A 53,048-nucleotide genomic window follows, 5' to 3' on the forward strand; every position below is an offset into this window, starting at 1 on the left:
GTCGCGAGCGCGATCAACGGCGTCCGGGCGGCGAGGCGGAAGGTGGTCGGCATGGAACTCCCCTGACGCGACGATGACGCGGCGGTCGCGTCCTAGCGGCTTGACAACGATTACATCAGCGGCGGATAGACAACGTTGTCAAGAACGGTCGCGACGCAAATGGCGTCAGCGGCCGCGTCGCAGCCTCAAAGGGGGAACGCCATGAACAGGGATCTCACGGACCATCTTGCGCGCGGCCGGATGGCCGCATTGTTGGCCGGCGCGGCGCTTTGCGCGCTGGCGTCGGCGGCCTCGGCCCAGGCCGCGGACACGACCGAGGTCGAGGAAGTTCTGGTCACCGCCCAGAAGCGGACCGAGCGCCTGATCGACGTGCCGGTGGCGGTCTCGGCCGTCAGCGGCGACACGCTGGCCGCCAAGAACATCAACGACACTGCGTCCCTGGTGCGGACCGTGCCCTCGCTGACCTTCCAGCAGGCGGGAACGGCCAATAGCTCCTTCCGCATCCGCGGGATCGGCACGTCGCTGTTCGGGCAAGGGGTCGAGCCGTCGGTTTCGTTCGTCGTCGACGGCGTGGTGCTGGCGCGTCCGGCCCAGAGCCTGACCGACTTCGCCGACCTGGAACGGATCGAGGTGCTGCGGGGGCCGCAGGGCACGCTGTTCGGCAAGAACGCGACGGCCGGCGTCGTGCAGATGATCACCGCCAGGCCGCGCCATGAGTTCGGCGGCAGCGCCGACCTGACGATCGCCTCGCACGAGGAATACCGGGTGAAGGGCAGCGTCACCGGCCCGATCACCGACAATCTCGCCGGCCGGATCTCGGCCTACTACAACGACATCGGCGGCTACATCACCAACGTCCGCACCGGCGCCGACGAGGGCGGCTATGAGAGCTTCGGCGTCCGCGGCAAGCTCGAGTGGGATCCGAGCGACGAACTGAACCTGCTGCTGACCGCCGACTACCGGATGTTCGTCGGCACCGTCGGGCGGCCGATCCTGGTCTCGACGCCCAATCCGACGCTCGCCCAACTGATCGGCCCGGTCGTCGCCTCGCCCGGCAACCGCTCCATCGTGTCCGACGTCGAGACCCTCTCCAAGACCAACCAAGCGATGGTCTCGCTGGAGGCGAACTACGACCTGGGCTGGGGCACGCTGACGGCGCTCAGCGCCTACCAGCAGTACAACGAACACGGCCAGATCGACGTCGACGGGCTCTATACGCCGCAGCCGATCTATCTGGGCCCGCAGCCCAGCAACACGAACTCGCGGTTCAGCATCAACGACGGCCCGATCGACATCGGCAACTTCAGCCAGGAGATCCGCGTCGCCAACAATCCCGGCCAACGGCTGACCTATGTGGCCGGGCTCTACTATTCGAACGTGCTGATCCACCGCGACTTCAAGCGCGCGATCGACACCTGCGCCGGGACCGGCCTGGTGCTCGGCCAGCCCTGCGCCACCTACGTCACGCGCTCGGGCTATCACAGCGCCAAGCTGAAGAGCGAGCACATCTCGGCCTTCGGCCAGGCCGAGTTCGAGCTGGTCGAGAACCTGAAGCTGATCGCCGGCGGACGCCTGCAACGCGAAGAGGTGACGGTGCGGGGCAATCGGCCCGGCCTGCCGCTCAAGCCGGGCGATCTCAACCTCCAGGGCCCGACCGGGACTTGGTCGGTAGGCTCGCGCACCCACGACGACACGGCCCTGACCGGCAAGGTCGGCCTGCAGTACCGGTTCAGCCCCGATCTGCAGACCTATGCGACCTATTCCCGGGGCTACAAGGGCCTGGGCCTCAGCACCGAGTTGACCGACGACTTCGTCAACGGCCCGCCGGTGATGCCCGAGCACGTCGACGCCTACGAGGCGGGCCTGAAGGGGCGGCTGCCGGAAGCGCGGCTGAACTTCAGCCTGGCGGTCTTCTACGCCAAGTACACGGACCTGCAGATCCAGGCGAACCGCTCGGACCCGACCACCGGCGTGATCCAGTACGTGCAGACCAACGCCGGCTCCTCGACCACCAAGGGCGTCGAACTGGAAGGCGACTGGCGGCCGAGCGAGAACTTCTCGATCACCGGCTCGGTGACCTACACCAAGGCCTCGATCGACGTGGACGGCCTGAATTGCCCGCTGCAGTTCCAGTTGAACGCGCCGGTGCTGACCGGGGATTTCCCGACCAACGCCTGCTATCGCGCGCGCCTGCCCAACGCGGCCGGCGTGCTGGTCACCTCCAACCCGGTCCAGGACATCCGCGGCGGCAGCCTGCCCAGCACGCCGGAATGGCGGCTGAGCCTCTCGCCCCGCTACGAGCGTGAGATCGGCGCCACCGACTGGTCGGGCTTCGTGCAGGTCGACGTGAACTACCAGTCCGAGCAGCAGTTCGCGGTCGAGCAGGACCCGCTGCTGGTCCAGGACGCCTATACGCTGGTCAACCTGACCATCGGCGCGCGCAACCTGGCCAACGGCCTCAGCGTCAGCCTCTTCGCGCGCAACCTGTTCGACGAGAATTACTTCACCAACATGGCCCACGTCGGGACCCTGGGCAGCCCGCAGTTCCCCAACGACGTGACCGCCTACATCCCGCGCGACGCCGAACGCATCGTCGGGATCACGCTGGGCGCGAAGTTCTAGTTCCCCAACTGGCGGGCTCCCCGCGGGGGCCCGCCGCCTTTAGTCACGCACGACGCACCGGAAGCCGATATGGCTGGTGGAGCTGTCGATCGCCTGCGGATGCCGCGCCGCCGGCCGATAGCGCTGGCAGTAGGATTCGGCGCATAGGTGGGAGCCGCCCTTGATAACCTTCCTGGGAATCGTGACCTCGGGCATGGCCGGATCATAGCTCGCCTCCAGGGTTCCCCCCTTCGGCGCGCAGCAAGGACTTGCGGGAAGGTCGCCGGCGTCGGCGTACCAGTCGCTGGTCCACTCCCAGACATTGCCGATCATGTCGGACAGCCCGTAGCCATTGGCCGGGAACGATCCCACCGGCGAGGTCCGCTCCCAGCCGTCGAGCTGCAGGTTGCGCCAGGGAAATTCGCCCTGCCAGTAGTTGGCCAGCATGGCGCCGCCGGGCGCGAGCTCATCGCCCCAGGCGAACTCCGTGGCCTGGCCGCCCCGCGCGGCGAACTCCCATTCGGCTTCCGTGGGCAACGACTTGCCGGCCCATTCGGCGTAGGCGAGGGCGTCTTCATAGGCGACATGGACCACGGGATGATCGTCCAGCGCCATGGGGCCGGGGCGTCCCAGCGGGCGGCGCCAGAATGCCCCGAACTTGAACTCCCACCATTGACTGGGATCGCCGGTCCATACCGGTCCCGCGGTCGGCCGAAAGACCAGGGAGCCGGCCCGGGCCATCTCCGGCGGCATGCCGGGATAGTCCTTCGGGTCGGGCGCGATCTCGGCCAGGGTGCGATGGCCGGTGGCGCGGACGAAAGCGGCGAACTGGCGGTTGGTCACCGGCGTCTCGTCGATCCAGAACGGGTCGACACGCACCCGGCGCAGGGGGCGTTCCTCGGGATAGAAACGCTCCGAGCCCATCACGAACTCGCCGCCGTCCAGGCGGCGCATGCCGCGCGGGGCGCTCACGACGCGGCCCGCTGCGCGGTCGAGCCGCGCTCGATCAGCTCGAAGTCGAGCAGGACGTGGTGCGGCGGCTGGCCGTCGTCGGGCTCGAGCAGCAGGTCCACGGCGGTTGCGGCCATCTCCCGCAGCGGCCGGCGAATGGTCGTCAGTTCGGGCCAGACCAGCTTGGCGTAGGGCATGTCGTCGAAGCCGGCGACCGAGAGGTCCTCGGGCACGCGAAGCCCCAGGCGCGCGGCTGCGACCATGACGCCGAGCGCCATGCCGTCATTGGCCGCGAAGATCGCGGTGGGCCGAACGGCGCCGTTCAGCAGTTGGCGGGCGGCGGCCTCGCCGCTCTTGAAGCTGAAGTCGCCGTCCGCCTCCAGGTCGGGACGAAGCGGGATCCCAGCCTTCTCCAGGGCTGCGCGGTAGCCCACGCGCCGATAGGCCGAGGCGCGCCGCTCGCCGCCCGAGATGAAGCCGATGTCGCGGTGCCCCAGCGCGATGAGCCGGGCGGTCATCTGTTCGGCGGCCAGCTTGTCGTCGAGGCCGACGCTCGAAGCGACCGGATCGCCGCCGTCCGGCGAGATCAGGGCGTAGCGCAGGCCGCGTTCGCGCAGCGCTTCCAGAAGGTGAGGATGGAACGAGAGCGGCGGCAGCACGATGACGCCGTCCACGCGCGCGTTGTGGAGACGACTCGCCACCTCGCTTTCCGAACCCGGCACGACCTCCTCGACGATCAACTGGTAGCCGGCTTCGCGGCAGCGGCGGATCGCGCCGGTCTGCGCCCGCGCGAAGTTGTCGAGACCGCCGCCGCCGAACAGCATGGCCATCAGGTAGGAGCGTTTGCTGGCGAGCTGACGCGCCGAGATGTTCGGGGCGTAGTTCAGCATGGCCATGGCCTTGTGGACCGCCTCGCGGCGTTCGGCCGTGACGCTGGCCTCGTTGTTCACGACGCGGGCCACGGTCTTGAACGAGACCCCGGCCAGCTTGGCGACCTCCTTGATGGTCGGTCTGCGAGCGGGCGGTGAAGTCTGGCTCATGAGTCTCTTGTCGGCTGCCTTCGGGTCCTGAGTATTCGAGCTTTCGATCATTGCCCAGGCCATGGCGCGCCACAGGCGCTGTTGACGACCTCATAGGCGCGAAGTCCACAACAAATTGACAACGTTGTCGTGAGCGCGGCATACGAAGGCGCTCGCAACAAGCCATGGGACAATCGCGCATGATCTCCGCCTTCGCCCGTACGGGAGCCGCGGCCCTGGCTGCGGTCTCGATTCCTCTTGCGGCGCAGGCCGCGCCGGCGAAGCCCGCAGCCGCGCCCTACAATATCGTCTTCATCCTGGTCGACGACCTGCGGTTCGACGCCATGGGATTCCTCACCCCGGGCCTGAAGACCCCCAATATCGACGCCCTGGCCCAGAACGGCGTCTATTTCCCCAACGCCGTGGTGACCTCCTCGCTGTGCTCGCCCAGCCGGGCGACGATCCTGACCGGCCAGACCACGCGCAACCATCGCATCGTCGACAACAACAACGCCTCGGAAGAGGGGCTGACCTTCTTCCCCAAGTACCTGCAGGAGGCCGGCTACCAGACCGCCTTCTTCGGCAAATGGCACATGGGGCAGGCCTCCGACGGACCTCGGCCCGGCTTCGATCACTGGGTCAGCTTCAAGGGGCAGGGAACCTACTTCCCCACCGACGGCCTGACGCCGCAGGAGGTGGCCGAGGGCAAGCGGCAGACCCTGAACGTCGACGGCAAGACCGTGGCGCAGACCAGCTACATCACCGACGAACTGACCGACTATGAACTGAAGTGGCTGGACGAGGGGCGCGACAAGACCAAGCCGTTCTTCATCTACATGTCCCACAAGGCGGTGCATTCCGACGCCAAGCCCGCGCCGCGGCACGCCGGGCAGTACGGCGACCTGGACATCAGGATGCCGGCCAGCATGGCCGATACCCCGGAGAACAGGCGCGGCAAGCCCATGTGGGTGCAGAACCAGCGCAATAGCTGGCATGGCGCCGACTTCGCCTATCACTCCGATCGGGACCTGAAGGAATATTTCCGCGACTACTACCGCACGCTCAGCGCCGTGGACGACAGCGTCGGGCGCACGCTCGACTACCTGCGCAAGCACGACCTGGAGAAGAACACCCTGGTGGTGTTCATGAGCGACAACGGCTTCCTGATGGGCGAGCACGGGCTGATCGACAAGCGCAACGCCTATGAGCCGTCGGTCAAGGTGCCGATGGTGGCCTTCGCGCCCGGCCTGCTGCCCAAGGGCGTGGTCAACGAGACGCGGGTGCGCAACCTGGACCTGGCGCCGACCTTCCTCGACGTGGCCGGGGTCAAGCCGCCGCCGCAGTTCGAGGGGCGCAGCGTGCTGCCGGTGGCGACCGGCAAGGTCGCGGCCAGGGACTGGGTCGAGGACGACTTCGTCTACGAATACTACTGGGAATGGACGTTCCCGCAGACCCCGACGACCTTCGCCATCGAGCATGGGCCGATGAAGTACATCCAGTACCACGGGATCTGGGACCTGGAGGAGCTGTACGATCTCTCCAAGGATCCCGGCGAGATGACCAACCTGATCGACGAGCCCGCCTATCTCGACGCCAAGATCGATCTGCGCCGCCGGCTGTATGCGCAGTTGTCGAACGACAAGGGCGAGCATGTCGTGCCCTACACCCAGCGCTACAGTTCGGGCCTGGTGCTGCGCGACAAGGATGGCGCCAAGGCCGCCGAGTTCCCGCCGCAATGGATGACCACGCCCAACCGGCCGGACCGCATGAACGGCGTCTATCCCGACAGCCCGGAAAAGGCGGCCGCCGATCGCGCGGGACAAGCCTATCAGTGGCGACCGCCCGCCAGTCGCTGACCGGGGAGGGCCCTATCTGTCGGCTGTCAGGCGTGGGCGGGCGATCAGGACGGGCCGGTCGCGCCGTCGTCGCCCCCCACCGCGCGGTAGAGATCGACCCGGTTCACGGCGGCTGAGAACTGGCTGGCCACATAGGATCGCTGGGCGGTGTAGAGGGAGCGCTGCGCGACCAGGCTGGCGAGGAAGGGGTCGACGCCGCCACGATAGCGCGCCTCGGTAAGCCGCATGGTGTCCTGCGCGGCCTCCACCTGGGTCTGGGTGGCGGCGAGTTCCTCGGCGATCGTGCCCTGCCTGGCCAAGGCGTCGGCCGTCTCGCGGAAGCCGGCCTGGATCGCCTTTTCGTACGCGGCGAGGGCGGCGTCCCGCTGGGCCTTGGACGCCGACACGCCGGAGAGGCCGGCGCCGGCGCGGAAGATCGGATAGGCCGCGCTGGGCGAGAACGAGCGGGTGAAGGTCCCGTCTTCGAACAGCGACGAGAGCGAGGGGCTGGCGTAGCCGAGGGCGCCGGTCAGCGAGATGGTCGGGAACAGCGCGGCCCGCGCCGCGCCGATCTCGGCGTTGGCGGCGCGCAGGGCGTATTCCGCCTGGAGCACGTCGGGGCGGCGCAGCAGGACGTCGGACGGCAGGCCGACGGGCAAGCTCTGCAAGCCGTGGCTGGCGTCCTGGATCGAGGCCGGCATCAGGGCGGGATCCACGGGCGATCCGAGCAGAAGCTGCAAGGCGTTGAGATCCTGCGCCAGCGCCGTGCGGAGGGCGGCGACGTCGGCCTGGGCCGCGGCGAGTACGGTTTCGGCCTGTCGCAGGTCCGTCCTCGGCGCGATGCCGCCCTGGAGCCGGGCCTGGGTGAGCCGCACGCTGCTCTCGGCGCTGGTCGCCGTATCCTGCGCGATCTTCAGCAAGGTGGCGTCGGCGGCATAGGTCAGCCAGACCTCGGCGACGTCGCCGAGCAAGGTCAGGCGCGTGGCGCGGGCGGCCGCCTCCGTGGCGAAGTAACGGTTGAGCGCGGCGTCGCTCAGCGAGCGCACGCGGCCGAACAGGTCGAGTTCGAAGGCGGTGACGGCGACGTCGGCGGCGTAGGTTTCGACATTGGCGTTCGAACCGCCGCCCGTGCGGGTGTAGCGGCCGTGAGCGTCGATCTGCGGAAGGCGGTCGGCGCGCTGGATCCTGTACTGGGCCCGGGCGGCCAGGATGTTGGCGGCGGCGGCCCGCAGGTCGCGGTTGCCGGCCAGGGCCTGCTCCATCAGGGCCTGCAGGCGCGGGTCGGTGAAGACGTCGCGATAGCTGACACGCGGCAGGGCCGCTTCGCTCTGCTGCAGGTAGGGATCGCCGGCCGGCCAGGAGGCGGGCGTCGGCAACTGCGGCTGGACGTAGCGCGGCTGGAGCGAGCACCCGGCAAGGCCCGCGGCCAGGAGGATGAGGGCCGCGCGGTTCATGCGGGTTCCACTTCGGCGTTCGGCGCCGATCCCCCGGGGCCCTGGCCCTTGTGCATCGAACGGAAGCCCCGCCGCACCATGATGAAGAACAGCGGGATGTAGAAGATGGCCAGGATGGTCGCGGTCAGCATGCCGCCGATCACCGCCGTTCCGATGGCGATGCGGCTGTTGGCGCCGGCTCCGGTCGAGATAGCCAGCGGCAGCACGCCGAAGATGAAGGCCAGGCTGGTCATCAGGATCGGACGCAGGCGGATGCGCGCCGCCTGGATCGCCGCCTCGATGACGGGCGCTCCGCGTTTCTCCGCCTGCTCGGCGAACTCGACGATCAGGATGGCGTTCTTCGCCGCCAGGCCCATGGTCGTGAGCAGCCCGATCTGCAGATAGACGTCGTTGATCAGACCACGGAGGGTGACGGCCAGCACGGCGCCGACCAGGCCCAGCGGCACCACCAGCAGCACCGCCAGCGGGATCGACCAGCTCTCGTAGAGCGCCGCCAGGCAGAGGAACACCACGAGCAGGGAGAGCCCGTAGAGGATCGGCGCCTGGCCCGAAGAGAGCCGCTCCTGGTAGGACAGGCCCGACCAGGCGATCGTCGTGCCAGGGATCTCGGCGGCCAGCCGCTCGATCGCGGCCATGGCCTGGCCGGAACTGCCGCCGGGCGCGGCCGAGCCCTGGAATTCGTAGGACGGAATGCCGTTGAACCGCGACAGCGTCGTCGGGGCCTGCGACCACGAGATGCTGGCGAAGGAGGAGAACGGCGCCATCTGGCCGTTGGCGCCGCGCACGTACCACTCCTCGAGGTTGGAAGGATCGGCGCGGTAGGGGGCGTCGCCCTGGACGTAGACGCGCTTCACCCGCCCGCGGTCGACGAAGTCGTTCACATAGCGTCCGCCCCAGGCCGTCGAGAGGGTGGTGTTCACATCGGCCTGGCTGAGGCCGAGGGCCGCGAGCTTGCGCGCGTCGGTGTCGATCTTCAGGGTGGCGATGTCGGGCAACTCGCTCAGGCGGACCGAGGCCAGGGCCGGGTCCTGGCGCGCGGCCTCCAGCAGCTTGTCGCGGGCCGCGTTGAAGTCGGCCTGGGACATGCCGCTGGCGTTCTGCAACTGCATGGTGAAGCCGTCGGATTGGCCCAGGCCGCGAATGGCCGGCGGGATCAGGGCGAAGACCTCGGCGTCGCGGAAGTCGCGGAAGGCGGCCGAGGCGCGGGCGATGATCGCGTCGGCGGTGTTCTCCTTGCCCTTGCGCTCGGACCAGTCGACGAAATTCAGGAAGCCCTGGCCGGTGTTCTGGCCGCTGACCCCGCCGCCGCCTCCGCCGCTGACCGTGAACATGGTGCGGACATTGGCGTTCTCCTGCTCGCGGAAATAGGCCTCGACCTGGCGCTGGACCTCGACGGTCCGCGCTTGAGTGGCGCCGGCGGGAAGCTGGAACCGAACGCTGGCCGCGCCCTGGTCTTCGGTCGGCAGGAAGCCGGTGGGGAGGCGGACGAAAAGCAGGGCGAGCACCACCACGATCGCGCCGTAGATTCCGAAGGCCAGGACACGGCGATCGAGGATCGTGCGCACCGAGCGCCGGTAGGCGTCGGCCATCCGGTTGAAATTCCGGTTGAAGCCGCTGGAACCGCGGTGGATCAGGCTGGCGACGGCGGGAAAGCGGCGCCCGAACCAACTGTCGTGGATCTCGTGCGCCTCGCGCTTGCGCTTCAGCAGGTTGGCGGTGATCGCAGGGCTGAGCGTCAGGGCGACGAAGATCGACAGCGCCATGGCCGAAATGATGGTCAGCGAGAACTGGCGGTAGATCACCCCGGTCGACCCGCCGAAGAAGGCCATGGGCAGGAACACCGCCGACAGCACCAGGGCGATGGCGACCAGGGCCATGGTGATCTCGTCCATCGACCGGATCGTGGCCTCGCGGGGGGAGAGGTCCGGATCCTCCTCCATCAGCCGCTCGACGTTCTCGACCACCACGATGGCGTCGTCGACCAGCAGGCCGATCACCAGCACGAGGCCGAACAGGGTCATGGTGTTGATGGAGAAGCCGGCCAGGTAGAGCACCGCGCACGTGCCCAGCAGCACGACCGGCACCGCCACGGCGGGCACCAGGGTCGCGCGCCAGCTCTGGAGGAACACGAACATCACGATCACGACCAGGACGACCGCCTCGGCCAGGGTCTTCACGACCTCGGTGATCGAAAGCTTGATGAAGTCGGTCGTGTCGTTGGCGTAGGCGAACTTCAGGCCCGGCGGGAACACCGTCGCCAGTTCCTCCACCTTGGCCTTGACCAGGTCGGCGGTCTTCAGGGCGTCGGCGCCCGGCGCCAGCAGGATCCCCAGGCCGGCGCCCGGATGCTGGTTCACGCGGCTGCGGGCGTTGTAGTTCTCCGAGCCCAGCTCGATCCGCGCGACGTCCGACAGCACCACGGCCGCGCCGCTGGGCTGGCTCTTCAGCACGATCTTGGCGAACTGCTCGGGCGTCTGGAGCCGCGACTGGGCGGTCACGGTGGCGTTGAGCATCTGCGAGTCGGGCTGGGGCTGGCCGCCGATCTCGCCGGCCGCGACCTCGGTGTTCTGGTTCTGGATCGCGGTCACCACGTCGCCGGGCGTCAGTTGGTAGCTGGCCAGGCGGTCCGGGTTGAGCCAGATCCGCATGGCGTACTGGGAGCCGAAGACGTTGGTGTCGCCGACGCCCTTCACACGCGAGAGCGGGTCCTGAAGATTGGAGACCAGATAGTCGGAGACGTCCCGGTTGGTCATCCGGTCGGTCTCGTCATAGACCCCGACGATCAGCAGGTTGTCGGGGTTCGACTTGCGCACCACCAGCCCCTGTTGCTGGACCTGGGCGGGGAGGCGCGAGACGGTCTGCTGGACCTGGTTCTGCACCTGCACCTGGGCGATGTCGGGATCGACGCCCTTGTCGAAGGTGACGGTGATCGTCACCTGGCCGCGGGAGGTGGAGGCCGAATTGAAGTAGAGCAGGCCGTCGATCCCGGCCAAGGATTGCTCGATGACCTGGGTGACGCTGTTCTGGATCGTCTCGGCCGAGGCGCCGGGATAGGTCGCCCGCACGGAGACCTGGGGCGGGGCCACGTCGGGATACTGCGCGACCGGCAGGCCCAGGATCGAGCCGGCCCCGGCCAGCATGATGATGATGGCGATGACCCAGGCGAAGATCGGCCGGTCGACGAAGATGCGGGAGAGCATGCTCAGGCGCCCCCTGCGGCGGAGCCCTTGGACTGGCCGTCCGTCTTGCCGGCCGGCGCGCCGATGCGCTGCGGGGTGCTGGCCGGAACCGGCTTCAACGACTTGTCGGGCTGGACGTTGGCCAGGCCCTGGGTGATGACCTTGTCGCCGGGGGCCAGGCCCTTGCTGACCACCCAGAAGGCGCCCTGGGTCCGATCGGCGGTGATGCTGCGCTGCACCGCCTTGTCGCCCGGGCCGACGATGTAGACGCTCGCCGCCCCCTTCGGGTCGCGGGAGACGGCGGTCTGCGGCACGAGGAAGGCGGCGGTGTCGACCGCCTGGGTGAAGCTGGCGCGGACGAACATGCCGGGGAGCAGCACGCCGCTGGGATTGGCGAAGCGCGCCCGGAGGGTGACCGTCCCGGTGGCCGGGTCGACCACGGCTTCCGAGAACTCGACGGTCCCGACCTGGTCATAGGCGCTGCCGTCCTCGAGGGTCAGCCGCACCTGCGTGCCGCCCGGGGCCAGGCCGCCGGAGGCCAGGGCGCGGCGCAGGGCCAGCAGGTCGCCGCTGGACTGCTGGATGTCCACGAACATCGGGTCGAGCTGCTGGATGGTGGTCAGCGGATCGGCCTGGCTGGTGGTGACCAGCGCGCCGACCGTCGAGAGCGAACGCCCGATGCGGCCGCCGATCGGCGCCGGGACGGTCGTGAACTTCAGATTGATGCGGGCGGTGTCCAGCGCCGCGCGGGCCTGGGCGACCGCCGCGCGGGCCTGGGCGGCCTGGGCCTCGGCGTTCACATAGTCCTGCTGGCTCACCGCCTCGATCGCGGCGAGGGGCTTGTATCGTTCGGCCAGGGCGGACGCGGCCGCGAGGTTGGCCTCGGCGCTCTGCACGTTGGCCTGCGCCTGGTTGACGGCGGCCCGGTAGAGGCTGGGGTCGATCTGATAGAGCGGCTGGCCGCGCGCGACCACCGAGCCTTCGGTGAACAGGCGCTTCTCGATCACGCCGGCGACCTGCGGGCGCACCTCGGAACTCTGATAGGCCACGACACGGCCGGTGAGCTCGTTAGTCAGGTCGACGCGGGTGGGCTGGACGACCACATAGCCGACCGTCGTCGGCGCGTTGGGGTCGCGCCCGCCGTGGTGCTCGTCGGTCTTCGCGCCGCAGGCGGCCAGAAGGCTCAGGCTCGCAGCCGCCGCCCAGCCCGCAAAGACCCCGCCGCGCCGTCTCAAGATGCGGCGTCCGACGATGTCAGAGGCGCCGACCATGTCTCGCCTTGAGGAGCTCTCGGAGCTGGGGGCCGCGCTGGCATGTGTCCGTCATCCTGACTGGCTGGCGCCATCGTTCCGGTCCTGAAAAACGTCGCACCGGCTCAAGGCTGTCTATTCGCCGGAAAGCACAAGCATATGACCCTGCGTCACCGGCTTGAAACTAATGAGCCACAAGAACGCCGGATTGTAGAAACGTGCCGGCACGAAAGTCAGCCGGCCAGGCAATTTGCTGTGGAAATCCAAGGCTGGTGAATCTGTATCGTGAGCGAGAGCAGAGACGATAGCCATAACGCCTTGAACGCCGCGCGGCGCCAGGCGCGGTCAGTCGCTGGAGCCGTCCGAGGCCGTGCGCCAGTCCGCGCCGGCGGCGGCGAAGAGGCGCACGGCGTCGGCCAGACGCTGACCGTTGGCCCGAGCGAGCGAGGACTGGCTTTCGTTCACGCGGCGCTGGGCGTCGAGCACCTCCAGGAAAGCGCCGCCGCCGCGCTCGTAGGCGACCTTGGCCAGGCGCAGGTTCTCGTCGGCCTGGGCGAGGCTCCTTGAGTGCGCCGCCAGCGATTCCTCGTCGGCCGACAACGCCGAAAGCGCGTCGGCCACCTGGGCGAAGGCGGTCAGCACGGTCTGGCGATAGCGGGCCGAGGCGGCGGCCGCAGCTTCCCGCGCCTGCTGGCGCCGCGCCTTCAGGGCGCCGCCGTCGAACAGGGGGGCCGTCAGGCCGGCGCCGACATCCCAGCCGCTGGCGTCGTAGGAGAAGAGGTCGGCCGGCTTCAGCGAACCCTGGGCGATCGAGGCCGTGAGACGGATCTTCGGATAGAGGTCGGCCGTCGCCACGCCGATGTCGGCGGTGGCGGCATGGAGGTCGGCCTCGGCGGCCAGGATGTCGGGCCGGCGGCGAACGAGCTGGGAGGGCAGGGCGATCGGCGCGGGGCCGGCCAGGCCGAGGTCGGCGAGACGGAAGTCCGGCGCCGTCCACTCGGCCGGCGCATGGCCGACCAGCACGGCCAGGGCATGGCGCGCGGCGGCGAGCTGGGCGCGCAGGGGCGGCAGCAGGGTGAGGTCCTGTTCGAGCTGGCTCTGGGCGGCGACGCGGGCGGTGCTGGTCGAACCGCCGAGGGCGTTGGCCTTGCGGACCAGTTCGACATTGGCCTCGTCGGCGGCGATCATCTGCTCGGTCGCCTCGATCTGCGCCTGCAGCGTGGCGATGGTCACCGCCTGGAGGGCGACATTGGCGGTGAGCGACAGATAGGCGGCGTCCGCGCGGCGCGCCTGGGCCTCGGCGCGTGCGGATGCGCCTTCGAGGCGACGGCGCTCGCCGCCGAACAGGTCCAGGTCGTAGCCGATCCCGCCGCCGACCGAATAGAGCGAGAAGGTCGGGTTTTCGAGCTGCATGTCGCCAAAGCCGGTGAAGCCGAAGGCCTGAAGGTTGGCCCGCTCGCGATGAAAACCGGCGTTGAGGTCGGCTTGGGGGCCGGCCTCGCCGCGCGCCTGGGCCAGGGCCGAGCGAGCCTGGCGCAGCGTCGCATCGGCCTCGTCCAGCGTCGGGCTGTCGGCGATCGCCTGGCGGATCACCTGGTCGAGCTGGGAAGATCCCAGCGCGGTCCACCAGGGGCCGCTGGCCGCCGTGTCGGGGTCGAGCCGAGCGATGGCGGGCGCTGCGTCGCCGGCCATCGCATAGCCTTGCGCGGCCGGCGCGCCGGGGCTCTGAAAGTCCGGGCCGACCGTCGTGCAGGCGCTCAGCAGGACGGCGAGGCTGGCGCCCAGCAGGGCGTGGCGACGGGGATTAATCGACAGCGACATGTTGGTCCGTCTTGGTCTTGGGGGTGCGCATGAGCAGGATCAGCGGCGCGCAGAAGATCGTGATGCCCAGCATCAGCCGGAAGTCGTCGAGGTAGGAGAGCATCGCGGCCTGGCGGGTGATCATGGCGTTCAGTCCGGCCATGGCGCTCTGGGTCTGGAAGACCAGCGGCGCGTAGGCCTGGTAGAGCGGGTTGTCGGGCCGGGCGTGCTCGACCAGGGTCGCGTGGTGCACCTCGATGCCGCTGACGAAGCGGGCCTGCATGATGGAGATGCCGGCCGCCGAGCCGATGTTGCGGACCAGGGTGAAGAGGCCCGCGCCCTCGGCGCGGTGCTCGGCCCGCACGGTGGCGAAGGCGATCGTCGACAGCGGCACGAAGATCAGGCCGGTGCCGACCCCGGACAGGAAGCCGGACACGATGATCAGGTGGGTGTCCATGCCCAGGCTGAACTGGGTCATCTGCCACAGCGACACGGCGCTGATGGAAAGTCCGGCCAGCAGGATCAGCTTGATGTTCACGCGGCCGATGAGCTGGCCGACCGCGAACATGGCGATGAACGATCCGATCCCGCGCGGCATGCTGACCAGGCCGGTGAACGCGACGGGATAGCCGAGCAGGGTCTGCATCATCGGCGGCAGCAGGGCGAGGGTGGAATAGAGCAGGATGCCGATGAAGAAGCCGAACACGCAGCAGGTGATGAAGTTGGCGTCGGCCAGCAGCGCGCGGGCGACGAAGGGCTTGGGCGCGGTGGCCATCTGCACGCCGAACATCCAGACGGCGACCACGGCCACGATCAGGTAGATCCAGATCTCGGCCGAGCCGAACCAGTCCTGGCCCGGGCCGCGGTCCAGCATCATCTGAAACGCCCCGATCGCCAGGGCCAGCGTGGCGAAGCCGAGGATGTCGAACGGCCGCTTCTCGGCGCCCTTGCGCTCGGAGAGGAAGACGAAGACGCCGGTGAAGGCCAGGATCCCGATCGGGAGGTTGATGAAGAAGACCCAGCGCCAGTCGAGATTGTCGGTCAGCCAGCCGCCCAGGGCCGGTCCCAGGATCGGGCCCAGCACCGCGCCGGCGCCCCAGATGGCCATGGCCTGGCCATGCTTCTCCGGCGGGTTGATATCGAGCAGCACGGCCTGGGACAGCGGGATCAGCGCCGCGCCGAACAGGCCCTGCAGCAGCCGGAAGATCACGATCTCCGGCAGGTTTCCGGCGATGCCGCACAGCATCGAGGCCACCGTGAAACCGGCGATCGAGATCATGAACACCATCTTGCGGCCGAGCCTGTCGGCCAGGAATCCGGTCAGCGGCGTCATGATCGTGGCCGCCACGATGTAGGAGGTCAGCACCCAGGTGATCTGGTCGGCGGAGGCCGAGACGCTGCCCTGGATGTGCGGCAGGGCCACGTTGGCGATCGTCGTGTCCAGCGAGTTCATGATCGTCGCCAGCATGACGGCGATGGTGATCGGAACCCGGTTGGCGGCGTCGCCCTTGCCGTTCCCGGCGGCGGTCATTTCTTCAGGGCCGAACGCACGTCGACCTTGGCCGTGGCGCTGAGGCCGCCGCTGAGGTCGGGCGCCGCCTCGTCCAGCGCCAGGCGCACCGGCAGGCGCTGGACCACCTTCACCCAGTTGCCGGTGGCGTTCTCGGCGGGCAGCAGGGCGAAGCTGGAGCCGGTGCCGGGGCTGAAGCTGGCCACGTGCGCCTTCAGTTCATGGTCGTAGGCGTCGATCTTGACCGTCGCCGGCTGGCCGATCCGCATGTGGGCGAGCTGGTCTTCCTTGAAGTTCGCCTCGATCCACGGCGCGCCGGAGATCAGCCAGAAGAGGGGCTGGGCGGTGGCGACGCGGTTGCCGACCTGGATCTGCTCGACCTTGGCGACCACGCCGTCGGCCGGCGCGACGATGGTGGTGTAGGAGAGGTTCAGGCGCGCCCGATCCAGTTGCGCCTGGGCCTGCAGGACCTTCGGATGCTGGTCGGGCGAAGCGGCCCGGCCGCCGATGTCGGCGAGCGCCGAGGCCATCTGCTGGCGCACCACGGCGACCTGCCGGCGGGCCTGCTCGGCCTCATGGGCGGCCTGGTCGGCCTGGGCCTGGGGCGAGACGCCGGCGGCGGCGAGCCCCTTCTGGCGGACGGCCTCGCGCTCGGTATAGGCGACGCGTTCCTGGGCGGCGGCGAGGTCGGCCTGGCGCTGGGCGTAGACTCCCTGCGAGCTCTCGACGTCGAAGCGCGCGGCGGCCAGCGCCGCCTCGGCCTGGGCGACGGCCACCTGGTAGTCGGCGGGATCGAGCTTGAAGAGCACGTCGCCCTTGCGGACCTTCTGGTTCTCCCTGACGTCCACCTCGACGACGCGGCCGTCGATGCTGGGGCTGATCGCCGTGCGGGCGGTCTGCACATAGGCGTTGTCGGTCGTCTCGAACCGCCCGCCGGTCAGCACGAAATAGCCGACCGCGAGAAGCGCCAGCGCCGGTGCGCCGACCATCAGCGGCAGGCGCAGCTTCTGGCCAAGGGTGCGTTCAGGCGGCCGATGGCTGGCGGCCTCCAGTTCGGCTTCGGCGATCGCCTGGTAGCCTTCCGCGTCGCTCACGCGCTGCTCCAACGTCTGCGCGCGGCCGGCCTTCACCGTCCGCGCATTATTGTCTGTGTGGTGAGGGCAGGGCGGGGAGGCCCAACCTGGAGCGCGCAGATAGGCCTCCCAAGATCATGAGCCAAATGATAGTTCGTCACGGCAGTCATGAACGATGCGCATTTCAATACGCTCGACCTCAACCTTCTGCGGGTCTTTCTCGCCTTGCTGGAGGAGGAGAGCGCCACGCGGGCGGGCGAGCGTCTGGGCTTGACGCAGTCCGCCGTCAGCCACGCCCTGGGCCGGCTGCGTGCGGCGCTGGGAGACGAGCTGTTCGAACGCGGGGCCTCGGGCCTGCAGGCGACGCCGCGCGCCGTCGAGATGGGGCCGGCCATCCGCTCGGCGCTCAAGGCGCTGGAGGAGGCCGTCTCGCCAGCGAAGTTCGATCCGGCCACGACCGAGCGCGTCTTCCATGTGGCCGCCAGCGCCTACGCCAACTCCGTGGTGATGCCGGTCGTCGTGAGGCGGCTGCTGGCCGAGGCGCCGGGGGCCAAGCTGCACCTGGTCGCCCCGACCTCGAACCTGGCCGAGGACCTCGATCGGGGCCGGCTGGACATGGTGATCGGGGCCTTCGACTACGTCGCCGAGCGGTTCGCCTACACGCCTCTGTTCGAGGACACCGGGGTCTGGGTGATCCGGTCGGGGCACCCGGCCTTGTCGCCCGAGATCTCCGACGAGGTGCTGGCCAAGCTGCCGCGGCTGTTGATCTCGAGCGCGGAGACGCGCGACCTGGCCCGCGAGCGGCGCGGCGTTGGGCTGCAGCGGATCGCGAGCTGGGGCGAGGGCTACGCCCTGGGCGGCGTCGCCCTGCGGGAGATCGACAGCCCGATCAGCGTTCCCGATCCCTATTCGGCCCTGGTCATGGTGGGGGAGACGGACGTCGCCGCCCTGCTGCCGCGACGCCTCGCGCTCCTGGCCGAGCAGGCCGGCCGGGTGGTGGTGATCGAGTCCGACGGCGCTGCGCCGCCGTTCACGGTCGGGGCGGTCGTGCGCCAGGGGGAACGGGGCGCGATCGATTGGCTGCTCGCCCTGATCAGGCAGGTCGCGAGGACGAGCTAGCGCGCGGAGGTCAGTCGGAAAGCAGCGCCTTGGCGGCCACCGCCTTCAGGCGCAGGTCCGGCGCCTCGCTGAACGCCAGGTCCGAGACGCCGAAATACTCGGCCTGGTTCGAGGCGCACCAGTCGGTCGTGACGATGCGGACGGGCTTGCCCGCCGGCCGCGCGACCGTTTCGGCATAGAGGAAGTCGCCGTTGCGCTGGTCCAGCGGCATCGGGCGGTCCTGGTTCGCGCGGGCCATGAACCGAGCGAGCTGCTCGGGCGGCGCCTCGCCGACCATCAGCTTGCCTTCGAAGCGCACGACGGCGTCGAAGGCGTGCCTGGACACCGGGCCTGACGGCAGTCCCGTGCCCAGCGTCGTGTGGCCGATGAAGCCCGCGTCGGCGCCGGTCGCGCGGGCCATGGCGGCGGCGACCGCGCGGCCGGTGTCGCCCAGCGGCAGCGCGCGGGGCGAGACGCCCAGAAGGGCGCGCTCCTGTTCGGTGACCGACTGCGCGAGGACGGCAGGGATCAGCGCGGCCAGGCGAGGCGAGGGCGATGCGTCCAGCGCGATCGGCTTGGAGAGCGCCTCGGCCGGCCCGCTCGCCCGCAAGGTGACCGCGGTGTAGGCGTTGCTCCACGAGCCGGTGTGCAGATAGAGGCTGCGGCCCTGGCGGTGCTGGAACAGCAGGTGGTTGTGGCCGCCGATCATCAGCGTTCCGTCGGGCAGCAGGGGCAGGATCTCGCGGTCGGGCGCGACGCCGGCATGGCTCATCACCATCGCCAGGTCGGCGCCGGACAGGGCCGCGGCGAGGTTGGCCCGCGCCCACTCGCCCGGGACGGGGATGTTGAGATCGGGCCGGCTGGCGGCGGGATAGGTGTTGAGCGAATCCGTGGCCACGCCCACGACCCGCAGCGTCCGGCGCCCCAGCGGCAGGTCGGCGCTGGCCGCGGCGTAGGGCGCCCCGGTTCGCGCATCGACGATGGTGCTGATCACGGTGACGCCCAGGCCGCGCAGGCGGGCGACGACGTCGGCCAGGTCCGGGGTGATGTCGTTGTCGTGGTTGCCCAGGTTGACGATCGTGGGCGCGAGCTTCGGCAGCTCGCCCAGGAAGGCCCAGTCGATGGCGCCGTTCGACCGCACCGCGGCGACATTGCCGTGCTCGAAGACGTCGCCGTCGACGGCGATGACATGCGGGACCCTGTGGGCGGCCACCTCCGCCTCCAGGGCGGCGAGCAACTGCCCGGTCCGCTCATAGGCCGAATGCAGGTCCGCCATGGCCAGGACGCGCCCGACGATCGGCGAGGTGAATCCGGTGAGGAAAGGCGCAGCGGCGAGGCCGGCGGCCCCCTGAAGGAGCCGGCGACGGTCGGTGAGGGGATGATCGTGGGGCACGGGGCCTGATTTCACCATTTCGGCGGTCGCGCAACGTGCGTCCGCAGGTCGCAATGCGTGATTGCGGCCACGTCTTGAAAATTTCACCAGCCGAACGCCGTTTTGTATTGGCGCTTGGGTGCGCTGCAACGTAGGGCGGCGCCGATATCTACTCCTCGGGGATAAACTCATGTCACGTCGTTTCGGCGCGCTGGCCTGCTCGGTCAGCGGCCTGGCTCTTCTCGTCTCCACGCCCGCGCTCGCCCAGTCGGCGGGCGACGCCGCCTTCACCGTCGAGGACGTCGTCGTCACGGCCCAGCGCCGCAGCGAGAACATCCGCGACGTGCCGTTCGCGGTCACCGCGGTGAACGAACAGAAGCTGGCCGAAGTGGCCGCCGGCGGCGGCGACATCCTGTCGATGTCGGCCCGCGTGCCCAGCCTGCAGGTCGAAAGCTCCAACGGCCGCTACGCCCCGCGCTTCTATATCCGCGGCCTCGGCAACGTGGACTTCGACTTCAACGCCTCGCAGCCGGTCTCGGTCGTGCTCGACGACATGGTGCTGGAGAACGTCTTCCTGAAGGGCTTCCCGCTGTTCGACGTCCAGCAACTGGAAGTGCTGCGCGGGCCGCAGGGCACGCTGTTCGGCCGCAACACCCCGGCCGGCGTGGTCAAGATCGACACCGTCAAGCCGACCAACGACTTCACCGGCTTCGGCTCGCTGGCCGTCGGCAACCTGGGCGCGGTGCGCGCCGAGACCGGCGTGACCATCCCGGTCAACGACACCCTGCAGGTGCGGATCGCCGGCCTGTGGAACCATCGCGACGACTGGATCGACAACATGTACAGCCCCGCCTTCGCCGATCTGAACGGCAAGGACCTGGGCAATTTTGACGATCGCGCCGGCCGCGTCCACGTCGCCTGGCAGCCGACCGACCGCCTGTCGGCCCTGCTGACCCTGCAGGCCCGCGACTACGAAGGCACCGGCACGATGAACCGCGCCAACGTGCTGACCAAGGGCTCCAACGAGCTGAACGCCAACTTCAACCGCGAGCGCGTCTACTACGACGGCGGCCGCAACAACTTCCAGAAGCAGGAAACCCGCTCGGGTTCGCTGCAGGTGGCCTACGACTTCGGCCCCGCGACCCTGACCGGCGTGGTCGGGCGCTACTGGGGCGCCTCGGCGGGCGACGGCGACATCGACGGCGGCGTGGCCTCGGCCCCGGCCGACGCGCCCTGGAAGACGCCGTTCAACTCCGAGACCGGCACCCTGGACAGCGACCTGCGGCAGGACACCTACGAGCTGCGCCTGGCCTCGAACGGCGACGGGCGGTTCGGCTGGCAGGTCGGCGCCTTCTACTGGGAAGAGCGCTTCAACCTGATCTCGGCCACCTTCAACGGCACCGGCGGCCTTGCGCCGACCATCGTCACCGACATCGTGCAGGAGTCGGACTCCTGGTCGGTGTTCGGCCAGGGCCACTATCAGGTCACCGACGCCCTGAAGCTGACGGCCGGCCTGCGCTACACCGACGACAGCCGTGACTTCCGCGGCCAGCGCACCCTGGGCGCGCCGCTGGACGTGACCAAGCAGGTCGGCGACGAGCAGGTGAGCTGGGACGTCAGCGCGCTCTATGCGGTCAATGACGACCTGAACCTGTTCGCGCGCGTGGCCAACGGCTATCGCGGTCCGTCGATCCAGGGCCGGATCGCCACCTCGAACGTGGTGACGACCGCCAATTCGGAAACGGTGATGTCCTACGAAGCCGGCTTCAAGGCCCGGCTGTGGGAGCGCCGGGCGCACCTGAACGCCACCGCCTACTACTACGAGGTCACCGACCCGCAGTTCACCGCCATCGGCGGCGAGGGCAACTTCAACCAACTGATCAACGCCGACAAGGGCGAGGGCTACGGCGTCGAAATCGACGGCGACGTCTATCTGGGCGCGGGCGTGACCCTGACCGGCGGCTTCGCCTGGAACCACACCGAGATCAAGGACAGCGACCTGCTGGTGGCGTTCTGCGGCGCCAACTGCACGGTCACCGACCCGATCGTTGACGTCGGCACGACCCGCCGCGCCAGGATCAACGGCAACCCGTTCCCGCAGGCGCCCGAATACACCGCCAACATCACGCTGGACTGGGTGCACACCCTGGCCAACGGGGCGCAGTTGTTCGCCTCGACCGACTGGGTCATGCAGAAGAACTTCAACCTGTTCCTCTACGAGTCGGTCGAGTTCATGCAGGACACTTCCTTCGAGGGCGGCGCCCGCGCGGGCTGGCGTGCGCCGGAGCTTGGCCTGGAAGCGGCGCTCTACGTCCGCAACATCACGGACGAGGCGAACGTCATCGGCGCGATCGACTTCAACAACCTGACCGCCTTCGTCAACGAGCCCCGGACCTTCGGGATCCAGGTGACGAAGCGCTTCTGACCCCGACTGGCCCGGCGGAGCGCCATCAGCTTCGCCGGGTCAGGCTTTCGGCTCGAACCTGCTCGGCCAGCAAGGCCGTCGTGCGATGAGCCGCGGCGACGGCGCCTTCCTGCCAACTCGGCAGATGGCTCAGATGGGCGCCGCTGAGGTGGATGCGCCCTTGCGGCTCCAGGAGCACTCGATAGGCCGCCGGGTCGTTGCCGTCGGCGTTCCAGTGCAGCCAGGGGCCCCGGTTGAACGGGACCTTGTTCCAGTCGACGATGATCGGGGCGGTGAGCTTCGCGCCCTGACCGGGATGCAGCCGCTCGACGGCGGCGCGGGCCAGGGACGCCTGTTCGTCCAGCGGCCTGGCCTGGAACGCGGCGGCGAGCTTCGACACCATGTAGGCCGCGACCAGCAGGCCGCGCGGGGCGTTGAAATCGTTGCTCGGATACCAGACCGCCCCGGTGCCGCCGCTGGGGAACGACAGGCCGCCATAGATCTGCTCGGCCTCCCAGAAGCGCGGCGCGTCGAAGGCGACCTTGGCCGCATGATCCTGCACGGCGCCGGCGATCGCGGCCTTGAAGGCGGGCGCGAAGTCGGTCTTCACCCCGGAGAGGACGCTGAGCGGCAGGGTGACGACCAGGTAGTCGGAACGGGCGGTGCGGACCGCGCCTGAACGGCGATCGCGCCAGGTCACCTGGGCCGCGTCGGGCGACTGGCTGATCTCGAGCACCTCGGCGTTCAGGCGGACCTGGCCCTTGAGGGCGGCCGCCAGGGCGCGCGGCAGCCGGTCCATGCCGCCGACCGGCTGGAACATCGTCGCCTGCATGAGGATGTTGTCTTCGAAGAGGACGTTCGGCGTGGAGTCGCTGCGCAGCAGTTCGCGCAGGTCCAGCGGCTGGCGACGCGTCCCGGCCTCGTCGCCCGCGCCCGGAGGGGCGACATAGCCCGAGCGCTCGGACCCGCGGTAGGCGAGGTCGGGCTGCAGGTCGCCATAGAGCTTGAGGAAGGCGAGCAGGCGTTCGCGGTCGTCGCCCGTGAGATCGGCGTCCAGGGCGCCGCGATCGGTCGCCTTGGCCAGCAGCTCCGAGATCTGGCCCCGCAGGTCGTTGACCACCTGGCGCTGCTGGACGGGGCGGCCGGCGAACGCGGCGTCCGACTGGAGCAGGGCGCTGCGGCTGGCGTTCACCTCGACTTCCAGCGGGACGCCCAGCGCCTTGCAGTAGCCCAGGACGCCCTGGTGGTGGCTTGGAATACGGGCCGGGCCGGCATTGAAGTAGAGCCCCTCGGACAGCCTGGCGGTCTGGTCGGCCTCGCCGCCCAACTGCACCTTGTCGCCGTTCCTTATGGTCCAGGTGCGCCCGCCGACCCGGTCTCGCGCCTCCAGCACGGTGACCGCGAAGCCGGCCTTCTCAAGTTGATAGGCGGCGACGAGGCCGGCGACGCCGGCTCCCAGCACGGTCACCCGTCGGCCCGCCCCGTGGGCCGCAGGCAGCCGGGGCGCGGCCTGGGCCGGCGTGGCGGACAGGAGGCCCAAGGCCTGCATTCCGGCATAGGCCGCCCCGTAGCCGCCGCTGGCGGCGAGCCTGCTGATGAAACGACGACGGCTGAGCCCCACGCGACGACCTCCGAAATGAAGGTCTTGGCATCGGCGCTCGGCGCGGGCGGATGGAACGCAGAATTTCTACCTGACCGGCTCGGTTTGCTGCATGCACCGCCAGATGTGGCCGCCGCGCCGCAGTAGTGTTGGGGTTTATGAGCCAGGCGTTCGCATATGAGTTCTTCTCATCGCGCGTATGAGCAATGGTTACGCCGCCTCATAATTTCGACTCATGAGTTATATTGTTGATTTGGATATACAAAAATCTCTTCAGTTCGGCAGAAATTGTTGATCGCGGCGTCGGGTGACCTGTTGTTCCTGTGATGGGCGTCCATCAACAGGGAGAGCCTCGATGAGCTCCGCCGTTCTTGAAGCCCGTGACCTATCGCTGACCGTCGAGCGCCTGAACCCGACCATCGGCGCCGAGATCGGCGGGGTGGATCTGACCCAGCCGCTGACGGCGCAGTTGCGCGATACGCTTCGCGGCCTGCTTCTGAAGCACAAGGTGCTGTTCTTCCGCGACCAGGACATCACCCGTGACCAGCAGGTCGCCTTCGCCCTGAACTTCGGCGAGCTCTACGCCCATCCGACCGGCGGGGTGGAGACCCATCGCGTGGTCCAGCCGATCGCGGCCGAGAACTTCAAGAAGTATGTCGCCAACGGCGAGAGCCATTGGCACACCGACACGAGCTGGCGGATCGATCCGTCGTTCGGCGCCGTCCTGCGGGCGGTGACCATTCCTGAGGTGGGCGGCGACACCATCTGGGCCGACGGGGCGGCGATCTACCGGGGCCTGCCCGAGGACCTGAAGGCGCGGATCGACGACCTCTATGTCATTCACGACTACCAGGACGCCCTGCGCCGCTCGGGCGTGAACTATCCCCTGGTCGCCCATCCGATCGTCCGCACCCACCCCGAGACGGGTGAAGACATCTTCTGGATCAACTTCGGCCTGAAGCCGCGGATCGTCGACCTGGACAAGGCCGAGAGCGACGCCCTGCTGGCGCGCCTCTACGAGGAGGTGAAGCGGCCCGAGTATCACGCCCGCTTCCGCTGGCGGAAGAACTCGGTGGCCTTCTGGGACAATCGCGCCGGCCTGCATTTCGCCGTCCGCGACTATGGGGATTTCCCCCGGGTGATGGAGCGCGTGCTGATCGCCAGCGACGACATTCCGCACCGCGTCCGCCCGAGCGCCTGATCCGGCGTCGAGACCTCGGGCGCCGGCGGGGTCGGCGCCCTCCACAAGAAAAACAACAGGCGGCCATCGGCGCCGCCGGAGTCCTCATGTCCAAACGTCTTACTCGCGCCGCCCTGGTCGCATCGGCGGCATTCGTCTCGACACCGGCGCTGGCGCAGTCCGTCGCCGCCAACGCATCCCAGGCCGGGGTCGACGCCGCCGACGATGCGGTCGCCGAACTGGTGGTGACCGGCCTGCGGGGGCAGGCCCGGACGATCCTCGACAGCCCGGCCCCGATCGACGTGGTCTCGGCCGAGCAGCTCTCCGACACCGGCAAGGTCGGGCTGAAGGAGACGCTGAACACCCTGCTGCCCTCCTTCAACCTTCCCGGCATCAACGGCGGCGGCACCTCCTGGACGGTGCGCGCCGTGACCCTGCGCGGGCTGAACGGCGACCAAGCGCTGTTCCTGGTCAACGGCAAGCGGCGCCACACCACGGCGCTGATCAACAACCTGGCGCGGGTCGGGCGCGGCGGCGTGCCGGTGGACCTCGACCTCATTCCCTCGGCCTCGATCGCGCGGATCGAGGTATTGCGGGACGGCGCGGCCGCCCAGTACGGCTCGGACGCCATCGCCGGGGTGGTGAACATCATCCTCAAGAGCGAGGACCAGGGCGGCTCGTTCGGGGTCAACGCCGGCCGCAACTATCTGGGCGACGGCGAGAGCGTCAGCGCCTCGGCGACCTATGCCCGGAAGCTGGGCCAGGACGGCTTCATCGACTTCGGCGTGAACTGGAAGAACAGCCGCGCCGCCTCGCGGGGGATCCCGTCACAGGCCAGGTACATCTATCCGGCCCTGCCGGGCGGGGCGGCCGATCCCCGCGACGCGAGCGTGGATCGCTACTTCTGGGGGCAGAGCTACGGGCCGGGCGAGGAGGACATCATCGCCACCTCGGCGAACGCCGAACTGCCGGTGTCCGACGACCTGACGCTCTACGCCTTCGGGACGCTGAGCCACCGCAGTTCCAAGAAGAACACCGGCAGCTTCCTGCCCAACAACATCACCCGGCCGAACACCACCACGTCGCTGCCCGAGGTCTATCCGCTGGGCTTCAACGCCCTGCGCCGGATCTTCCAGCTCGACACCCAGGTCGCGTTCGGGGCCAAGGGCGAGCGCGGCGACTGGCGCTGGGACCTGTCGACCACGGTGGCGCACGACAACGCCCAGCTCGACGGCCAGAACACCATCAATGCGACGCTCGGCCCGGCCAGTCCGACCTATTTCCACCTCTCGACCCACGTGTTCGATCAGGCCACGACGAACTTCGACGTCGCGCGCGAGTATGACGTGGGTTTCGCCAGCCCGCTGACCCTGGCGCTCGGCCTCGAGCACCGCTTCGAGCAGTTCGAGATCTATGCCGGCGACGAGGCGTCCTACGTCATCGGCGACTACGTGATCCCGGCCGGGCAGCCGTTCGCCGGGCGTCCGCCGACGCCGGGGCTGTCGTCCTACGCCGGGACCACTCCGGACGACGCCGGCAAGATCAGCCGCAACAGCTACGCCGCCTATGTCGACGTCGGCGCCGACATCACCGACGGCTGGTACGTGGGCGCGGCGGCGCGGGCCGAATACTATTCCGGCGGCGTCGGTTCGACGGTCAGCGGCAAGCTCGCGACACGCTGGGAGTTCGCGCCCGGCTACGCCGTGCGCGCCACGATCTCGAACGGGTTCCGCGCGCCGTCCCTGGCCCAGACCATCTTCGCGTCCTCGACCTTCAGCAGCATCCAGTGCCCGCCGCCGGCCGGGGTGGTCGCCAACTGCCTGCCCGGAATGCCCTTCGTCTCGTCGCCGACCAAGGTGCTGCCGACCTTCCACCCGGCCGCGCTGGCCCTGGGCGCCGAGCCGCTGGAGCCGGAGACGTCGGTCAACTACAGCGTCGGCTTCACCGCCCAGCCGGCGCCGCGCCTGCGGTTCACCATCGACGCCTATCAGATCGAGATCGAGGACCGGATCGTCGACACCGGGGTGATCCGCGGCCCGGTCGTGGGCGCGATCCTGGAGACCAACGGCCTGCAGCGGGACCTCTCGGTCTCCTACTACACCAATGCGGTGAACACCCGGACGCGCGGCGTCGATGCAGTCGCCGAGTACGGGTTTGGCCTGGGCGATCTGGGCGACCTGCGGCTGTCGGCCGCCTATGCCTGGAACAAGACCGAGATCACCGGCATCAAGCCGACGCCCACGGTGCTGGCCAGCCTCGGCTACGCGCTCTTCGATCGGCAGAAGCAGGCGGATCTCACGGTCGGCACGCCCCGCGACAAGCTCTCGCTGTCGGCGATCTGGAGCCTCGATCGCTGGAAGGTGAGCCTGCGCGAGACTCGCTACGGCGAATACACCGAGGCCGGCGCGCAACCCGTCAACGACCGGACGTTCAGCGCCAAGTGGGTCGCCGACCTCGACGTCGCCTTCGATTTCGACGCGAACACGACCGTCGGCGTCGGGGCCAACAACCTGTTCGACCAGCATCCGGACAAGATCGGCCTGCTGAACCCGGACACGGGCGCCGGCCAGTTCGGCAGCTTCTCGCCCTTCGGCATCACCGGCGGCTACTACTACGCCCGCATCGAGCGGCGCTTCTGATGGAGGGCCGCATGCATCGCAGGGACATGCTTCGCCTGGGGACCGGGCTGACGCTCGCGGCCGTGCTTCCCGGCTGCTCGCCCGCGGGCGGGCCGGGGCCGGTACTCAAGGTCGGCAGCCAGAAGGGCGGGGCCAAGGCGCTGGTCCTCGCCTCCGGCGTGCTCGAAGGCGCGCCCTATCGGGTCGAGTGGAGCGAGTTCCCGGCCGCGCAGCACCTGCTGGAGGCGCTGGGGGCGGGGGCGGTCGATCTCGGAGCGGTGGGCGACGCCCCCTTCCTGTTCGCCTATGCCGGCGGCGCGCCGATCAAGGCGGTGCAGGTCTCGCGCGCGGCCGGCGGCGGCGGATCGACGGCGGTCCTGGTCCGGGGCGATTCACCCATCCAGTCCGGGGCCCAGCTCAAAGGGCGGCGTGTGGCCACGGGCAGGGGATCCATCGGCCACTACCTGCTGCTCAGGGTCCTGCAGCGCGAGGGGCTGAAACGCAGCGACATCGACCTGGTGTTCCTGGCCCCGGGCGATGCGAAGGCGGCGTTCTCGACGGGCGCGGTGGATGCGTGGGTGACGTGGGGATCCTACGTCGCGCTGGCGATCGCGCATGACCAGGCGCGGGTGCTCACCGACGGGCGCGGACTGCTCAGCGGCTACGGCTTCGAAGTCGCCGGAGCGCGTGCGATCGCCGGCAAGCGCGCCGAGCTGGACGACTTCCTGCGCCGCCTGGCCACGGCCAAGCGCTGGGTGGGAGACCACAAGGACGAGTACGCCAGGGTCCTGGCCAAGGAGACCGGCCTCGAACTGCCGATCGCCGCCTACACCGTGGCCAATACGCGCGGCCAGCCGGTCCCGATCGACACCGCGGTGATCGACGAGCTCCGCGAGGTGCTCGGGGTCTTCCAGGCCGCCGGCGAGATCAAGGCCAAGCCGGATGTCGGGGCTGCGTTCGACGCCTCGTTCAACGGAGCGGTGGCGACGTGAACGAGCCCCTCAGCCTCGAGACGGACGTGCTGGTGATCGGCGGCGGTCTGGCTGGATGCTGGGCGGCGGCCGCGGCGGCGCGTGCAGGCGCCTCGGTCGTGCTGGCCGAAAAGGGATATTGCGGAACGAGCGGGGTCACCGCCACGGCCGGCCCGTCGCACTGGTGGGTCCCGCCCGAGCCGCCGGCAGGCCGCGAGCAGGCGATCGCCGAGCGCCATGCGCGGGGCTTCGGGCTCTCCGATCCGGCCTGGATGGCCAGGATCCTGGACATGACCTGGCGCAGCCTGCCGACCTTGGCGCCCTATTACCGGTTCTCGGTCGATGAGCGGGGAGAGGTCCAATACCGCGGCCTTCGCGGCCCCGAATACATGCGCGCCATGCGCGGCCTGGTCGAACACCTGGGCGTGACGGTCCTCGATCAGAGCCCGGCGCTGGAACTGCTGACCCATCACGACGGGTCGGCAGCCGGCGCGGCGGGGCGCCGCCGCCAGGAAAGCCGGGACTGGACAGTGCGTGCGGGGGCCGTGGTGATGGCGACGGGGGGCTGCGCCTTCGCCTCGCACCTGCTGGGCTCGGCCAACAATACGGGCGAGGGGTTGCTGATGGCGGCCGAGGCCGGGGCCGACCTCTCGGGCATGGAGTTCACCAACTACTACACCGTGGCGCCGGCCGGCACGACCATGACGCGGTCGATGGCCTACAGCTTCGGCCGCTATTTCGACGAGGACGACCGGGAGCTGGACGTGCGTCCGGGACCGGACATGAACCGGGCCCTGGGCGAGGCGCTGCTGAAGGGCCGCGTCTATTGCCGCCTCGACCGGGCGCCGCACGACATCCGCGAGCGCATGCCCCAGGTGCAGCCGAACTTCGTGCTGACCTTCGCCCGCCAGGGGATCGATCCGTACACCGATCGCTTCGAGGTGACGCTGCGGGCCGAGGGGACGGTGCGCGGGATCGGCGGCCTGCGCCTGAAGGACGAGGACTGTCAGACCCGGACGGACGGCCTCTATGCCGCCGGCGACGCGGCGACCCGGGAACTCATCGCCGGCGCGACCTCCGGCGGCGGCAACCAGAACTCGGCCTGGGCCTTGTCGTCCGGTCAATGGGCCGGGGCGGCCGCGGCCGCGCGGGCGTTGCGTGACGGACGCGGCGCCCAGCGGGTCGCCTATTCCGCCGGCCGTGCGGGAATGCGGCCGGCCAGGGGCGCGCGCAGCTTCGATGTCCGCGCCGCGGTCGGCCTGGCGCGCGAGCACATGGGCGCCATCGACCGGAACATGTTCCGGTCGGGGGACGGCCTGGCGGACTCGCTGGAACGCCTGGACGGCGCCTTCGCCGAACTGATCGCCCACGCCGCGGCGCAGGGCGGGGAGCGTCTGCGGCTGCGCGAGGCGGCGGGGATGCTCGCAGCCGCGCGCTGGAGCAAGGCCTCGGCCCTGGCGCGGACCGAGAGCCGCGGGATGCACCAGCGGACCGACGCTCCGCTCAGCGACCCCCGCCTGGCGACGCGCCAGCGGTCCGGCGGTCTGGACGCGGTCTGGACCCGCTTCGAGGCGCCGGCGCCCGTGCTGGAGGCGGCGCGATGATCGAGTTGCTGATCGAGGATCGCTGCGAGCCGTGCGGCGCCTGCGTCGCGGTTTGCCCCCGCAACGTCTTCGAGCCCGGTCCCTCGGGGCGGCCGGTGATCGCCCGGCAGGACGACTGCCAGACCTGCTTCCTGTGCGAGCTCTACTGCCCGGCCGACGCGCTCTACGTGGATCCGGACTGCGAGCAGCCCCGGCCCGTCGATCCGGCCGACGTCCTTCACCTGCTTGGCCAGTACCGGCGCGAGTCCGGTTGGGGCGAGTGGGCCGATGTCTACGAGAACCAGCATTGGCGGATGGGCGAGATCTTCGCCCGCGCCCGCAGCCTGGCCGAGGCCGGGCCGCGGCGCCGATGAGCCGACGACTTCCCTGTGGCTCGAAAGGAGCACCCGATGGCCCAGCACCACAGTCTCAGAGCACGCCTGGCGGCGCTGCACGAGGAGCGCAAGCGAACATGGGAGCCGGCCGCCCTGCAGGCCAATATCGACCAGCGCCAAAGGCTGGTCGACCAGGCTGATCCGAGCCGCTGGGTGAAGGCCGGCGACGTCGTCGCCGAGTTCGAGCTGCGCGAGGTGGACGGCGGGACGCTGACCCTGGACGGCCTGCTGGGGCGGGGGCCGCTGGTCCTGGTGTTCTTCCGTTTCGCCGGCTGCCCGGCCTGCAACATCGCCTTGCCGTACTACCAGGAACGCCTGGCGCCGGGGCTGGCGGCGCTGGGGGCGCAACTGGTCGCGGTCAGCCCGCAGGTCCCGGAGAAGCTGGTGGAGATCAAGCGCCGGCACGGCTTCGACTTCCGCGTGGCGTCGGACGGCAACGCGCTCGGACGGCGGTTCGGGATTCTGTACGAGCCGGACGAAGCTGCGAAGGCCGCGGCGCGGGCCAAGGGCTCGTTCATCGGCGATACGACCGGGCTCGGGACCTGGGAGCTGCCGCAGCCGGCGGTCGTGGTGATCGGCCAGGATCGTGTCGTGCGCTTCGCCGAGGTCAGCCCCGACTGGCTGGTGCGCGCCGAGGCGGAGCCCGTGCTCGAGGCCGTGCGAAACCTGCAGGCGCGCGCGGCCGCCGAGTAGCCGCGAAAATTCCCCCTCTCCAGCCTGAACGAGCAGGAGAGGGGGGAGGCTACGCCAGTTCGCGGAAGCCGCGCTCGAAATAGACGAGTGGGTCGCCCTGCCGGGCGCGGGCGCTGCTGACGTCCAGGATGAAGATGGTGTGGCTGGCCGCGTCGATCCGGCAGCAGATCGGGCCCGACAGCGAGACCATGGCCGGGCCGTATTCCGGCGGCGATTGCGCCGCCAGGGACCAGCTTTCCGGATCGAACCTTTCCGCGGCCAGGTCCGACCGGGAGAAGCGCTCGGCTTCAAGGGTGTCGTCCGCGGCCAGGACGGCGAGGCTGACGGCTTCGGCCTGAAGCAGCGCCTGATGGGCGCCGGCCGCCTTGCGCACGCAGAACAGGATCCTGGGCGGATCGCTGGAAAGGCCGGTGAGCGAACTCACCAGCAGGCCGCGAGGGCCTGCCGGCGTCGTGCACGCGACGATGGCGACGCCGGAGGCGAGTTTCGCCAGGCCGTCGCGGAACACCACCTCGTCGACCGGCGGCCAGAGGCGGACGACGTCGCAGGCGTCTGTCGCCTGGGTGGCCTGAGCGCTGCCATCGGCCATCGATCTTCTCCTAACCGGCGGCGACGTTGGGGCGGGCGTCGCGCTCGGCGACGAGCTCGCGCACCAGCGGGATCAGGTCGCGGCCATAGGCGACGGCGTCGTCCAGCGGGTCGAAGCCGCGGATCAGGAAGGTCGAGACGCCCAGGTCGTAATAGTCCAGCAGGCCTTCGGCCACCTGTTCGGGCGTGCCGACCAGGCCGGTCGAGTTGCCCGAGGCCCCGGTGACGGCGGCGACGCCGGTCCACAGCCGCTTGTCCACCCGATGGCCCTGGGCCGCGGCCTGCAACAGGCGCTGGGCGCCGACATTGGGCGGGGCGTGGCCTTCGGTCTGCAGGCCGGCCGCCTTCCGCAGCTCGATCGTGCGGGCGACGATGTCGTCGGCCCGCTTCCAGGCCGCTTCCTCGGTGTCGGCGATGACCGGCCGCAGCGAAAGGGAGAAGCGCACCTGGCGGCCGTGCCTGGCGGCGGCCGCGCGCACCCGGGCGATGGTCTCGCGGACCTGGGCCTGGGTCTCGCCCCAGAGGGCGAAGATGTCGGCGTGCTTGCCGGCGACGGGGATCGCCTCGTCGGAGGATCCGCCGAAATAGACCGGGATCTGCGGCTTCTGCAGCGGTTTGACCGCCCCGAACGCCTGCACGACGTTGTAGTAGTCGCCCTGGTAGTCGAACGGCTTGTCGCTGGTCCATTCCTGGCGGACGATGTCGAGGTACTCGCTGGTGCGGGCGTAGCGCTCGGCCTTGGTGAGGTGGTCGCCGTCCTTCTTCATCTCGTCGTCGGAGCCGCCGGTGATGATGTGCACCGCGATCCGGCCCTTGCTGAAGTGGTCGAGGGTGGCGAGCTGGCGCGCGGCGATGGTCGGCGCGGTGAAGCCGGGCCGATGGGCGATCATGAAGCCGAGGCGCTCGGTGACGCTGGCCGCGTGCTGGACGATCCCGATGCTCTCGGGCGAGGTCGAGCCGAACGCCACCAGGGCCCGGTCGAAGCCGCCGGCGTCATGAGCCTTGGCGACTTTCTCGACATAGTCGGTGTCGAGCACGGGACCCTTGGGCGGGTGGATTTCCGATGAATGGTTGGCGCCGATATAGCCGATGAACTCGACGGGCATGCCGCTCTCCGATCAGGTCGTTTCAATTCCAAGTCTACGGCTGGGAATTGGAAGCGGAGAACGAATTGTTCTCATCGGGCCTATCAGCGGCGCTGAAGTCAGGCGCCGACCAGCAGCCGGTCGGGCGAGCTCTCGCGCGCCAGGGCCCGGGCCACCGACGGACGGGCGGCCGTGCGGCGGGCATGGTCGCTGAAGGCGGGATAGTCGGCGATCTCGATCTCCAGGCGCGGCGCCCAGCGGTGGAAGACCAGGGCGTAGGGATCGAGCAGGCTGAAGGCTTCGCCGAGGATCCACGGCGCGCCGTGCCCCAGGCGTTGCTCCAGCTCGGCGAAGGCGGCCAGGACGTTCTCGCGGCCGCCGGCCCGCAACGCCGGCCACGCGCTCTCGTCGCGGGTGAAGCGCTCGGGGCGGAAGACCTGGGCGAACGAGACATGCACCGAGCTGGAGAACCAGCCGATCAGCTCGTAGGCGCGGCCCACGGCAATCAGGTCGGCGCTCGGCAGCAGGCGGGCGGCCGGGAACTGCTGGGCGATCAGGGTGAGGACCGCTGCGTTCTCGCCGATCGCATGGCCGTCCACGGCCAGGGCCGGCACCCGGCCTCGCGGATGGATCGCGAGGTATTCCGGCGAGCGCTGGTCCCCCTCGGCCAGCACCAGCCGCACCGCATCGAAGCTGGCGCCGGCCTCTTCCAGACCGGCGAGCGCGGGCAGGGAGCATGAGCCGGCGGCGAAATAGAGCGTGAGCGACATGGCTGACCTCAGATCACGTAGAAGCCGTGCGCGCCGTCGCGCGCCAGTTGGTCGACGAGGCCGAACTCCCAGTCGAGATAGGCCTGCATGGCTTCGGCGGCGTTGTCGGTGCCCTCGTACGGGCGGCGATAGACGTCCTCGGGTTCGCTGGCGGCCCGGACGAGGCCTTCCTCAAGCGGCAGGCGGGCCGCCGTCCAGGCCGCGGTCCCGCCTTCGAGCACCAGCGGCGCTCGTCCCGTCAGCTCGGCCAGGTCTTCCGCCGCGAGGCGGGCGAGGGCGCCGTCCGGCGAGGTGAGGACGAAGTCGCGATCCTGCGGCAGTCGGGCGAGGGCGTCCCTCAGGCGGCTGCGGATGACGAACCAGGCGCCGGGAATGTGGCCGCGGCGGTGGGCGGGGCTCGGCGCGAGGTCGAGCACGGTGACGTCCTGGCGCTCGAGCCTGGCCTGCAGGTCGCCGGCCGAGATCGTCGAGACGTCGGGAAGCGGCGGCAGGGTCGGACGCCAGGGGCGAGGTTCGAGATCGACGTCGAAACCGCCGTCGAGGACATAGACCTCCCAGCCCATCTGGGCGAGCCAGGAGGCGCTCATCTCGGCGCGGGCGCCCTTGTCGTCGGCCAGCACGATGCGGGCGCCGCGGACCGGGGCGAAGACGTCGGTCTCCTGAACCAACTGCCCGCCCGGCGCGCTGCGGAAGCCGGGGATGTGGCCCGCAGCGTATTCGTCCGGGGTGCGCACGTCGAAGCGATAGAGGGTGCGGGCCGGATCCCGCGCCAGGATCTCCAGCCCGCGCGGGTCGAGGTGCTTCACCCCTGCGCGATAGGACACCGCGCGCGCCGCGGCGCGGGCCTCGGCCTCGCGGTCGGCCGAGACCTCGGGGAAGCGGCCGTCCCGGCCATGCTCCAGGTTCTGGCCCGCGAGCGTCCAGCCGATGGTGCCGTTGCGCAGGGCGAAGATGCGGTTCGGCAGCCCGGCGTTGATCAGCGACTGGGCGCCGATGATGCTGCGGGTGCGGCCGGCGCAATTGACGATGATGGTCGTGGAGGGATCGGGGGCGATCTCGCGGGCCCGCAGGACGAGCTCGGCGCCCGGCACGCTGACGCCGCGCGGGATGCTCATCGTCTGGTATTCCTCGAACCGGCGCGCGTCGAGCACGACGAGGTTCTGCTCCTGCTCGATCAGGGCCTTGGCCTCGGGGGCGGGCACCGAGGGCGTATGGCGCCGGCTCTCCACCAGCTCGCCGAAGGCCTTGCTGGCGGAATTGACGTCCTGGAAGAGTTCGTAGCCCGCCTGCCGCCAGCCCTCCAGGCCGCCGGCGAGTGCCGAAACCTGGGTGTAGCCGAGCTTCCGCAGCCGTTCGGCGGCCCTGGGAACCAGGCCCTCGTCGTTGTCGTAGAGCACGATCCTGGTCGAGCGGCGCGGCACGCGGTCGAGGATCTCCAGTTCCAGCCGGCTGAGCGGAAGTTGGGCGGCGAACAACGGGTGATCCTTGGCGAACGGGTCCTCCTCGCGCAGGTCGATCAGCGCCACCTCGCGGCGAGCGATCCAATCCAGGCGAACATCGGCGGGCGCGGTTTCGGAAATCATGGATCAGAGGCTCTTGGAGGCGTCCCAGAGATTGGGCAGCACGGTGTTGGAGTATCCGGAGATGAAGGGCTTCGGCCGCCCCGCGGCGTCATAGGTCGCGCGCCGCACCGCGCCGATGTTCGCGCCGTAGACGTGGATGCTGATCGAGACGCGGTCGTCGAAGGCGTTGGAGACCTGATGGATGTCGCCGATCGTCGGCGACACCGCCTCGACCTGGCCAGGTTCCAGGCGATGCGGCGGACCGTGGGGCTCCAGCCGTTCGCCGTCCTGCTGGAACGCCTGCGAGATTTCCGCGCCGCGCAGCACGCCGACCAGGCCCCAGACCGTGTGGTCGTGTACCGGCGTGGACTGGCCGGGCCCCCAGACGAAGCTGACGATCGAGAAGCGCTGGCGGCTGTCGCAGTGCAGGAGGTGCTGGCTGTAGCGCTCGGGATTCGGCTGGGCGAAGGCGTCGGGCAGCCAGTCGTCGTGCGCGACGAGATCGGCGAGCAGGGTCTTCCCCGCCTCCAGGATCGACGCCTCCTCCGCCGTGGCGTCCAGGAGGGTGGCGATGTCGGAGACGAAGGCCCGGAGGCGGGGAAGGTTGGTGGTCACAGGGCGTACCTCAGCGTCAGCAGGACGGTCCGCGGGTCGGGGAAGTTCTGGTAGTAGACCCCGGTGCTCGGCGTGTAGGTGGCGCTCACCGGCTTGTCGGAGTCCAGCAGGTTGCGGCCCGACAGCACCAGCGACCAATGCGGATCGGGCGAGGTCCAGGTCGCCACCGCGTTGAGGAAGCCCTGGGCCGGGATCGTGTGCTGGCCGCCGGGCGAGGGGATGGCGTTCGAATAGGTCTTGGTCTGGTACTGGGCGTTGACGCCCAGCCGCAGCGCGCCCGGAATCTCGATCGGCACGTCCCAGGTGAGGCCGCCCGAAAGGCTCCAGCGCGGCGAGTTGGTCAGCCGATTGCCGTCGGCGTCGACCCCGGCGCCGCCCGCGCCCTTGTACTCGTCATAGACCGCGAACAGGTAGCCGACCGAGAACTGGCCCGAGAGGTTCTCGGTGAGCCGCGCGTCGGTCTCGAGCTCGACCCCGTAGCTGTGCGCCTGGCCGGCGTTGCCGCGGCGGCTGCCGACATAGGCGGGGTCGTAGAACGCCACCTGCAGGTTCTGATAGTCGTTGTAGAACACCGCAAGGTTGGCGCGCAGGCGGTGATCCAGCAGCTCGCTCTTCAGGCCCGCCTCGTAGCTGATGACGTCCTCGGGCGCGAAGGGCAGGGTGGCGAGGTCGAGCCGCGTGGCGCGATTGTCGAAACCGCCGGATTTGAAGCCCTTGGAATAGGTGACGTAGGACAGGATGTCCGGCGTCCACGCGTACTGCAGCGAGAGCTTGGGGGTGATCGCCGACCAGATCTTCTGCGCCTGGCCCTTGATCGACGGCGCCACGACCTGGCCCGCCAGGTTGAGGACCGCATTGTCGAAGGTGAAGGTCTTCTCTTCGTTGGTCCAGCGCAGGCCGGTGATCAGCTTCAGGCGCTCGCTCACGCTCCAGGTCGCCTCGCCGAACACCGCGTAGGCGTCGGTGTTGGTGACGTTGTGGGCGCGCAGGAAGTTGTAGTTGCCCGGCGTGGTGACCGGGTCGGTGTTCTGGGCGTTGCGGCGGCTGTAGCCGTCACGCTCCACGTAGAAACGCTCGTGGAGATAGAAGAGGCCGGCCGTGAAGCTGACGCGGTCGTAGTCGCCGTTCAGTTGGAGTTCCTGGGTGTAGTACTGGTCGTTGTAGTGGATCAGGTTCTTCTGGATGAGCGCGGCTTCCCCGTCGTTGTCGTAGTTGACGGGGTTGAGGTTGAAGCCGCCATAGGCGCTGATCGATTTGAGCTGCAGGCGGTCGGAAAGGTCGTAGGCGATCCGCAGCGAGCCTGCGATCTGGTCGAGGTCCTGCTTGGGCTCGACCTCCGAGAACGACAGCCTCTTGTCGAAGCCGCCGCCGGGCTGGCGCAGGGGAACATAGGATCGGCTGTCGCTGCGGTCCCGCAGCGCGTTCACGGTCAGCAGCACGTCCAGGCGCTCGTTCGGCGTCCAGCGGAGCTTGCCGCGATAGGCGTCCAGGTTGATACGGTTGACGTCGTGTCCCAGCGTCGGGTCGTCGGTGACGCCGTCGCGCTTGTGATGGATGTAGGAGAAGCTGCCCGACAGCGTCTCGCTGATCGGTCCTTCCACCAGCGCCCGCACGTCGACCGCGCCGAAGTTGCCGAGCCCGACCTCGCCCTTCAGCCGCAGCTCGCGGCCGGGATCGCGGGTGATGATGCGCAAGGCGCCGGCGCTGGAATTGCGCCCGTAGAGCGTGCCTTGCGGCCCCCGCAGGACTTCGATCCGCTCCAGGTCGTTGAACTCGATCATCGAGCCGAGCTGGCGCGGGATGTAGACGTCGTCGACATAGACCGCCAGCACCGGTTCCTGGATCGGATCGCTCTCGCCGACCCCGCGCAGGGAGTAGGTCTGGGTCGTGTGGCTGATGGTGACCCGGCTGATCGACAGGTTCGGCACCGAGCCGGCCAGGTCGCGGATGGTGTCGATCTTGCGGTCGGCCAGGGTCTGGGCGCTGAACGCGGAGATCGCGATCGGCGTCTCCTGCAGGTTGGTCTCGCGCCGTTCGGCGGTGACGATCAGTTCCTCGACCGACGGCGCATCCGCCGCCGCGTCGTTCGCCGCGGCCGATCCCGACCAGGCCACGACGCTGGCCAGCGCGACCGACGCGAGGAGCGCCGGCCGCGGATTTCGATGTTCAGGTTTCCAAAGCATTCTGACGCCCCTTGTTGAGATGAGGGCGTTGAACAGGCTCTGCTTGCGGACAGCAACGTACATTAGCTGTTTTTTCTTGAAGGTGATCTATTATCGAGATCGCGAATATTATAGATCATGAATATTCAAGACTTCCTGGCGAGATCGCCATTCAGCTCTCGCGTCCACAGCTTGCTCACGTCGACCTTTGCCGGGATCGCGCCGATCTGGGCGAAGGCGTCCGCGACGGTCTGCTGCGAGACGACGGCTTCGTCCCCGACCGGGGCCAGTTCGGTGCGGGCGCTGCGCTCGCGGTGCTGTTGCTCGTAGACCGCGACAGGCACGCCGGTGGCCTTGGACTGCGCGGCGGCCCAGAGCGAGGGATTGGCGTCGGCCCAGTCGTAGGCCCGCCGCACCCGCTGCAGGTGATCGACGATCGCCGCGCGCCGCTGGGGATCGACCAGCGCCTCGTCGAGGGCGGCGTGCAGGTAGTTGCCCGACAACCGCCCGAGCCCGGTCGTCAGCACCCTGGCGCCCAACTGCGAGCGGGCAAGATTGCCCTGCACGCCGTAGATCACCCAGGCGTCCAGCGCCCCCTGGCTGAAGGCCGACAGGCCGTCCTGCGGCGACAGCGCGACCGGCGCCACGTCGGCCAGGGTCAGCCCCTGTTCCGCCAGCAGCCGGACAAGGAAGTACTGGGCCGTGGTCGCGCGCACATAGCCGATGCGCTTGCCCTTCAGGTCGGCCGGAGAGCGGATGGGCGAGTCCTTCGGGACCAGCGTCACCTGGGCGTTGACGTCGCCCTTCTGCACCGCGACCAGCCGCAGGTGGGTCGGCCGGCCGGCGACGAAGATCGGCGGGATCTCGCTCATCGAGCCGATGTCGATCGCGCGGGCGTCGATGGCTTCGGTGATGAGGTTGCCACCGGCGAACTCGGCCCACTGCACCTTGTAGGGCGTCTGGTCGAGACCGGCGGCCTGCAGCAGGTGATGCACGCCGCCCTTGTAGGTCGCCACGCGGAGCACCCCGCCGGCCGCCTCGTTGCGCGGCGCGCAGGCGGCCAGGGCGGCGCCGGCCGCCAGCAGCCCGCGCCGCGAAAAGCTGGTCGCGTCCATCAGTCGAACAGGTCCGGCTCTTCTTCGCTGACCACGTCCCAGTAGGGCTGGAAGGCGTAGACGCCGCCGATCTCGCTGCCGACCTGGCCGGCGGTGTGGCGGGCGACTTCGGGCGGCATGGGCCGGGTCTGGCCGGCCGCCTCGGCCAGCAACTGCACCTGGCAGGCGTTCTCCAGGGCGAGATAGCGCCAGACCGCCGCCTCGACGCTCTGGCCGACGGTCAGGATGCCGTGGTTCTGCAGGATCACCGCCTTGCGCGGGCCCAGCGCCGCGGCGATCTTCTCGCCCTCGCTGGTGTCGAGCACGACGCCCGAGAACTCCGCGAAGATCGAATGGTCGTCGTAGAACGCCGCCGAGTCCTGGGTCAGCGGATCGAGCAGCCGGCCCAGGGCCGACCACGCCTTGCCGTACAGCGAGTGCGAGTGGGCCGCGGCCACGACGTCGGGGCGGGCCTTGTGCAGCTCGGAATGAATGGCGAAGGCGGCGCGGTTCAGCCGGGGCTTGGCGTGGGCCGGCGGCTGGACGATCTCGCCCTCGTGGCTGACCAGCATCAGGTCCGAGACGGTGATCCGGCTGAAGTGGACGCCCGCCGGGTTGACCCAGAAGTGGTCCACCAGCTCGGGATCGCGGGCGGTGATGTGGCCGGCGCCGCCCATGTCGAAGCCGTTGCGCGCGAACAGCCGATAGCCGGCGGCCAGCCGCTGCTTGCGATAGAGGCGTTCGGCCTCGATCGTCGGCTGCTGGGGAACCGCGCCCGGGGCGCCGAAGGCCCGCTCGGGCAGGACGGTCTCGATCTTGGCTGGATGCGGAGCGCGAAGGGGGCGCTGAAGGGGCAGGTTCATGCTGGCTCCTGGCTCAATAGCCGCGGGCGGTGTCGACGAGGTCGGCAAGCGGCGCGCCGTCGCGGAACCGGGCGAGGTTCGCGGCGAACTGGGCGGCGAGGTTGCGGCGGGTGTCGGGGGTGTGGACCGAGGTGTGCGGCGAGAGCCGGACCTTCGGATGGCTGTAGTAGCGATGGTTGAACGGCAGCGGCTCGGGGTGCGTGACGTCCAGGCTGGCGCGGGCCACGCGGCCGTCGTCCAGCGCCTCCAGCAGGGCGTCGTCGTCGATCAGGGCGCCGCGCGCGATGTTGATCAGGTGCAGGCCGGGCTTGGCCCGGGCCAGGACCTCGCGGCCGACCAGGCCGACCGTCTCGGGCGTGGCGGGCGCGGCCAGCACCACGAAGTCCGAGCGCTCGAACAGCTCGCCCAGGTCGTGCAACTGCTCGACCCCCGGCGCCTCGATCGGACGCGAGGAGCGTCGCACCGCGACGACGTTGAGGCCCAAGGCGCGGGCGCGCGGGGCCAGGGCCTCGCCGATCGCGCCGAACCCGACAAGGCCGAGGGTCTTGCCCGCGACCAGGGTGAGCGGCGTCGGCGCCCATTGCTCGAAGCGGTCGATCCAGATCTCCGGCAGGCGCTTGGCCTCGGCGAAGATCGCCGCCAGCGCGAACTCGGCCAGGGCCACGGCCGAGGAGCCGCGCGCGGAGGTCACGGCCGGCCCGTCGAACAGCCAGTCGGGGTAGAAGTCGATGCCGACCGAGACCAGTTGCACCCACTTCACATTGAACGGCCAGCCGGGCGGGGGAGACAGCGGCAGCGATCCGCCCGCCTTGCGGAACGGCGCGGCGATCAGCACCTGCGCATCACGCGGCAAGGCCGCCGGCGTCCCGGCCGGAACGCCGACGATCTCCACGTCGGGAAGCTGCTCGGCGAACGTGGTGTTGAACGCCTCGTTCAGTTGGCTGGCGACGACGAGCCGGCTCATGGCTATTCCGCCGCCAGGATCTTGGGCGCGCCGCGCCGGGCGACGGCGGCCCGCAGTTGCGGCAGCAGCTCGCGGCCATATTCGATGGCGTCCTCCAGCGGATCGAAACCGCGGAACAGGAACTTGGTGATCCCCAGGTCGTAGTAGTCGAGCAGGGATTCCACGACCTGCTCGGGCGTGCCGACCAGCGAGGTCGAATTGCCCTGCGCGCCGGTCAGGGCGGCGATCTCGGTCCAGAGCCGCTTGTCGCGCACCTTGCCGCCGGCGGCCGCTTCCAGCAGGCGCTGGCCGCCGCGCGCGGTCGCATAGCGGGTCGGGACTCCGCCGCCGCCGGCGCGCAGCGCCCTGGCGTCCTCCAGGATGCGCTCGGCGCGCGCCCAGGCGTCTTCCTCGGTCCGCCCCAGGATCGGGCGCAGCGACAGCGAGAACTTGATCTCGCGGCCGTTCCGAGCTGCGGCGGCCCGGACGCGGGTGACGATCTCGCGGACCTGCTCCAGGGTTTCGCCGAACAGGGCGTAGACGTCGGCCTGGCGCCCGGCGATCTCGACCGCCTCGTCCGAGGCTCCGCCGAAGAAGACCGGGATATGCGGCTGCTGAAGCGTCTTCACCGCGGCCGGGGCGCCCTTCACCCGATAATGCGGCCCCTCGTGGTCGAACGGCCCGACGCTGGTCCAGGCCTTCTTGAGGACGGTGATGTAGTCGTCGGTGCGGGCGTAGCGCTCCTGCTTGGTCAGGAAGTCGCCGTCGCGCTGCTGCTCCTCGTCCGAGCCGCCGGTGATAATGTGTACGGCCAAGCGCCCGTCGCTGAGGTGGTCCAGGGTCGCAAGCTGGCGCGCGGCCAGGGTGGGCGAGGTGAACCCCGGCCGGTGGGCCAGCAGGAACTTCAGCTTTTCGGTCTGCTGGGCTGCATAGGCCGCCACCTGGAAGCCGTCGGGCGCGGCGGAGTTGTAGCCGATCAGCACCCGGTCGAAGCCGGCGTACTCGTGCGCCTTGGCGTGGGCCGCCAGATAGGCCTTGTCGATCAGCCCGCTCTGGGCGGCGTGGGTTTCGGAGGCGTACTGGGTCGAGATCAGGCCCAGGATTTCAAGATCAGGCGTATCGGTCATCGTGTGCTCCGGGGAGGGAGGGCGAACTCAGTTGGAGGCGAGGCTGGCGAAGGCGGACTTGCCGGCGCCGGCAAGGACGACGTCCGCCTGGGGCGTGTGGACCCGGCCGCAGAGAACGTCCCGGTAGTGACGCTGCAGCGGGTTGTTGCGGGAGAGGCCGGGATTGCCGCTCGCCGCGATCGCCTTCTCGACGGCGGCGATGGCGTTCTCGGTGACCAGGTGCTTGACCAGCCCGCCATGGGCCGCGCCCAGCCGGCCCTCGGCGGCCGAATCCAGCAGCACGCGGTTCTGCAGCAGCAGCCCGTCGATGGCGCCGACCAGCTCCTGGAAGCGGGGCAGGGTCGATAGCGAGGCGCCGAGGTTGGCCGGCTTGCGGTCGAGGATGAACTGCACGAACCAGTCGCGGGCCGAGCGGGCGACCGCGTCGTAGATCGCGGCGGTCAGCACCGGCGACCAGACCGCCATCGCCGGATCGGGCGGCTGGGGCGATCCGGGCAGGCGCGGCGAGAGCGCGTGATGCTCCGGGATCGGGGTGTCCTCGAAGACGACGTCGTGGCTGCCGCTGGCCCGCAGGCCGGTGTGATCCCAGGTCTCTTCGATCCGCCGGCCGGGCGCGTCGCGGTGAACCAGGAAGCCGCCCACTCGCGGGGCCTCCTCGTCGGTCCGCGCCCAGACGATCATCCAGGTCAGGGCCGGCGAACCGGTGGAGTAGATCTTGCGGCCCGAAAGGCTCCAGCCGTCCGCCGTCCGTCGCGCCACCGTGGCGGGCAGGCCGCCGCGGGCCGGCGTGCCGAGCTCGGGCTCGACCCGCAGGGCGTTGATCAGGGCGCCGTGCTCGACGGCGTCCCGGACCACCCTGGCCTTGAGGTCGTCGGTGAAGCCGGCGCGGCCGTCCAGCGAGGCGTGGAACAGGTACTGCATGGTCAGCACCAGGGCCGTGGCGGGCTCTCCCCGCGCCACGGCCTCCACGACCTTCAGCGTCGTCGGCAGATCGGCGCCGCCCCCGCCGAGCCTGGGCGGCGCGGTCAGGGCGAGCAGGCCGTGGCGATGCAGGCGCTCGAAATTCTCGAACGGGAAGCTGGACTCCCGGTCGTGCTGTTCGGCGGTGGCGGCGAAGGCGGCCGTCAGCTCGGGCAGCACAGCGTCCAGCGCGGCGGCCCGGTCGGCGGCCGAGGTCAAGGCGACGGCGCTCACGCCACGATCTCCCCGCTGGGAAAGGCCACCAGCGCGCCTTCCGATGCGACAGGCCGCAGGGTCTGCACGCCCAGGTGACCCAGCAGCCGCTGGCGCACGGCCTGGAAGGCGGCGTCGACTTCGCGCGGGCGCGGCAGGGTGATGCGTTCCTCGGCCGCGATCTGGCCGGCGTCCAGCACCAGGACCCGGTCGGCGAGGGCGATGGCCTCGTCGACGTCGTGGGTCACCAGCAGCACGGCCGGCGCATGCTTGCGCCAGAGCGACAGCACCAGTTCGTGCATACGGATGCGGGTCAGGGCGTCGAGCGCCGCGAACGGCTCGTCCAGCAGCAGCAGCCCCGGTTCCCGGATCAGGGCGCGGGCGAGCGAGGCGCGCTGGCTCTCGCCGCCCGACAGGGTCGCCGGCCAGGCGTCCAGGCGATGGCCGAGCCCGACCTCCTCGAGCGCGGCCTCGGCGCGCTCGCGCGCGTCCTTGCCCTTGAGGCCCAGGGCGACGTTGCGCCAGATCCGCTTCCACGGCAGCAGCCGGGCGTCCTGGAACACCACGGCGCGCGTCGCCGGGGTGGCGACGTCCTGGCCCTCGGCCGAGTCCAGGCCGGCCAGGGTCCGCAGCAGGGTCGTCTTGCCCGAGCCGCTGCGCCCCAGCAGGGCGACGAACTCGCCCTGGCCGATGTCGAGGTCGAGGTCCTTCAAAACCACGGTGTCGCCGAACTGGCGGGTGAAGCCCCTGACCCGGACAGCAGGTTGCCGGGGCGGGACGTCGATCGAGGTCGGACGGGGAGATGGGGGCACGGTCGCGGCCTTTTCGTCTTGAGGTCGGGAGCCGAGGCTCAGGATTTGATGAGGGAGGGGCGCCAGGCCAGCGCGCGCTGCTCCAGCGCGCGGACGATGAGGTCCGCCGTCAGGCCGAGCATCGCGTAGACCAGCAGGCACACGACGATGATGTCGGTGCGCATGAAGTCGCGGGCGTTGTTGATCAGGTGGCCAAGGCCCGCCGAGGCGTTGATCTGCTCGGCCACGACCAGCACCAGCAGCGCCACGCCCATGGCGTAGCGAAGCCCGACCAGGAACGAGGGCAGGGCGCCCGGCAGGATGACGTGGATGATCTGCTCGACCTGGCTGAGCCCGAAGCTGCGGGCCGCCTCGACCAGGCGGACGTCGACGCTGCGAATGCCCGAGAACAGGTTCAGATAGATCGGAAACACCGTCGCCACGGCGATCAGGGTGATCTTCGGCGCCTCGCCGATGCCGAACCAGACGATGAACAGCGGCGTCAGGGCCAGGCTCGGGATCGTGCGCTTGATCTGCATCAGCGGATCGACCGCCGTCTCGCCAAGCCGCGAGAGGCCGGCGATCAGGGCCAGGGCCGTGCCCGCCACGACGCCGATCGCAAGACCGGTCGCCGCACGCGCCAGCGAGACCAGCAGGTTCGACGGCAGCTCGCCGCTGATGGTCAGGTCCCACAGCGCGCCCAGCACCGTGGACGGCGCGGCCAGGATGCGGGGCGGGATCAGTCCCGAACGCGATCCCAGCTCCCAGAGCAGGAGCAGCAGGACCGGCGACAACCAACGAGCATTGCTAATGCGCCAGCGAGGCAGGCGCAGCCCGTTAGGTTTTCTGTCGGCGATTGATAGAGACACTGCAAGGGCTCCAAGCGGTGACCGCACAAGGGAAAATTCCGCTTGGCGTTTGGCGAGAAAGCCCCTTAATTCCTATCAACTCAATAGACTTATATTCAACTCAACTATCAGGGAATCTCATAGGTGGACCGATCGGCATGGCTGTGAATTTGCCCACCGAATTGTTGCGGAGTTTCGCCGCCATCGTCGATTCCGGCTCGATGCTGCGGGCGACCGAGCGGGTGTTCGTCACCCAGTCGGCGCTGAGCCTGCAGATGAAGCGGCTGGAGGAGACCGTGCAGGCGCCGCTGTTCCATCGCGACGGACGGCGGCTGGTGCTGACGCCGGTGGGGCAGAGCCTGCTGGCCTTCGCCCGGGAGATGCTGGCCACCAACGATCGCGCCGTCGCGGCGCTGACCGGCGGGGCGCTGGCGGGGCCGGCGCGCGTCGGACTGGTGCAGGACTTCGCCGAGACGCTGCTCTCCGGCGTGCTGACCCAGTTCACGCACCTCAATCCGGACGTCCAGTTGCAGGTCCGGGTCGGCGGCTCGCAGGAACTTCTGGACCTCCTGAAGGCCGACCGGCTCGACGTGGTGCTGTGCATGGGGGCAGGGGACGATGCGGCCGCGATCCGCGTCGCGCCGACGCTATGGATGGGCGACGAGGCGCTGGTGAAGGACGACGTCCTGCCGCTGGCGATCCTGGAGGAGCCGTGCCGGTTCCGCGACGCGGCGCTGGCGGCGCTGAAGGCGGCCGGCCGCAACTATCGGGTGGTTCTGGAAACCCCCAGCCTGTCGGTGCTGCGCGCGGCGGTCGTCGCGGGGCTGGGCGTGACCTGCCGCACGGCGATGTTCTCCGACCGTCACCTGGTCGATTGCGGCCTGCCGCCGCTGCCCAGCGTCGGCTATGCGAGCCACACCCGCGCCAATCCCCACGCGACGATCTCCCATCTCGCCGAACTCATGCAAACTGCGGTGCTGAAGCAATGAACCACCATTCCCTCGCCAGCGAGCCCTTGACCGCCCTGGCCCTCGACCGGCTCTTTCGCACCGCGAGGTCGGCGAACGCCTGGGCCGACCGCGAGACGCCGGAGCGCCTGCTGCGCGAGATCTACGACCTGGCCAAGCTGGGGCCGACCTCGGCCAACGTGTCGCCGGCGCGCTTCCTGTTCCTGACCACGCCGGAGGCGAAGGCCCGGCTCGCGCCGCATCTTTCCAGCGCCAACCGCGCCAAGACCATCGCCGCGCCGGTCACCGCGATCATCGGCTACGACCTCGACTTCGCCGAGCGGATCCCGGAACTCTTCCCACACAATCCAGGCGCCAAGGCGTGGTTCGCCGATCCGGGCGTGGCGGCCGTCACGGCGCTGCGAAACGGCACGCTCCAGGGCGCCTACCTGATGCTCGCGGCCCGCGCCGTCGGCCTGGACTGCGGACCGCTCTCGGGCTTCGATCACGCCGGCGTGGACGCCGAGTTCTTTGCGGGAACCCGGATCGTCAGCAATTTCATCTGCAACCTCGGCTACGCCGACCGCACGCAGGAGTTCGAACGCCTGCCACGCCTGTCGTTCGAGCAGGCGTGCGAGGTGATCTGACTCGCCAGGGGCGGCGTTGAATCTATAGTAGCCAGAGCAATCGATTGGATGCCCATGACCGATCCTGATCCGGCCGCCGCAGCGCAACTGAAGGCAGTCGGCGCGGCTGATGCATTTGCTCAGTGCTGCGCTGAGTTGCGAGACGCCGCACCTGACGCCAACGTCGAACTTGATGACATCATCAACACGCTCATGACTGAGCTCTGGGATAGGTGCTTCACGCAAACGGAAATTCGGAAGGCCTTCGAGGGCGCCGTTTCGGACATGAACCGATACGCCGCAGGCGAGGAACGGCGGCGCTAACCAAGGGGCGCTTTCGGCGCGAGTCCCAACGTCGGCACTTGACGCTAGGCGCCGCCGCCAGACGTGTTTCTCCATCAAAGCCATGATTCCGAAGCGTTTGCGGCGCAGGTCGTTTGGCGGCGACCAAGATCAGCGACATGCGGAACGGTGCGCTGACCGGAGTGGTGTCGCATCGTCGCGCGTCGTCGGACCTTCGAAGCTCGCAGGGACCGAGCCGCCAAGTCGTCGCTGGCGCTTGTCACGCGCCTGTCAGATTGCGGCGTTAGGGCCGCTCCCCTTCGAGGGGACCGCGCGCCATGTACAGGATCGATGCGGAGAAGAGCCGCTGGTTCATGATCCACATACTGCCGCACGAACCGGCGCTGCGCGGCTGGCTGTCGCGCCGCAGCGCCGGGCTGGCGGTCGACGACGTGATCCAGGAGACCTATGCGATCCTCGCCGCCCGTGAGAGCATCGAGGATATCCGCCATCCGCGCGCCTACCTGTTCCAGGTCGCCCGTTCGGTGGTGGCTCACCAGGTACGGCGCTCGCGGGTGGTGTCGATCCAGGCCGCCGAGGACCTCGACAGCCTCGGCGTCGCCGACGAGGGCCCTACGCCCGAGCAGCTCGCGATCGACCGGGACGAGCTGCGCCATCTGGCCCAGGCGATCGCCGCCATGCCGGCGCAGACGCGGCAGGCCTTCACCCTGCGCCGCGTGCACGACCTGTCGCAGCGGGAGATCGCCGCGCGGATGCGGCTGTCGGAGAACACCGTCGAGAAGCACATCGCCCGCGGCCTGAAATTCCTCATCGAGTGGTACGGGCGTGGCGGAAAGGCGGAGCCCCAGGGCTCTAACGATAAGAACAGGGAGGTCGGCGGCCGACATGGTCCAGCTCGAAACAGCCGACAGCATTGACACGGCCGCCGCCGACTGGGTGGCGCGCGAGGATCGTGCGCCGCTGACGCCGGCGCAGGAACAGGCTTTGGCCGCCTGGCTCGAAGGCGATCCACGTCGCGCCGGCGCGCTGCTGCGCGCCCGGGCGGTGGCGTTGCGCAGCCAGTCGGCGGCGGCGTTGGGGCGGCAGTACGATCCGGTCGCGTTCGGCGGCGCGCCGGCGCGCCCCTCGCGGCGGCAGATGCTGACATGGGGGGCGAGCGCGAGCCTGGCCCTGACCGCAGTGGTCGCCGGCGTCGGCGTGGCCGCGCCCCAGGCCCATGCCACCGGACGCGGCGAGGTGCGACTGGTGCCGCTGGCCGACGGCTCGACGGTGATGCTCAACACCCAGACCCGGGTGCGGGTGCGTTATGACGGCCAGGCCCGGCGGCTGCGGCTGGAGGCGGGCGAGGCGTACCTCACCGTACTCGACGACCCGCGTCCGCTGGTGGTGGAGGTCGGCGACCGCCATATCGTGGCGCGCAGCGGGGCGTTCCGCGTGCGCAAGCTGAAGGATGGTCCGCTCGACGTGCTGGTTCACCAGGGCCGGGTCGAAGTCCGAGCGGATGAAGCGGCAGTCGCCCTGGCGGCCAACACCGAACTCGTCCTGGCTCGGGAGCAAGGGCTGAGCGCGCCGCACGCGGTGAGTGCGGGCGACGTAACCCGCGAGCTCGCCTGGCGGGACGGCAAGATCGCCTTCGAGGGCGAGACCCTGGCGCAGGCGGCGAGCGCCTTCGCCCGCTACAGCGCCACCCGCATCGTCGTGGACGACCCGATCCTGGCGGCCGAGCCGGTGGTCGGGCTCTATTCGGTGAACGATCCGGCGGGCTTCGCGCGCGCGGTGGCCGAGGCCTTTGGCGCCCAGGCGGTCAGCGAGGGCCGTACCGTGATCCTGCGCCGTGCGCCGGGGCCCATTAAAGTTTCATGACGGATGGCGGTTGTCGCCGTCACGCCCCTCTAAGCCTCCGACGGCCGCGCTTCCAGCGGCTCTCGGGGGTTGGAGAGCATGATTTCGTACAAGTCCTTTCTGTCGTGCGGCGCGGCGGCGATGGTGGTTTGCGTCGCCGCAGAGGCCGCCGCCCAGACGCGGCAGTTCAACGTTCCGGCCCAGGCCGCAGTGACCGCGGTGCCTGAGTTCGCCCGCCAGGCGCAGGTCCAGATCATCGCCCCGGCCCGCGATCTGCAAGGCGTCACCACGCCGGCCGTGCAAGGCCAGCTTGAGCTGCGCGAGGCGCTGGACCGCTTGCTGGCCGGCACGCCGCTGCGGGTCGTTTCGCAGACCGAGGGGCTGATCACCCTGCGCTCGACCACCAACTCGCGCCAGGACGCCGGCGCGGTGGCCGGCCAGATCATCGACCCGGCGACGGGCCAGTACATGCGCAACGCCATCGTCCGGGTGACGGCGGCCGACGGCGCGCGCCGCACCGTGACGGCTGGTGAAAGCGGCGACTATCGGATCGCCGACCTGCCCTCGGGCCAAGCCGAACTGAGCGTCAGCTTCACCGGCTTTCCCGACCAGAGCGCCTCTGTGCAGATTGTGGCTGGCAAGACCGCGCAGATGAACTTCGAACTCGCGCGCGGCGGCGAAGACGCGGTCAACGTCCAGGAGGTAATCGTCACCGCCAGCGTCCGCGACGGCGACGCCCGCGCGATCATGAGCCAGCGCCAGTCGCTCGACATCAAGAACAGTCTGTCGTCGGAATCGTTCGGTGACATCGCCGAAGGCAATGTCGGCGAGTTCATCAAGTACATGCCCGGCGTCGACACGGAAGGCGAAGGCGACGACACGGTGCGCTATGTGCGCCTGCGGGGGCTGCCACCGGAGTACACGGCGATCACCGTCAATGGCGTCAGCCTGGCGGCCGCCGACGCCAACGCCGGCTCGTCCACTTCGCGCTCGTTCAGTTTCGAGCAGGTGTCGCTGAGCAGCATCGACTCCATCGAGATCTCGAAGACGACCAGCGCCGACGTCGACGCCAATGCGCCAGCGGGCACCATCAATCTGCGCACCAAGCGCGCCTTTGACCGCAAGGGCCGCCGGATCACCGCCCAGATCAGCGGCTTCACTCATTCCGACCAGTGGAACGACCGGATCACCGGGCCGGGGGAGGGCGCTCACGACGGCCATATCAGCCCCAGCGGCCAGTTCGAATACTCCGACGTCTTCTTCGACCGGCGGCTGGGCGTGGTCGCCAGCATCAGCCGTTCGAACACCTATACGGAGATGGAGCAGGCGTTTTATCCGCGCAGCTACGTTCCCAACGCCGTCAGCCCCGACCCGATGGCGATGACCACCATCAACGCACACATGCGCGCTCAGGAAGTCTCGCGCTTCGCTTCGTCCCTGACCCTCGACTACCGGGCCACCGACGCCCTGACCCTGTCGCTCTCGGCGATCTACAATGACGCCTATCTGTGGTCTGGGCAGCGCACGCACCTGTTCACGACCGGCGCGCGCACCTACGGCGTCGACGGCGACGCGGCGCTCGACTTCACCACCCGTCAGCCGGCCGGGGCGACCGGTGTGACGTCGCAGTCCAATATCATTTCCAAGCGCGGCAAGGGCCTGACTATCGTCCCGAATTTCGAATTCACCGGCGAACGGGTCACCCTGGACGGCGCACTGTCGTATTCGAACTCATCGAGCACTTACAATCCGCTGGGCCGGGAAGGTGCGATCTTCAGCCTCGCGACCGCGCCGTCGGCGGCCGGCAACTTCTCGGCCTCGCGTAGCGACCTGATGAGCACGGCCTTCCAGATCGCCCAGGTGAGCGGGCCCGACTGGGCAGACCCGGCCAACTACAAGGCCGCAAGCATCGTCGCCTACGCGCAGGACGGCCGCTACGCCCGAACCGAGATCGCCGGCGGGGCGCTGAACCTGACGGTCGAGACGCCGACGCCGATCGCCCCCGTCACCTTCAAGACGGGCGTGAAGCTGAAGCGCGCGGCCTACGATTTTGGCAACGAGCGGGTGGCGCATCAGTACCGCTATGTCGGGCCGCTCAGCGTCGCCGACTTCATGACCGCTAACGCCAGCGCCAACGAGCTGAACTTCAACGACATGGGCATCCGCTACACATCGCTGTCCGGCTCCGAGCGCCTCTACATGCCGAGCAACTACAAGATCGGCCAGTTGCTGCTCAGCAACCCCGAGCAGTTCACCCGCGTGCTGTCGGCGGCCGACTACTACACCGCCTATATCGCCAACGCCCGGCACTTCGAGGAGGACACCAACGCCGCCTATGTGATGGCCACATCGGAGGTCGCCGACCGGCTGACCCTGCGCGGCGGCCTGCGCTGGGAGGAGACCCGCACGCGCTCGCGCGAGTACGATCCGCTGTCGGCCGCCGAGGTTCGCGCCGCGGGCTATGCCGTCTCGGCCACCACCGGCCGGGCTACGACCCTCGAAGGGATCAAGCACCAGTACGAGACCAAGCCCAAGGTCGATCGCAAGGGCCGCTACGACTACTTCTTCCCGAGCGCCTCGCTGAAGTTCGCGATCAGCGACAGCACCGACCTGCAGATCGGCTACAGCCGCACGATCCGCCGGCCGGAGGTCAATGTCCTGGCCGGTGTCTGGTCGGCCAATGACGAGACCATGGTGGTCACTGCGCCTAATCCGGGGCTGGAGCCGGAGATCTCCGATAACCTGTCGGTCCGGGTGGCCAAGTACTTCGAGCCGGTCGGCCTCATCGCCTTCAACTACTACCGCAACTCGGTGAAGGGCTCGTTCCAGACCGAGGAGATGACCGCTGACGAGTTCGGTTACAGCGGCCAGGAATACGCTGGCTACACCTTCCGCACGACCCGCACGGTCGATGGCCAGTCGATCAAGATCGAAGGCTACGAGTTGGAGTTCAACCACTCACTGGACTACCTGCCGGGCGTGCTCAGCGGGCTGACGGTGCGCGGTTCCTACACCCACACCAAGCCGGAAATCCCGATCGCCGGCTCGGCGGAGAACTTCGCGGTGCTGGCCATGGCCTACAAGCAAGGCCCGCTGAGCCTCAACCTCAACACCGCCTGGACCGGCGAGAAGCTCAACAGCGTCACCACAGGATCGTTCATCGAGCCGCGGCTCAGCGCCGACCTTTCGGGCGCGGTGCGCCTGCGCACGAACTGGAACCTGTTCTTCTCGCTGCGCAACCTGCTCGACGAGCCGACCAATATCGTGCTGCCGGGCGTGCAGACCGCGAACGGCTACATCCCCGACCACGCCGGCGATTTCCGCGAGTACGGGCGTAGCGCCACCATCGGTCTGCGCGCAGTGTTCTGAGATGGCCGCCATGGACCTGATCGCACGACGCTCGCTGTTGATCGGAGGCGGCTCGCTGGCGCTGGCGGGCTACGCCGGCGGCGTCTGGGCCGCGCCGGCGTTCTCCAGCACGCCGTTCACGCTGGGAGTGGCGGCGGGCGACCCGGCCGCGGACGGCTTCGTCATCTGGACCCGGCTGGCGCCACGGCCGCTGGACGAGCACGGCGGCATGCCGCCACTCGGCGTCGTGGTCCGCTGGGAAGTGTCCGAGGACGCCCGGTTCGCGCGGATCGCCAGGTCCGGTGAAGCTCTGGCCCGGCCGGAATTGGCCCATAGCGTCCATGTCGAAGTCGGCGGCCTGCAGCCTAGCCGGCCCTACTGGTATCGCTTTCAGGTTCAGGGCGCAGACGCCAGCCCGGTCGGCAGGGCGCGGACCGCGCCGCGTGCGGGGGACCTGCCGGCGCGGCTGCGGCTGGCGAGCGCCGGATGCCAGCACTATCAGGCCGGTCTGTTCACCGCCTGGCGGCATCTGAGCGGCGAGGCCGATCTCGACGCGGTCTTCCACTATGGCGACTACATCTACGAGGGCGGGACGCCCGTGAACCCGCCGCAGATCGTCGTCGCCGCCGGCGCTCCGATCGACCGTCGCCACGTCGGCGGTGAAATCTACAGCCTGGACGACTACCGGCGCCGCTACGCGCAGTACAAGACCGACCCCGACCTGCAGGCCGCCCACGCGGCCGCCGCTTTCATCGTCTCGTTTGATGACCATGAGGTCGACAACAATTGGGCCTCGGACTTCGACCAGGACGGCACGCCGCCGGAGCTGTTCGTGCTGCGCCGGATGGGGGCGATGCAGGCCTGGTACGAGCACATGCCCGTGCGCCGGGCCCAGTTCCCGCATGGCGGCCGCGCGGCGATGTTCCGACGGCTCGACTACGGACGGCTGCTGCGCATGCACGTCCTCGACACGCGCAGCTATCGCAGCGACCAGCTCTGCGAGTACGCGGGGCAGACCGCGTGTCGCCCGCATGACGATCCGCAGTCCACCATGCTGGGCGCCCAACAGGAGGCCTGGCTGGCCGCGGGCCTGCGCAACAGCGCCGGTTGGAATCTGATCGCCCAGCAAGTGTTCGTCATGCCGACCCAGCGGCGGCGGCCGGACGGAAGTCTCGAGCGAGGCGGGAGCGACACCTGGAACGGCTATCCCGCCGCGCGCGCGCGCCTGGTGAAGGCGATCGGGGACGCCGGGTTGTCGAACGTGGTTGTGGCGACCGGCGATGCGCATATCCACGCCGTCGGCTCCATTCCGCTGCGCGACGACGAGCCGGACGGGCCGGCCGCGGCAGTAGAGTTTCTGGCCACCTCGATCAGCTCCGGCGGCGATGGCGCGGCCGAGACGGAAGGAACCCGCGCCCTGCTGGCCGGCAGCCCGAACCTGCGGCTGGTCAACGCCCAGCGCGGCTATCAGCTATTCGACGTCTCGCCGACCGAGTGGACGACGCAGGTCAAGGTGGTCGATCGGGTGCAAAGCCCTAGCGGCTCGCTCTCGACGCTCGGTCGTTTTTCGGTCCGACCACACCGTTCTGAATTGTATGGGTGAAGTCGTGTTCTCGCGCTCAAGTGTCTGCTGACGCGGAGTTGCCAGGAGGCGGAGCTGCCCCTTTGACGCGGTGTAAGGAGGGAAGTCGCTTCGGCGGGGCCGCCCTAGCCTTCATCATCGTCGCGCTCGGCGATCTCGGCCTCGATGATCTCTATCAGGGTGTCGCACCGGC

Annotated in this window: 41 protein-coding genes (1 of these 41 running past the window's edge); 17 read left to right on the plus strand and 24 right to left on the minus strand. The window is 69.5% G+C overall.

Features of this window, described 5'->3' with window-relative positions; all coding sequences use genetic code 11:
• A protein-coding gene (locus tag RTL41_RS15890; protein WP_312166044.1) for a sulfatase crosses the window boundary here: on the minus strand, positions 1 to 53 show its beginning. 1,489 nt of this gene lie to the left of the window's left edge; the window shows 53 of its 1,542 coding nt (coding positions 1–53); it begins with the start codon at positions 51 to 53; its stop codon lies off the left edge, out of view.
• Positions 54 to 201: 148 nt separating this feature from the next.
• Here RTL41_RS15890 and RTL41_RS15895 point away from each other — a divergent pair, with 148 nt between their 5' ends.
• Positions 202 to 2,622 (plus strand): TonB-dependent receptor, encoded by a 2,421-nt coding sequence (locus RTL41_RS15895; RefSeq protein ID WP_312166045.1) that lies wholly within the window; start codon positions 202 to 204, stop codon positions 2,620 to 2,622.
• A 39-nt stretch (positions 2,623 to 2,661) separates the two neighbouring features.
• Here RTL41_RS15895 and RTL41_RS15900 read toward each other — a convergent pair whose 3' ends face one another.
• The gene (locus RTL41_RS15900; protein ID WP_312166046.1) at positions 2,662 to 3,573 is read right to left on the minus strand and encodes a formylglycine-generating enzyme family protein; all 912 of its coding nucleotides are present in this window, start codon (positions 3,571 to 3,573) and stop codon (positions 2,662 to 2,664) included.
• On the minus strand, positions 3,570 to 4,592 hold the full coding sequence (locus RTL41_RS15905) for a LacI family DNA-binding transcriptional regulator (RefSeq protein ID WP_312166047.1): 1,023 nt from the start codon (positions 4,590 to 4,592) through the stop codon (positions 3,570 to 3,572). The genes RTL41_RS15900 and RTL41_RS15905 overlap by 4 nt, the downstream gene beginning before the upstream one ends.
• Before the next feature lie 179 nt (positions 4,593 to 4,771).
• On the opposite strand from RTL41_RS15905, the gene RTL41_RS15910 reads away from it, so the two are divergent.
• Positions 4,772 to 6,427, plus strand: coding sequence for a sulfatase (locus RTL41_RS15910; protein ID WP_312166049.1), 1,656 nt, complete (start codon positions 4,772 to 4,774; stop codon positions 6,425 to 6,427).
• A 44-nt stretch (positions 6,428 to 6,471) separates the two neighbouring features.
• Here the strand turns inward: RTL41_RS15910 and RTL41_RS15915 are convergent, their stop codons facing one another.
• From RTL41_RS15915 to RTL41_RS15940, 6 genes are all read right to left on the minus strand, one after another.
• Positions 6,472 to 7,860: an efflux transporter outer membrane subunit gene (locus tag RTL41_RS15915; protein WP_312166050.1), complete on the minus strand. Its 1,389-nt coding sequence runs from the start codon at positions 7,858 to 7,860 to the stop codon at positions 6,472 to 6,474.
• The gene (locus tag RTL41_RS15920; RefSeq protein WP_312166051.1) at positions 7,857 to 11,060 is read right to left on the minus strand and encodes an efflux RND transporter permease subunit; all 3,204 of its coding nucleotides are present in this window, start codon (positions 11,058 to 11,060) and stop codon (positions 7,857 to 7,859) included. Before RTL41_RS15920 ends, RTL41_RS15915 begins: the two co-directional genes overlap by 4 nt.
• Positions 11,061 to 11,062: 2 nt before the next feature.
• Complete coding sequence (locus RTL41_RS15925) at positions 11,063 to 12,310, minus strand: efflux RND transporter periplasmic adaptor subunit (protein WP_312166052.1); 1,248 nt, start codon at positions 12,308 to 12,310, stop codon at positions 11,063 to 11,065.
• 324 nt (positions 12,311 to 12,634) lie between these two features.
• On the minus strand, positions 12,635 to 14,110 hold the full coding sequence (locus RTL41_RS15930; protein ID WP_312166053.1) for an efflux transporter outer membrane subunit: 1,476 nt from the start codon (positions 14,108 to 14,110) through the stop codon (positions 12,635 to 12,637).
• Positions 14,094 to 15,620 carry a DHA2 family efflux MFS transporter permease subunit gene (locus RTL41_RS15935; protein WP_312166054.1) on the minus strand — a complete coding sequence of 509 codons (1,527 nt, stop codon included), beginning with the start codon at positions 15,618 to 15,620 and terminating at the stop codon, positions 14,094 to 14,096. Before RTL41_RS15935 ends, RTL41_RS15930 begins: the two co-directional genes overlap by 17 nt.
• Positions 15,617 to 16,693: an HlyD family secretion protein gene (locus RTL41_RS15940; RefSeq protein WP_312166055.1), complete on the minus strand. Its 1,077-nt coding sequence runs from the start codon at positions 16,691 to 16,693 to the stop codon at positions 15,617 to 15,619. Before RTL41_RS15940 ends, RTL41_RS15935 begins: the two co-directional genes overlap by 4 nt.
• A gap of 147 nt (positions 16,694 to 16,840) precedes the next feature.
• Here RTL41_RS15940 and RTL41_RS15945 point away from each other — a divergent pair, with 147 nt between their 5' ends.
• On the plus strand, positions 16,841 to 17,791 hold the full coding sequence (locus RTL41_RS15945; protein WP_312166056.1) for a LysR family transcriptional regulator: 951 nt from the start codon (positions 16,841 to 16,843) through the stop codon (positions 17,789 to 17,791).
• Positions 17,792 to 17,801: 10 nt separating this feature from the next.
• On the opposite strand, the gene RTL41_RS15950 is transcribed toward RTL41_RS15945, so the two are convergent.
• A complete protein-coding gene (locus tag RTL41_RS15950; RefSeq protein WP_312166057.1) occupies positions 17,802 to 19,163 on the minus strand; it encodes a metallophosphoesterase in 1,362 nt (453 codons plus the stop codon).
• A 169-nt stretch (positions 19,164 to 19,332) separates the two neighbouring features.
• On the opposite strand from RTL41_RS15950, the gene RTL41_RS15955 reads away from it, so the two are divergent.
• Entirely contained in the window at positions 19,333 to 21,567 is a 2,235-nt protein-coding gene (locus tag RTL41_RS15955) for a TonB-dependent receptor domain-containing protein (RefSeq protein WP_312166058.1), read from the plus strand.
• A gap of 25 nt (positions 21,568 to 21,592) precedes the next feature.
• Here RTL41_RS15955 and RTL41_RS15960 read toward each other — a convergent pair whose 3' ends face one another.
• Positions 21,593 to 23,167 carry an FAD-dependent oxidoreductase gene (locus RTL41_RS15960; RefSeq protein WP_312166059.1) on the minus strand — a complete coding sequence of 525 codons (1,575 nt, stop codon included), beginning with the start codon at positions 23,165 to 23,167 and terminating at the stop codon, positions 21,593 to 21,595.
• Between the two features lie 334 nt (positions 23,168 to 23,501).
• Here RTL41_RS15960 and RTL41_RS15965 point away from each other — a divergent pair, with 334 nt between their 5' ends.
• From RTL41_RS15965 to RTL41_RS15990, 6 genes are all read left to right on the plus strand, one after another.
• Complete coding sequence (locus RTL41_RS15965; protein WP_312166061.1) at positions 23,502 to 24,347, plus strand: TauD/TfdA family dioxygenase; 846 nt, start codon at positions 23,502 to 23,504, stop codon at positions 24,345 to 24,347.
• An 86-nt stretch (positions 24,348 to 24,433) separates the two neighbouring features.
• On the plus strand, positions 24,434 to 26,965 hold the full coding sequence (locus RTL41_RS15970) for a TonB-dependent receptor (protein WP_312166062.1): 2,532 nt from the start codon (positions 24,434 to 24,436) through the stop codon (positions 26,963 to 26,965).
• An 11-nt stretch (positions 26,966 to 26,976) separates the two neighbouring features.
• Positions 26,977 to 27,936, plus strand: a complete 960-nt coding sequence (locus tag RTL41_RS15975) for an ABC transporter substrate-binding protein (protein WP_312166063.1) — start codon at positions 26,977 to 26,979, stop codon at positions 27,934 to 27,936.
• A complete protein-coding gene (locus RTL41_RS15980; RefSeq protein ID WP_312166064.1) occupies positions 27,933 to 29,519 on the plus strand; it encodes an FAD-binding protein in 1,587 nt (528 codons plus the stop codon). The genes RTL41_RS15975 and RTL41_RS15980 overlap by 4 nt, the downstream gene beginning before the upstream one ends.
• A complete protein-coding gene (locus RTL41_RS15985) occupies positions 29,516 to 29,872 on the plus strand; it encodes a ferredoxin family protein (protein ID WP_312166065.1) in 357 nt (118 codons plus the stop codon). Before RTL41_RS15980 ends, RTL41_RS15985 begins: the two co-directional genes overlap by 4 nt.
• A 36-nt stretch (positions 29,873 to 29,908) precedes the next feature.
• Positions 29,909 to 30,586, plus strand: a complete 678-nt coding sequence (locus tag RTL41_RS15990; protein ID WP_312166066.1) for a peroxiredoxin-like family protein — start codon at positions 29,909 to 29,911, stop codon at positions 30,584 to 30,586.
• Positions 30,587 to 30,635: 49 nt separating this feature from the next.
• On the opposite strand, the gene RTL41_RS15995 is transcribed toward RTL41_RS15990, so the two are convergent.
• From RTL41_RS15995 to RTL41_RS16055, 13 genes are all read right to left on the minus strand, one after another.
• A complete protein-coding gene (locus RTL41_RS15995; protein WP_312166067.1) occupies positions 30,636 to 31,175 on the minus strand; it encodes a flavin reductase family protein in 540 nt (179 codons plus the stop codon).
• A 10-nt stretch (positions 31,176 to 31,185) separates the two neighbouring features.
• Entirely contained in the window at positions 31,186 to 32,280 is a 1,095-nt protein-coding gene (locus RTL41_RS16000; RefSeq protein WP_312166068.1) for an LLM class flavin-dependent oxidoreductase, read from the minus strand.
• Between the two features lie 98 nt (positions 32,281 to 32,378).
• Entirely contained in the window at positions 32,379 to 33,029 is a 651-nt protein-coding gene (locus RTL41_RS16005) for a glutathione S-transferase C-terminal domain-containing protein (RefSeq protein ID WP_312166070.1), read from the minus strand.
• Positions 33,030 to 33,037: 8 nt separating this feature from the next.
• Complete coding sequence (locus RTL41_RS16010; RefSeq protein ID WP_312166071.1) at positions 33,038 to 34,612, minus strand: rhodanese-like domain-containing protein; 1,575 nt, start codon at positions 34,610 to 34,612, stop codon at positions 33,038 to 33,040.
• 3 nt (positions 34,613 to 34,615) lie between these two features.
• Entirely contained in the window at positions 34,616 to 35,206 is a 591-nt protein-coding gene (locus tag RTL41_RS16015) for a cysteine dioxygenase (RefSeq protein ID WP_312166072.1), read from the minus strand.
• A complete protein-coding gene (locus RTL41_RS16020) occupies positions 35,203 to 37,389 on the minus strand; it encodes a TonB-dependent receptor (RefSeq protein WP_312166074.1) in 2,187 nt (728 codons plus the stop codon). Before RTL41_RS16020 ends, RTL41_RS16015 begins: the two co-directional genes overlap by 4 nt.
• 125 nt (positions 37,390 to 37,514) lie before the next feature.
• Positions 37,515 to 38,483 (minus strand): ABC transporter substrate-binding protein, encoded by a 969-nt coding sequence (locus RTL41_RS16025; protein WP_312166076.1) that lies wholly within the window; start codon positions 38,481 to 38,483, stop codon positions 37,515 to 37,517.
• Entirely contained in the window at positions 38,483 to 39,325 is an 843-nt protein-coding gene (locus tag RTL41_RS16030) for a class II aldolase/adducin family protein (RefSeq protein ID WP_312166077.1), read from the minus strand. The genes RTL41_RS16025 and RTL41_RS16030 overlap by 1 nt, the downstream gene beginning before the upstream one ends.
• A gap of 13 nt (positions 39,326 to 39,338) precedes the next feature.
• On the minus strand, positions 39,339 to 40,289 hold the full coding sequence (locus tag RTL41_RS16035; protein WP_312166078.1) for a D-isomer specific 2-hydroxyacid dehydrogenase family protein: 951 nt from the start codon (positions 40,287 to 40,289) through the stop codon (positions 39,339 to 39,341).
• A gap of 2 nt (positions 40,290 to 40,291) precedes the next feature.
• Positions 40,292 to 41,395, minus strand: coding sequence for an LLM class flavin-dependent oxidoreductase (locus RTL41_RS16040; protein WP_312166079.1), 1,104 nt, complete (start codon positions 41,393 to 41,395; stop codon positions 40,292 to 40,294).
• Between the two features lie 27 nt (positions 41,396 to 41,422).
• Positions 41,423 to 42,589: an acyl-CoA dehydrogenase family protein gene (locus RTL41_RS16045; RefSeq protein WP_312166080.1), complete on the minus strand. Its 1,167-nt coding sequence runs from the start codon at positions 42,587 to 42,589 to the stop codon at positions 41,423 to 41,425.
• Entirely contained in the window at positions 42,586 to 43,380 is a 795-nt protein-coding gene (locus tag RTL41_RS16050; protein ID WP_312166082.1) for an ABC transporter ATP-binding protein, read from the minus strand. Before RTL41_RS16050 ends, RTL41_RS16045 begins: the two co-directional genes overlap by 4 nt.
• Before the next feature lie 38 nt (positions 43,381 to 43,418).
• Positions 43,419 to 44,153 (minus strand): ABC transporter permease subunit, encoded by a 735-nt coding sequence (locus tag RTL41_RS16055; RefSeq protein WP_312166084.1) that lies wholly within the window; start codon positions 44,151 to 44,153, stop codon positions 43,419 to 43,421.
• Between the two features lie 212 nt (positions 44,154 to 44,365).
• Here RTL41_RS16055 and RTL41_RS16060 point away from each other — a divergent pair, with 212 nt between their 5' ends.
• The 7 genes from RTL41_RS16060 to RTL41_RS16090 all read left to right on the plus strand — a co-directional run bounded on the left by RTL41_RS16060 (position 44,366) and on the right by RTL41_RS16090 (position 52,876).
• Positions 44,366 to 45,196, plus strand: a complete 831-nt coding sequence (locus tag RTL41_RS16060; RefSeq protein WP_312166085.1) for a LysR substrate-binding domain-containing protein — start codon at positions 44,366 to 44,368, stop codon at positions 45,194 to 45,196.
• Positions 45,193 to 45,801 (plus strand): malonic semialdehyde reductase, encoded by a 609-nt coding sequence (locus RTL41_RS16065; RefSeq protein ID WP_312166086.1) that lies wholly within the window; start codon positions 45,193 to 45,195, stop codon positions 45,799 to 45,801. Before RTL41_RS16060 ends, RTL41_RS16065 begins: the two co-directional genes overlap by 4 nt.
• A 54-nt stretch (positions 45,802 to 45,855) precedes the next feature.
• Positions 45,856 to 46,104 carry a hypothetical protein gene (locus RTL41_RS16070; RefSeq protein WP_312166087.1) on the plus strand — a complete coding sequence of 83 codons (249 nt, stop codon included), beginning with the start codon at positions 45,856 to 45,858 and terminating at the stop codon, positions 46,102 to 46,104.
• Positions 46,105 to 46,400: 296 nt separating this feature from the next.
• Positions 46,401 to 47,000, plus strand: coding sequence for an RNA polymerase sigma factor (locus RTL41_RS16075; protein WP_312166088.1), 600 nt, complete (start codon positions 46,401 to 46,403; stop codon positions 46,998 to 47,000).
• Positions 46,969 to 47,946, plus strand: a complete 978-nt coding sequence (locus RTL41_RS16080) for a FecR domain-containing protein (protein ID WP_312166089.1) — start codon at positions 46,969 to 46,971, stop codon at positions 47,944 to 47,946. The genes RTL41_RS16075 and RTL41_RS16080 overlap by 32 nt, the downstream gene beginning before the upstream one ends.
• Before the next feature lie 78 nt (positions 47,947 to 48,024).
• Entirely contained in the window at positions 48,025 to 51,294 is a 3,270-nt protein-coding gene (locus tag RTL41_RS16085; RefSeq protein WP_312166090.1) for a TonB-dependent receptor, read from the plus strand.
• Positions 51,295 to 51,304: 10 nt separating this feature from the next.
• Positions 51,305 to 52,876 (plus strand): alkaline phosphatase D family protein, encoded by a 1,572-nt coding sequence (locus RTL41_RS16090; RefSeq protein ID WP_312166091.1) that lies wholly within the window; start codon positions 51,305 to 51,307, stop codon positions 52,874 to 52,876.
• Positions 52,877 to 53,048: the final 172 nt, after the last annotated feature.

Origin of the sequence: Phenylobacterium sp. (genome assembly GCF_031984885.1) — a bacterium.
Taxonomy (GTDB): Bacteria; Pseudomonadota; Alphaproteobacteria; order Caulobacterales; family Caulobacteraceae; genus Phenylobacterium.

What these genes read in the sequence shown, in the direction of transcription:
- RTL41_RS16080 (WP_312166089.1), top strand. Translation starts at nt 46,969, where the DNA reads ATGGTCCAGCTCGAAACAGCCGACAGCATTGACACGGCCGCCGCCGAC.
- RTL41_RS15930 (WP_312166053.1), bottom strand. Translation starts at nt 14,110, where the DNA reads ATGTCGCTGTCGATTAATCCCCGTCGCCACGCCCTGCTGGGCGCCAGC.
- RTL41_RS15990 (WP_312166066.1), top strand. Translation starts at nt 29,909, where the DNA reads ATGGCCCAGCACCACAGTCTCAGAGCACGCCTGGCGGCGCTGCACGAG.
- RTL41_RS16075 (WP_312166088.1), top strand. Translation starts at nt 46,401, where the DNA reads ATGTACAGGATCGATGCGGAGAAGAGCCGCTGGTTCATGATCCACATA.
- RTL41_RS16090 (WP_312166091.1), top strand. Translation starts at nt 51,305, where the DNA reads ATGGACCTGATCGCACGACGCTCGCTGTTGATCGGAGGCGGCTCGCTG.
- RTL41_RS15975 (WP_312166063.1), top strand. Translation starts at nt 26,977, where the DNA reads ATGCATCGCAGGGACATGCTTCGCCTGGGGACCGGGCTGACGCTCGCG.
- RTL41_RS16010 (WP_312166071.1), bottom strand. Translation starts at nt 34,612, where the DNA reads ATGATTTCCGAAACCGCGCCCGCCGATGTTCGCCTGGATTGGATCGCT.
- RTL41_RS15920 (WP_312166051.1), bottom strand. Translation starts at nt 11,060, where the DNA reads ATGCTCTCCCGCATCTTCGTCGACCGGCCGATCTTCGCCTGGGTCATC.
- RTL41_RS16060 (WP_312166085.1), top strand. Translation starts at nt 44,366, where the DNA reads ATGGCTGTGAATTTGCCCACCGAATTGTTGCGGAGTTTCGCCGCCATC.
- RTL41_RS15945 (WP_312166056.1), top strand. Translation starts at nt 16,841, where the DNA reads ATGAACGATGCGCATTTCAATACGCTCGACCTCAACCTTCTGCGGGTC.
- RTL41_RS15955 (WP_312166058.1), top strand. Translation starts at nt 19,333, where the DNA reads ATGTCACGTCGTTTCGGCGCGCTGGCCTGCTCGGTCAGCGGCCTGGCT.
- RTL41_RS16000 (WP_312166068.1), bottom strand. Translation starts at nt 32,280, where the DNA reads ATGCCCGTCGAGTTCATCGGCTATATCGGCGCCAACCATTCATCGGAA.
- RTL41_RS16005 (WP_312166070.1), bottom strand. Translation starts at nt 33,029, where the DNA reads ATGTCGCTCACGCTCTATTTCGCCGCCGGCTCATGCTCCCTGCCCGCG.
- RTL41_RS15895 (WP_312166045.1), top strand. Translation starts at nt 202, where the DNA reads ATGAACAGGGATCTCACGGACCATCTTGCGCGCGGCCGGATGGCCGCA.
- RTL41_RS16085 (WP_312166090.1), top strand. Translation starts at nt 48,025, where the DNA reads ATGATTTCGTACAAGTCCTTTCTGTCGTGCGGCGCGGCGGCGATGGTG.
- RTL41_RS15910 (WP_312166049.1), top strand. Translation starts at nt 4,772, where the DNA reads ATGATCTCCGCCTTCGCCCGTACGGGAGCCGCGGCCCTGGCTGCGGTC.
- RTL41_RS16020 (WP_312166074.1), bottom strand. Translation starts at nt 37,389, where the DNA reads ATGCTTTGGAAACCTGAACATCGAAATCCGCGGCCGGCGCTCCTCGCG.
- RTL41_RS16035 (WP_312166078.1), bottom strand. Translation starts at nt 40,289, where the DNA reads ATGAGCCGGCTCGTCGTCGCCAGCCAACTGAACGAGGCGTTCAACACC.
- RTL41_RS15995 (WP_312166067.1), bottom strand. Translation starts at nt 31,175, where the DNA reads ATGGCCGATGGCAGCGCTCAGGCCACCCAGGCGACAGACGCCTGCGAC.
- RTL41_RS16065 (WP_312166086.1), top strand. Translation starts at nt 45,193, where the DNA reads ATGAACCACCATTCCCTCGCCAGCGAGCCCTTGACCGCCCTGGCCCTC.
- RTL41_RS15935 (WP_312166054.1), bottom strand. Translation starts at nt 15,620, where the DNA reads ATGACCGCCGCCGGGAACGGCAAGGGCGACGCCGCCAACCGGGTTCCG.
- RTL41_RS16040 (WP_312166079.1), bottom strand. Translation starts at nt 41,395, where the DNA reads ATGACCGATACGCCTGATCTTGAAATCCTGGGCCTGATCTCGACCCAG.
- RTL41_RS15965 (WP_312166061.1), top strand. Translation starts at nt 23,502, where the DNA reads ATGAGCTCCGCCGTTCTTGAAGCCCGTGACCTATCGCTGACCGTCGAG.
- RTL41_RS15905 (WP_312166047.1), bottom strand. Translation starts at nt 4,592, where the DNA reads ATGAGCCAGACTTCACCGCCCGCTCGCAGACCGACCATCAAGGAGGTC.
- RTL41_RS15970 (WP_312166062.1), top strand. Translation starts at nt 24,434, where the DNA reads ATGTCCAAACGTCTTACTCGCGCCGCCCTGGTCGCATCGGCGGCATTC.
- RTL41_RS16025 (WP_312166076.1), bottom strand. Translation starts at nt 38,483, where the DNA reads ATGGACGCGACCAGCTTTTCGCGGCGCGGGCTGCTGGCGGCCGGCGCC.
- RTL41_RS15925 (WP_312166052.1), bottom strand. Translation starts at nt 12,310, where the DNA reads ATGGTCGGCGCCTCTGACATCGTCGGACGCCGCATCTTGAGACGGCGC.
- RTL41_RS16030 (WP_312166077.1), bottom strand. Translation starts at nt 39,325, where the DNA reads ATGAACCTGCCCCTTCAGCGCCCCCTTCGCGCTCCGCATCCAGCCAAG.
- RTL41_RS15915 (WP_312166050.1), bottom strand. Translation starts at nt 7,860, where the DNA reads ATGAACCGCGCGGCCCTCATCCTCCTGGCCGCGGGCCTTGCCGGGTGC.
- RTL41_RS15985 (WP_312166065.1), top strand. Translation starts at nt 29,516, where the DNA reads ATGATCGAGTTGCTGATCGAGGATCGCTGCGAGCCGTGCGGCGCCTGC.
- RTL41_RS16070 (WP_312166087.1), top strand. Translation starts at nt 45,856, where the DNA reads ATGACCGATCCTGATCCGGCCGCCGCAGCGCAACTGAAGGCAGTCGGC.